This is a genomic window from Duganella sp. SG902, from assembly GCF_013376005.1.
Lineage (GTDB): Bacteria > Pseudomonadota > Gammaproteobacteria > Burkholderiales > Burkholderiaceae_D > Rugamonas.
In genome coordinates this window covers 113,647-171,317 of sequence record NZ_JABMJK010000011.1, presented here as the reverse complement: position 1 = coordinate 171,317, position 57,671 = coordinate 113,647, and the positions used below count along the sequence as shown (strand labels likewise).

Annotated in this window: 42 protein-coding genes and 2 pseudogenes (2 of these 44 only partly in view); 13 read left to right on the top strand and 31 right to left on the bottom strand. The window is 66.3% G+C overall.

What is annotated here, in order from left to right:
• The 3 genes from FHW83_RS22015 to FHW83_RS22005 all read right to left on the bottom strand — a co-directional run.
• Window positions 1-11, bottom strand: partial view of a helix-turn-helix domain-containing protein gene (locus FHW83_RS22015; RefSeq protein ID WP_176648498.1) — the 5' portion only. The gene continues 1,060 nt to the left of window position 1, outside the view; 11 of the gene's 1,071 nt are visible here — the first part of the coding sequence; its start codon is at window positions 9-11; its stop codon lies beyond the left edge, outside the window.
• Window positions 12-18: 7 nt separating this feature from the next.
• A complete protein-coding gene (locus FHW83_RS22010) occupies window positions 19-2,172 on the bottom strand; it encodes an ATP-binding protein (protein ID WP_229224299.1) in 2,154 nt (717 codons plus the stop codon).
• A 123-nt stretch (window positions 2,173-2,295) separates the two neighbouring features.
• Complete coding sequence (locus FHW83_RS22005; protein ID WP_176648496.1) at window positions 2,296-3,657, bottom strand: MFS transporter; 1,362 nt, start codon at window positions 3,655-3,657, stop codon at window positions 2,296-2,298.
• Between the two features lie 252 nt (window positions 3,658-3,909).
• Here FHW83_RS22005 and FHW83_RS22000 point away from each other — a divergent pair, with 252 nt between their 5' ends.
• Entirely contained in the window at window positions 3,910-6,141 is a 2,232-nt protein-coding gene (locus FHW83_RS22000; RefSeq protein ID WP_176648495.1) for an NADP-dependent isocitrate dehydrogenase, read from the top strand.
• 63 nt (window positions 6,142-6,204) lie between these two features.
• On the opposite strand, the gene FHW83_RS21995 is transcribed toward FHW83_RS22000, so the two are convergent.
• Window positions 6,205-6,825 carry a hydrolase gene (locus FHW83_RS21995; protein WP_176648494.1) on the bottom strand — a complete coding sequence of 207 codons (621 nt, stop codon included), beginning with the start codon at window positions 6,823-6,825 and terminating at the stop codon, window positions 6,205-6,207.
• A gap of 136 nt (window positions 6,826-6,961) precedes the next feature.
• Between FHW83_RS21995 and FHW83_RS21990 the strand changes: the two genes are divergently transcribed.
• Window positions 6,962-7,495 (top strand): hypothetical protein, encoded by a 534-nt coding sequence (locus FHW83_RS21990; protein ID WP_176648493.1) that lies wholly within the window; start codon window positions 6,962-6,964, stop codon window positions 7,493-7,495.
• On the opposite strand, the gene FHW83_RS21985 is transcribed toward FHW83_RS21990, so the two are convergent.
• The 4 genes from FHW83_RS21985 to FHW83_RS21970 form a co-directional block, all read right to left on the bottom strand.
• Window positions 7,479-7,907 (bottom strand): copper chaperone PCu(A)C, encoded by a 429-nt coding sequence (locus FHW83_RS21985; protein WP_176648492.1) that lies wholly within the window; start codon window positions 7,905-7,907, stop codon window positions 7,479-7,481. The two genes, FHW83_RS21990 and FHW83_RS21985, sit on opposite strands and share 17 nt — an antisense overlap.
• Window positions 7,904-8,515 (bottom strand): SCO family protein, encoded by a 612-nt coding sequence (locus FHW83_RS21980; protein ID WP_176648491.1) that lies wholly within the window; start codon window positions 8,513-8,515, stop codon window positions 7,904-7,906. The genes FHW83_RS21985 and FHW83_RS21980 overlap by 4 nt, the downstream gene beginning before the upstream one ends.
• A 64-nt stretch (window positions 8,516-8,579) precedes the next feature.
• The gene (locus FHW83_RS21975) at window positions 8,580-8,939 is read right to left on the bottom strand and encodes a DUF2946 family protein (protein WP_176648490.1); all 360 of its coding nucleotides are present in this window, start codon (window positions 8,937-8,939) and stop codon (window positions 8,580-8,582) included.
• A gap of 65 nt (window positions 8,940-9,004) precedes the next feature.
• Entirely contained in the window at window positions 9,005-11,014 is a 2,010-nt protein-coding gene (locus tag FHW83_RS21970) for a methyl-accepting chemotaxis protein (RefSeq protein ID WP_176648489.1), read from the bottom strand.
• Between the two features lie 414 nt (window positions 11,015-11,428).
• Between FHW83_RS21970 and FHW83_RS21965 the strand changes: the two genes are divergently transcribed.
• From FHW83_RS21965 to FHW83_RS21955, 3 genes are all read left to right on the top strand, one after another.
• On the top strand, window positions 11,429-13,684 hold the full coding sequence (locus FHW83_RS21965) for a carboxy terminal-processing peptidase (protein WP_176648488.1): 2,256 nt from the start codon (window positions 11,429-11,431) through the stop codon (window positions 13,682-13,684).
• Between the two features lie 7 nt (window positions 13,685-13,691).
• Complete coding sequence (locus tag FHW83_RS21960) at window positions 13,692-15,362, top strand: DUF2235 domain-containing protein (RefSeq protein WP_176648487.1); 1,671 nt, start codon at window positions 13,692-13,694, stop codon at window positions 15,360-15,362.
• A 202-nt stretch (window positions 15,363-15,564) separates the two neighbouring features.
• The gene (locus FHW83_RS21955; RefSeq protein WP_176648486.1) at window positions 15,565-17,715 is read left to right on the top strand and encodes a gluconolaconase; all 2,151 of its coding nucleotides are present in this window, start codon (window positions 15,565-15,567) and stop codon (window positions 17,713-17,715) included.
• 15 nt (window positions 17,716-17,730) lie between these two features.
• On the opposite strand, the gene FHW83_RS21950 is transcribed toward FHW83_RS21955, so the two are convergent.
• On the bottom strand, window positions 17,731-17,988 hold the full coding sequence (locus FHW83_RS21950) for an NHLP-related RiPP peptide (RefSeq protein WP_176648485.1): 258 nt from the start codon (window positions 17,986-17,988) through the stop codon (window positions 17,731-17,733).
• A 149-nt stretch (window positions 17,989-18,137) separates the two neighbouring features.
• Between FHW83_RS21950 and FHW83_RS21945 the strand changes: the two genes are divergently transcribed.
• Window positions 18,138-19,298: a putative peptide maturation dehydrogenase gene (locus FHW83_RS21945; RefSeq protein WP_176648484.1), complete on the top strand. Its 1,161-nt coding sequence runs from the start codon at window positions 18,138-18,140 to the stop codon at window positions 19,296-19,298.
• Here FHW83_RS21945 and FHW83_RS21940 read toward each other — a convergent pair.
• On the bottom strand, window positions 19,274-24,202 hold the full coding sequence (locus FHW83_RS21940) for a response regulator (protein WP_218106393.1): 4,929 nt from the start codon (window positions 24,200-24,202) through the stop codon (window positions 19,274-19,276). The genes FHW83_RS21945 and FHW83_RS21940 overlap by 25 nt on opposite strands.
• 206 nt (window positions 24,203-24,408) lie before the next feature.
• On the opposite strand from FHW83_RS21940, the gene FHW83_RS21935 reads away from it, so the two are divergent.
• Window positions 24,409-26,238 (top strand): family 16 glycosylhydrolase, encoded by a 1,830-nt coding sequence (locus FHW83_RS21935; RefSeq protein WP_176648482.1) that lies wholly within the window; start codon window positions 24,409-24,411, stop codon window positions 26,236-26,238.
• 96 nt (window positions 26,239-26,334) lie between these two features.
• Here the strand turns inward: FHW83_RS21935 and FHW83_RS21930 are convergent, their stop codons facing one another.
• Both FHW83_RS21930 and FHW83_RS21925 read right to left on the bottom strand, forming a co-directional pair.
• Window positions 26,335-27,534, bottom strand: coding sequence for a DUF4861 family protein (locus FHW83_RS21930; protein WP_176648481.1), 1,200 nt, complete (start codon window positions 27,532-27,534; stop codon window positions 26,335-26,337).
• A gap of 10 nt (window positions 27,535-27,544) precedes the next feature.
• Complete coding sequence (locus tag FHW83_RS21925; protein ID WP_176648480.1) at window positions 27,545-28,945, bottom strand: glycoside hydrolase family 88 protein; 1,401 nt, start codon at window positions 28,943-28,945, stop codon at window positions 27,545-27,547.
• A gap of 213 nt (window positions 28,946-29,158) precedes the next feature.
• Here FHW83_RS21925 and FHW83_RS21920 point away from each other — a divergent pair, with 213 nt between their 5' ends.
• The 5 genes from FHW83_RS21920 to FHW83_RS21900 all read left to right on the top strand — a co-directional run bounded on the left by FHW83_RS21920 (window position 29,159) and on the right by FHW83_RS21900 (window position 33,937).
• Complete coding sequence (locus tag FHW83_RS21920; RefSeq protein ID WP_176648479.1) at window positions 29,159-30,349, top strand: acyl-CoA dehydrogenase family protein; 1,191 nt, start codon at window positions 29,159-29,161, stop codon at window positions 30,347-30,349.
• Between the two features lie 10 nt (window positions 30,350-30,359).
• Window positions 30,360-31,496, top strand: a complete 1,137-nt coding sequence (locus tag FHW83_RS21915; RefSeq protein WP_176648478.1) for an acyl-CoA dehydrogenase family protein — start codon at window positions 30,360-30,362, stop codon at window positions 31,494-31,496.
• Between the two features lie 192 nt (window positions 31,497-31,688).
• Complete coding sequence (locus FHW83_RS21910) at window positions 31,689-31,952, top strand: hypothetical protein (RefSeq protein ID WP_176648477.1); 264 nt, start codon at window positions 31,689-31,691, stop codon at window positions 31,950-31,952.
• 1,076 nt (window positions 31,953-33,028) lie between these two features.
• Complete coding sequence (locus FHW83_RS21905; RefSeq protein WP_176648476.1) at window positions 33,029-33,388, top strand: hypothetical protein; 360 nt, start codon at window positions 33,029-33,031, stop codon at window positions 33,386-33,388.
• A gap of 72 nt (window positions 33,389-33,460) precedes the next feature.
• Window positions 33,461-33,937, top strand: coding sequence for a low molecular weight protein tyrosine phosphatase family protein (locus FHW83_RS21900; RefSeq protein ID WP_218106392.1), 477 nt, complete (start codon window positions 33,461-33,463; stop codon window positions 33,935-33,937).
• Window positions 33,938-33,981: 44 nt separating this feature from the next.
• Here FHW83_RS21900 and FHW83_RS21895 read toward each other — a convergent pair whose 3' ends face one another.
• The 19 genes and pseudogenes from FHW83_RS21895 to FHW83_RS21810 form a co-directional block, all read right to left on the bottom strand.
• The gene (locus FHW83_RS21895) at window positions 33,982-34,638 is read right to left on the bottom strand and encodes a DUF6683 family protein (RefSeq protein WP_176648475.1); all 657 of its coding nucleotides are present in this window, start codon (window positions 34,636-34,638) and stop codon (window positions 33,982-33,984) included.
• Window positions 34,639-34,734: 96 nt separating this feature from the next.
• Window positions 34,735-34,836 (bottom strand): annotated as a pseudogene (locus FHW83_RS31380) (PEP-CTERM sorting domain-containing protein); the annotation flags it as partial.
• A gap of 363 nt (window positions 34,837-35,199) precedes the next feature.
• A pseudogene (locus FHW83_RS31375) lies at window positions 35,200-35,787 on the bottom strand (trypsin-like serine protease); the annotation flags it as partial.
• 235 nt (window positions 35,788-36,022) lie between these two features.
• Window positions 36,023-36,949, bottom strand: coding sequence for a diguanylate cyclase domain-containing protein (locus FHW83_RS21885; RefSeq protein ID WP_176648473.1), 927 nt, complete (start codon window positions 36,947-36,949; stop codon window positions 36,023-36,025).
• Window positions 36,946-41,466: a PAS domain-containing protein gene (locus FHW83_RS21880; RefSeq protein ID WP_176648472.1), complete on the bottom strand. Its 4,521-nt coding sequence runs from the start codon at window positions 41,464-41,466 to the stop codon at window positions 36,946-36,948. The genes FHW83_RS21885 and FHW83_RS21880 overlap by 4 nt, the downstream gene beginning before the upstream one ends.
• A gap of 103 nt (window positions 41,467-41,569) precedes the next feature.
• Window positions 41,570-42,637 carry a phosphotransferase gene (locus FHW83_RS21875; protein WP_176648471.1) on the bottom strand — a complete coding sequence of 356 codons (1,068 nt, stop codon included), beginning with the start codon at window positions 42,635-42,637 and terminating at the stop codon, window positions 41,570-41,572.
• A gap of 66 nt (window positions 42,638-42,703) precedes the next feature.
• On the bottom strand, window positions 42,704-43,273 hold the full coding sequence (locus FHW83_RS21870) for a prepilin-type N-terminal cleavage/methylation domain-containing protein (RefSeq protein ID WP_176648470.1): 570 nt from the start codon (window positions 43,271-43,273) through the stop codon (window positions 42,704-42,706).
• 42 nt (window positions 43,274-43,315) lie between these two features.
• The gene (locus FHW83_RS21865; RefSeq protein ID WP_229224298.1) at window positions 43,316-44,047 is read right to left on the bottom strand and encodes a hypothetical protein; all 732 of its coding nucleotides are present in this window, start codon (window positions 44,045-44,047) and stop codon (window positions 43,316-43,318) included.
• An 8-nt stretch (window positions 44,048-44,055) separates the two neighbouring features.
• On the bottom strand, window positions 44,056-44,823 hold the full coding sequence (locus FHW83_RS21860; RefSeq protein WP_176648469.1) for an ABC transporter permease: 768 nt from the start codon (window positions 44,821-44,823) through the stop codon (window positions 44,056-44,058).
• On the bottom strand, window positions 44,820-45,533 hold the full coding sequence (locus FHW83_RS21855) for a type II secretion system protein (protein ID WP_176648468.1): 714 nt from the start codon (window positions 45,531-45,533) through the stop codon (window positions 44,820-44,822). The genes FHW83_RS21860 and FHW83_RS21855 overlap by 4 nt, the downstream gene beginning before the upstream one ends.
• Entirely contained in the window at window positions 45,523-46,329 is an 807-nt protein-coding gene (locus FHW83_RS21850) for a hypothetical protein (protein ID WP_176648467.1), read from the bottom strand. The genes FHW83_RS21855 and FHW83_RS21850 overlap by 11 nt, the downstream gene beginning before the upstream one ends.
• Window positions 46,326-47,015 carry a hypothetical protein gene (locus FHW83_RS21845; protein WP_176648466.1) on the bottom strand — a complete coding sequence of 230 codons (690 nt, stop codon included), beginning with the start codon at window positions 47,013-47,015 and terminating at the stop codon, window positions 46,326-46,328. The genes FHW83_RS21850 and FHW83_RS21845 overlap by 4 nt, the downstream gene beginning before the upstream one ends.
• Window positions 47,012-48,583 carry a hypothetical protein gene (locus FHW83_RS21840; protein WP_176648465.1) on the bottom strand — a complete coding sequence of 524 codons (1,572 nt, stop codon included), beginning with the start codon at window positions 48,581-48,583 and terminating at the stop codon, window positions 47,012-47,014. The genes FHW83_RS21845 and FHW83_RS21840 overlap by 4 nt, the downstream gene beginning before the upstream one ends.
• Before the next feature lie 7 nt (window positions 48,584-48,590).
• On the bottom strand, window positions 48,591-49,793 hold the full coding sequence (locus FHW83_RS21835) for a type II secretion system F family protein (RefSeq protein ID WP_176648464.1): 1,203 nt from the start codon (window positions 49,791-49,793) through the stop codon (window positions 48,591-48,593).
• Window positions 49,793-51,496 carry a GspE/PulE family protein gene (locus FHW83_RS21830; RefSeq protein WP_176648463.1) on the bottom strand — a complete coding sequence of 568 codons (1,704 nt, stop codon included), beginning with the start codon at window positions 51,494-51,496 and terminating at the stop codon, window positions 49,793-49,795. The genes FHW83_RS21835 and FHW83_RS21830 overlap by 1 nt, the downstream gene beginning before the upstream one ends.
• A 4-nt stretch (window positions 51,497-51,500) precedes the next feature.
• Entirely contained in the window at window positions 51,501-53,186 is a 1,686-nt protein-coding gene (locus tag FHW83_RS21825; RefSeq protein ID WP_229224297.1) for a lipopolysaccharide assembly protein LapB, read from the bottom strand.
• Window positions 53,183-55,003 carry a pilus (MSHA type) biogenesis protein MshL gene (mshL, locus tag FHW83_RS21820; protein WP_373997247.1) on the bottom strand — a complete coding sequence of 607 codons (1,821 nt, stop codon included), beginning with the start codon at window positions 55,001-55,003 and terminating at the stop codon, window positions 53,183-53,185. Before mshL ends, FHW83_RS21825 begins: the two co-directional genes overlap by 4 nt.
• A 97-nt stretch (window positions 55,004-55,100) precedes the next feature.
• Window positions 55,101-56,000, bottom strand: coding sequence for an ExeA family protein (locus FHW83_RS21815; protein WP_176648461.1), 900 nt, complete (start codon window positions 55,998-56,000; stop codon window positions 55,101-55,103).
• Between the two features lie 8 nt (window positions 56,001-56,008).
• Window positions 56,009-56,725 (bottom strand): ABC transporter ATP-binding protein, encoded by a 717-nt coding sequence (locus FHW83_RS21810; protein WP_176648460.1) that lies wholly within the window; start codon window positions 56,723-56,725, stop codon window positions 56,009-56,011.
• A gap of 114 nt (window positions 56,726-56,839) precedes the next feature.
• On the opposite strand from FHW83_RS21810, the gene FHW83_RS21805 reads away from it, so the two are divergent.
• Window positions 56,840-57,671, top strand: partial view of a GspE/PulE family protein gene (locus FHW83_RS21805; RefSeq protein ID WP_176648459.1) — the beginning only. The gene runs 875 nt beyond the window's last position; 832 of the gene's 1,707 nt are visible here — the first part of the coding sequence; its start codon is at window positions 56,840-56,842; its stop codon lies off the right edge, out of view.

The following is a 57,671-nucleotide window of genomic DNA, read 5'->3' as shown; positions in this document are numbered from 1 at the left end:
GGCGTGCCCATGCCCGCCTCACGCCGGCAGCGGCGCCGTGGCGCGCTGGAGGTCGGCCACCGACGCCGGCTTGGTCAGGTGCAGGTCGAAATGGGCGGCGTAGGCGCGCGCCACATCTTCCTTCTGGCCATAGCCGGTCAGCGCCACCAGGCGCAGCGCCGCGTCGCCGGTTTCCTCGCGGATGGCGGTGGCCAGCGCGTAGCCGTCCATGTCCGGCAGGCCGATGTCGAGGATGGCCACTTGCGGCCGCTTGCGGCGGATCTGGTCGAGCGCCTCGGCCGCCGTGTGGGCGATGCGCACCTCGTGCCCCAGCAGCTCCAGCAGCGCCGCGCCGGCCAGCGCGGCGTCGACGTTGTCGTCGACCAGCAGCAACTGCATGCCGGCCGGATGGTCGGGCGCCGTCGCCGCGGCTTCCTCCAGCGGCGCCGCGCACAACGGCAGCACCACCTCAAACTGGCTGCCCGCGCCGGCGCCGCCGCTGCGCGCATACACCTGGCCGCCGTGCAGCTCGACGATCTTGCGCACGATGGCCAGGCCCAGCCCCAGGCCGCCGCTGCGCCGCGCCAGCGATTGCGGCGCCTGCTGGAATGGCTCGAACACGCGCGCGATCAACTCCTCGCTCATGCCGATGCCGTTGTCGCTGACCGTTAGCCGCGCCTGGGTGGCGCCGGCTTCCAGCGTGACCACGGTGGCGCTGCTGCCGAAGCGCTCGGCGTTGGACAGCAGGTTGTTCAGCACCTGCGCCAGACGGCTGTCGTCGCCTTGCACCCACACCGCGTCCGGCGCGTGCAGGGTGATCGGCTGGCCGGGCAGGGAGGCCACCGCGTGGCGCACCACGTCGGCCAGGTTGACCGCGCGCGCGTCCAGTTGCAGCTTGCCCGAGGTGATGCGCGAAACGTCCAGCAAGTCATCGACCAGCCGGCGCAGGTGATTGACCTGGCGCCGCATCACGCGGCGCTCCTTGCGGCTGGACGGCTCGTCGCGCAGGTCCAGCAAATCCAGCGAGGTGACGATGGGGCTGAGAGGATTGCGCAACTCGTGGCCCAGCACGGCCAGGAATTCATCCTTGGCGCGGCCCGCCTCGCGTGCCTCGGCCAGCGCGGTCTGGTGGCTGGCCAGGGCGCGGTTGAGCGAATCGAGCAACTGCGCGCGCTCGATTTCCTGCGCCGTGCGCTGGCGTTCGGCCTGTTCCAGCGCCTGGCCGATCTGTTCGATTTCGGTGATGGCGGACGGCGCCAGCGACAGCGGCGCGCCGGAGCCGAGCGCGGACGCGTTCTGCTGCAGGGATTTAATCGTGGCCACCAGCCGGTTGGACAGCAGCGAGGCCGCCACGACGCAGGCCAGCAGCGACACCACTATCCCCGCGCCGAACATGCCCATGCGCTCGAAGGCGGCGGCGCGCAGGCTGTCCACCGGCTGGCCGACGATCACGGCCCAGCCATAGCGCGAGCGCGTGGTGTAGCCGGTGGCCAGCCGCATGCCCTCGGTGGTGATGGCGGTGCCGTAGCCCTCCGGCCCGGCGCGGCGCATCAGCTCCGTCAGCGACTGGCTGGGTTCGCCGCCGACCTTGCGCTCCTGGTTCTGCGAGCGCGCCACCAGCCGGCGCGCGCCGTCGCGCACGGCGATCACGGCGTTGCCCGGCACTTGCTGGCGCGAAATCAGGCGCACCATGCGGTCGGGCAGGATGACGGCGCTCAGGGTGTAGCGGCGGTCGCCGGCGCCGCTGACCAGCACCCGCACCGGGAACGCCGCGCGGCCGCGCGGACCGCGGACGATGCCGCCGGCGACCGGCTGGCCGGTGGCCAGCAACTGGCGCAAGCTGCCCTGGTCGATCACCGCCGGCGCAGGCTCGCCGTACTCGTCCATGGTGCGCAGCAGGATCTTGCCGCTGTCGTCGGTGAGGATCACGCCCAGCCAGTCCGGCTGGGTGGCGACCATGCGGCGGGCGACGGCGTGGAAGGCCCGCAGGTCGTTGTTTTGCAGGGAGGGGGAATTGCTCAGGCTGCTGAGGACGGTGACCGCGCTGTCCAGTTCGGCGTCGACCGCGCTCGACAGGGCGCGCGCCAGGTCCAGCATCCAGCGCTCCTGCTCGCGCTCCTTGTATTCGCCGGCGGCGTGGATGTTCCACGCCCCCAGCAGGGCCAGCGGCAGCAGTCCGATTGCGGTCAGCATGATCAGTACGTACCGCAGGGAAAACGTCAGGCGAGGCCAGGGAGGCATGAATAATTCAACAATGTAAATTGGATTTCGACAATTTACATGAAGATGGCCTCCTTGTGCTGCCCGTTTGATAACTTACGCGGCGGTGGGCGCCGGCTCGACGTCGCGCATCACCGGGGTCTTGAACTCGAAGCGCTTGATCTCGCCCACCATCAGCAGGTAGCACAGGATGGTGACCAGGGCGTTGGCGCCGACGAACACCAGCGCGCCCGAGAACGAGCCGGTCTTCTCCAGGATGTAGCCGATCACGATCGGGGTGGTGATGCCGGCCGTGTTGCCGAAGGTGTTGAACAGCGCGCCGCTCATGCCGCCGGCTTCCTTCGGCGAGGTGTCCGCCACCACCGCCCAGCCCAGCGCGCCGATGCCCTTGCCGAAGAAGGCCAGCGACATCACGCTGATGACCAGCCAGTCGGCCTCGACGTAGTTGCAGATGATCATCGAGGTCGACAGCAGCATGCCGCACACGATCGGCGTCTTGCGCGCCACCGACTGCGATTTGCCGGCCTTGATCAGGCGGTCCGAGATCACGCCGCCCAGCACGCCGCCGAGGAAGCCCGCCACCGCCGGCAGCGCGGCCACGAAGCCGGCCTTGAGGATGGTCATGTGGCGCTCCTGCACCAGGTACACCGGGAACCAGGTCAGGAAGAAGTAGGTCAGGGTGTTGATGCAGTACTGGCCGATGTACACGCCCAGCAGCATGCGGTTGCCCAGCAGCTGCTTGATGCAGGCCCAGGTGTCGAGCTTGGTGGTGGCGGCGGCCTTGTCCTTGCTCTCCAGGTCCACCAGCGCGCCGCCGGCCTCGATGTAGGCGATCTCGGCCGCGTTGGCCTTGGGGTGGTCTTTCGGGCCGTACACGGTCTTCAGCCAGACGAAGGCCATGATGATGCCCAGCCCACCCATGACGAAGAACACGCTTTCCCAGCCGAACGAGTGCACCAGCCAGCCCATGATGGGCGCGAACAGCACGGTGGCGAAGTACTGCGCCGAGTTGAAGATGGCCGCCGCTGTGCCGCGCTCATTGGTCGGGAACCAGGCCGAGGCGATGCGCGAGTTGCCGGGGAAGGAGGGCGCCTCGGCCGCGCCGATCAGCAGGCGCAGGGTGAACAGCGCCGCCACCGCGGCCGCGCCGGTGAAGAAGCCGACGCCGCCCATCAGCATGGTGAACAGCGACCACAGGAAGATGCTGAAGAAGTAGGTGATCTTGGAACCGAAGCGGTCGAGCAGCCAGCCGCCCGGCAATTGCGCCAGCACGTAGGACCAGGCGAACGCGGAGAACACAAAGCCCATCTGGACTGGAGACAGGCCCAGCAGCTTTTTCAGCTCGGGGCCGGCGATCGCGATGGTGGCGCGGTCGGCATAGTTAATGGTGGTTACGGCAAACAGAATCGCCAGGATCATCCAGCGAACGCGGGTGGCTTGGGGTTGAGGCGTGGTCATGCGGGTCTCCATACTTTTGGTCCAACGATCATAGCCTAGATATCAGACATCATACAACTGCATATCTACTTTTGTTTCACTGGTAAACGTTTAACTTGTTGATTTTAATACACACGCACCAAGAGGGTGCGCCGATGGTTGTATGACGACAATAAACCTCATATCCAAACTGGCATCATTTGCACAAATAGGGGGGCAAAGGTTTAAAATAACGGGCGAATTACTCCACAGATCGTTTACGAGGGAATGAACATGGCATCACAAAAACCGAAGATCATCTACACGCTGACGGACGAAGCGCCGCTGCTGGCAACGTACTCCCTGCTGCCCATCATCAAGAAGTTCACTGCACCGGCCGGCGTCGAGGTGGTTTCCAGCGACATTTCGGTCGCTGCGCGCGTGTTGGCCGAGTTCCCCGAATTCCTGACGGACGAGCAAAAAGTACCGAACAACCTGGCCGAACTGGGCGCCCTGACCCTGAAGCCGGAAGCCAACATCATCAAGCTGCCGAACATCTCGGCCTCGGTGGCCCAGCTGCAGGCGGCCATCCGCGAACTGCAAGGCAAGGGCTACAAGCTGCCGGATTACCCGGAAGATCCGAAGACCGACGAAGACAAGGCCCTGAAGGCCCGCTACAGCAAGTGCATCGGCTCGGCCGTGAACCCGGTGCTGCGCGAAGGTAACTCGGACCGCCGCGCGCCGAAGGCGGTCAAGGAATACGCGCGCAAGCACCCGCACTCGATGGGCGAATGGAGCCAGGCCTCGCGCACCCACGTGTCGCACATGCACGCGGGCGACTTCTACCACGGCGAAAAGTCCATGACCCTGGACAAGGCCCGCAACGTCAAGATGGAACTGATCACCGATTCGGGCAAGACCATCGTGCTGAAACCGAAGGTCGCGCTGCAAGCCGGCGAGATCATCGACTCCATGTTCATGAGCAAGAAAGCCCTGCTCGAGTTCTACGAGAAGGAAATCGACGACGCCTACAAGACCGGCGTGATGTTCTCGCTGCACGTGAAGGCGACCATGATGAAGGTGTCGCACCCGATCGTGTTCGGCCACTGCGTGCGCATCTTCTACAAGGAAGCGTTTGAAAAACACGCCAAGACCTTCGAGGAACTGGGCGTGAACGTCAACAACGGCATGGTCAACCTGTACGAGAAGATCGAGAAGCTGCCAGCGTCGCAGAAGGAAGAGATCCTGAAGGACCTGCACGCCTGCCTGGAGCACCGTCCGAAGCTGGCCATGGTCGATTCGGCCAAGGGCATCACCAACTTCCACTCGCCGAACGACGTGATCGTCGACGCCTCGATGCCGGCCATGATCCGCATCGGCGGCAAGATGTGGGGCGCCGATGGCCGCACCGCCGACGTCAAGGCCGTGATGCCGGAGTCGACCTTCGCCCGCATCTACCAGGAGATGATCAACTTCTGCAAATGGCACGGCAACTTCGACCCGACCACCATGGGCACCGTGCCGAACGTGGGCCTGATGGCGCAGCAAGCCGAGGAATACGGCTCGCACGACAAGACCTTCGAAGTGCCGGAAGGCGGCACCGCCAACATCACCGACCTGGACACCGGCGAAGTGCTGCTGACCCAGACCGTGGAGCAGGGCGACATCTGGCGCATGTGCCAGGTGAAGGACGCGCCGATCCGCGACTGGGTGAAGCTGGCCGTGACCCGCGCCCGCAACTCGGGCATGCCCGCCGTGTTCTGGCTGGACCCATACCGTCCGCACGAAGCCGAAGTGATCAAGAAGGTGCAGGTGTACCTGAAGGAGCACGACACCAAGGGCCTGGACATCCAGATCATGTCGCAAGTGCGCGCCATGCGTTACACCCTGGAGCGCGTCTCGCGCGGCCTGGACACCATCTCGGTGACCGGCAACATCCTGCGCGACTACCTGACCGACCTGTTCCCGATCCTGGAGCTGGGCACCTCGGCCAAGATGCTGTCCATCGTGCCGCTGATGGCGGGCGGCGGCATGTACGAAACCGGCGCCGGCGGTTCCGCGCCGAAGCACGTGAAGCAGCTGGTGGAAGAAAACCACCTGCGTTGGGACTCGCTGGGCGAATTCCTGGCGCTGGCCGTGTCGCTGGAAGAGCTGGGCATCAAGGAAGGCAACGCCAAGGCGCAAATCCTGGCCAAGACGCTGGACGAAGCCACCGGCAAGCTGCTGGACAACAGCAAGTCGCCATCGTCGCGCACCGGCGAGCTGGACAACCGTGGCAGCCACTTCTACCTGTCGCTGTACTGGGCCCAGGCCCTGGCCGCGCAGACCGAGGACAAGGAACTGGCGGCGCACTTCGCACCGCTGGCCAAGCAGCTGGCCGACAACGAAGCCAAGATCGTTGAAGAGCTGAACAGCGTGCAAGGCAAGGCCCAGGATATCGGCGGCTACTACTATCCGGATCCGGTCAAGACCGAAGCCGTGATGCGTCCAAGCGCCACCTTCAACGCCGCGATCGAATCGGTGTAATACAACGGTGTAATACAAAAAAGGCAGCTTCGGCTGCCTTTTTTTTCGCCGCGCCGTCGGCTTTTACTGTGGCGTCAGCATCTGGCGCGCGTAGCGCAGGCCGACGCCGTAGCCGCCGCCATTCTTTTCGATCACGGCGCGCGCGGCGTCGTAGGTGTCGTGGCGGGTCCAGTCGCGCTGCAATTCCAGCAGCACCTGCAGCCAGCTGGTCGGCTGGGCGCCCTTGGCGCTCATGCGTTGCAGTGCCAGCTCGTGGCCGGTTGGCGTCAGGCCGCCGCAAGCGTCTCCCACCACGTAGCACTCATAGCCGGCTTCCAGCGCGCTCAGCACGGCGAAGCTGATGCAGGCCTCGGTCAGCATGCCGGAGAACAGCAGTTTCTTGCGGCCGGTGGCCTCGATGGCGGCGCGCACAGTGTCGTCTTCCCACGCGTTCATATTGCGGCGTTCCAGCACCGGGTGCGCGGGCGCCAGCGCGTGCAGGTCCGGCAGCAGCGGGCCACTGTAGACCTTGCTGGCCGAGGTGCTGATCACCATCGGCAGCGCGAAGGCCAGGGCGGTTTCCATCAGCGCCACCGAGTTGTTCAGCAGGGTCTGGCGTTCCATCGATTGCACGCCGAACTGCAGGCCGGCCTGCTGGTCCAGCAGCACCAGCGCGCAGTTTTGGGGAGTCAGTAAATCTTGCATGGTTATTCTCGCAGTCAGGGGATGAGCGCGGATTGTAGGCGCGGCGCGGCGGCCGCAAATCCCTTGAACTGGCAGCCGCCACTTCCCCCTTAGGAGACAGATTTGACGGCGCATCGCGTCCGTGCGAGGATGCCGCATGAGCAGCCTGTTCGAATGTGGCGTGCTGGCGCCCTCGTGGTTGTGCGAGCACCGCGACATCCTCTTCTATCTGGCGCCGTCCTTGTTGCTGGCGCTGCTGATCCGCGCCTTGTCGGCGCGGCATCCCTTCTTTTTCCTGTTCACCGTCGCCGGCACCATTTGCCATGAGCTGGCGCATTTCGTGGCCGGCCTGCTGACCGGCGCGCGTCCGGCGGCGTTCACGGTGATACCGCGGCGCGTGGGGCAGGGCTGGGAGCTAGGATCGGTGCGGCTGACGCGGGTGCGCTGGTACAACGCGGCGCCGTCGGCGCTGGCGCCGTTCGTGGTGGTGGTGCTGCCGTTCGTGGTGGCCTGGTGGCGCACCCGCGCCGGCCTGAACTTCCAGTGGGTGGACGTGGCGCTGGCGTTTGCCGTGGCGCCGCAATTCCTGGCGTGCTGGCCCTCGACCACAGACTGGAAAATCTCGCTGCGGTCGTGGCCTTACTTGCTGATCGCCGCCCTGGCGTGGTGGGCGGTCAGTGTGCTGCGTTGAGCGGTTTCACCGGCGCGTCCACCACCACCTTGCTGCGCACCTTCTGCGCATCCTCGATCTCCAGCGTGAGCGCGACCTTGTCGCCATCCTTCAGCGGCTGCTTCAGGTCCAGCAGCATCAGGTGGTAGCCGCCCGGCGCCAGCTTGACCGGCTTGCCGGCCGGCAGGTCCAGCGCCGGAATCTGACGCATGCGCATCATGTCGTTTTCCATCTTCATCTCATGGACCTCCACCACGCCGGCGGCCGGCGAGCTGACGCCCACCAGCTTGACGTTTTGCGCCGAGGTCAGCGTCATGAAGGCGCCGGTGGCCTTTTGCGCGGCCACGGTGGCGCGCACCCAGGGTTCGCCGACGGTGACCTGGGCCAGGGCGGGCAGGGCTGCCATCAGCAGCAGGGAGAGCAGTTTTTTCATTGGAAGAGTCCTTTCAGGAAGCCGGTTTCTTTTTTAGGGTTCATCAGCAGGCGCAGGTCGGCGGCGCATTGCTGGGCGGTTTGCTCGTGCTTGATCGCCAGGCGGATCTTGCCGCTGGCGTCGAAGGCGTAGCTGAGGGCGGTGTGGTCCATGGTGTAGGAGCTGCCGCTGGGCACCTTGCGGTAGAAGATCTTGAAGTCCTTGGCCACCTTGGCGGTTTGCTCCGGGCTGCCGCGCACGGCCACGAAGCCGGGATCGAAGGCGCGCATGTATTCGGCCAGCAGCGGGCCGGTGTCGCGCTCGGGATCGATGGTCACGAACACCACTTGCAGCTTGTCGGCGTCGGCGCCCAGCAGGCGCTTGATTTCCACCGCCCGCGCCAGCGTGGTCGGGCACACGTCCGGGCATTGGGTGAAGCCGAAGAACAGCAGCACCACCTTGCCCTTGAAGTCGCGCAGCGAGGCCGGTTTGCCGTCCGCGTAGGACAGCTGGTAATCCGGGCCGATGCTGGCGCCGGTGATGTCGATGGCGTTAAAACCGGCGGCGTGCGCCGTGCCTGCCAACCAGGGCAGGGCCGCCAACGACGATAGGAAGATACGACGTTGCATAACGAATCCTGTCAAACGAATGTTGCGGAGGCCGCCAGTGGGGCGGCGCTATGGCGAGGTGGTATCAGGCGGCGGGCGGTGCGCGCGGCTGGGCTTCGGGCCAGAGCGGTGTTGGCGCCGGCGCGGCGGGCAGCGGTTGCGGATAGTGGTCGTGGCCTTCCAGCGTGGCCTGCAAGCCGGCCGGCGCCGGCGGCGGCGCCTCGTGGCTGGCGTGGGTGGCGCAGAAGACGCAGTGTTTGAGGACATGCCCGGCGGGCGCCTTGCGTTCGCCGGCCGGCTTGGCTGCGCTGCAGATCTCGCCGGCGAGCGGATCGGCGCCCCATGCGCTCACCGCCTGCCCCAGCGACGGCACGCACAGGTTCAACAAGATCACGATCACGGTGATCAGGCTGGTCAGGCGCCGGTGGGGGTAGAGGGTAGGCATGCCGGCATTATAAAGAAAAAAGGCCGCCACCGTTGCGACGGGGCGGCCGGGCCGGCGCGGCGCGGTTACTTCAGCGCCAGATGGCGCGGCGCGGCGCGCAGCTGAGGCTGGCCGCCGTTGCTGCCCAGGTTGAAGATGCGCACCACGTCTTCCAGCTCGTGCGCCTGGTCCTGCAGCGCCTGCGCGGCGGCGGCGGCCTGCTCGACCAGCGCGGCGTTCTGCTGCGTCACCTGGTCCATCTGGGTGATGGCCTCGTGCACCTGGCCGATGCCGGCGCGCTGTTCCTCGCTGGCGTGGCTGATCTCGGCCATGATGTCGGTCACGCGGCGCACGCTGTCCACCACTTCCCGCATGGTGATGCCGGCCTGTTCCACCTGCTTGCTGCCCACTTCCACCTTGCTGACCGAGTCGTCGATCAGTTCCTTGATTTCCTTGGCGGCGGTGGCCGAACGCTGCGCCAGGTTGCGCACCTCGGACGCCACCACGGCGAAGCCGCGGCCTTGTTCGCCGGCGCGCGCGGCTTCCACGGCCGCGTTCAGCGCCAGGATGTTGGTCTGGAAGGCGATGCCGTCGATGACCGAGATGATGTCGGCGATCTTGCGCGAGGAGGCGGTGATCGAGCCCATGGTGTCGACCACCTGCGCGACCACTTCGCCACCCTTGGCGGCGATGCCGGACGCGGCCAGCGCCATCTGGTTGGCTTGCGAGGCGTTCTCGGCGTTCTGGGTGACGGCGGTGCTCAGTTGCTCCATCGAGGCGGCGGTTTCCTCCAGGCTGGACGCCTGTTCCTCGGTGCGACCCGACAGGTCCAGGTTGCCCTGGGCGATTTCGCTGGAGGCGGTGGTGATCTGCTCGGCGCCGCGGCGCACCTGGCCGACCACGCCGGACAGGTTGTCGCTGATGTTGTTCAGCGAGCGCAGCACCAGGCCGATCTCGTCCTTGTTGTCGATCGCCAGGTGCACGTCGAGGTCGCCCTTGGCGATGCGGTCGGCGGCCTCGGTGGCGCGCGCCAGCGGACGCGACACGACCGAGCGCACCAGCAGGAACAGCACGCCGGCGAACAGCGCCAGCGCGATCAGGCCGAGCAGGGCGTAGCGGTTGCGCAGCTGGGCCGCCTCGTGGGTGATCTCCTCGGTGTAGGTGCCGCCCACGATCAGCCAGTTCCACGGCTTGAAGGTGTGGAACTCGACCATCTTCTCGCGCGGCGAGGCGTCGGCGCTGTCGGCCCAGTCGTAGGTCATGCTGCCCGACTTGGCTTCCAGCATTTCCTTGACGAACAGGCGGCCGTCGCTGCTCTTGCTGTCCAACAGGCTGTTGCCCTCCTGGGCGGGATGGACCAGCGCGTTGCCCTGGACCTTGCCGGCCGCCGCGTTGATCACGTAGACGTAGCCGGTGTCGCCAATCTTGATGGCCTTGATTTTGTCCTTCAGCATGGCCATGTTCTTGGAGATGTCGAGGCCGATGAACAGCACGCCGATGACCTTGCCGCTATCGTCCTTGATGGGGTCGTACTGGGTGATGAACTGCTTGCCGAACAGGGTGGCCAGGCCGATGTAGTTGTTACCGGCGCGCAGCAGCGGGTAGCTGGGGTGGGCGTGGTCCAGCTGGGTGCCGACCGCGCGCTCGCCGTTTTCCTTCTTCAGCGAGGTGGTCACGCGCACGAACTCCTCGCCGCTGGCGGCGAAGATGGTGACGATCACGCCGGTGTCGTTGGTGAACTTGTCCGGGATGCTGAAATCCATGTTCAGCGTCTTGCCGGCGAACTTGAGCGAGGGCGTCGGCTTGCCGGCGATCTCGACCGTGGTGGCCGGGTCCAGCGTGAACTGGCCGCCGCTGAACTGCGAGGCGAACAGGCGGGCGAAGCTGGACGCCTCGTTCATCATGGCGGTGTTGAACACTTCCACCGTGTTGCTGATGCCGCCCAGGGTGTTGGCGACGTTGGCCTTGGCGCGGTCCTTCAACATCGCCGAGGTGCTCAGGTTGATCAGGGTGAGCAGGATAGCCAGGATAGCGGTGATCAGGCCGAAAGTAAAAACGGTAATTTTGGTACCGACACCCCAGTTACGGGGATTCATTATTGTTTTCATATTGATGTTTTTAGAAAATGTGCTGCGGTTGAGGTCGCTCGGTGTCGAGCATGCTCCGGAGTCGATGGAGCACTGCAAAGGCAAGTGGGCACTGCCGCTGTGGATGGCGCAGGCCGTCAAACTGAAGTCAAGACCAGAATGATAGCAGATTTTTGCTGCAAAGCAATTAAACTGAGGAACGGTTCAAAAGATTTCTATTTATAAAACAATGACTTGTAACGAAAGTTTCATTCTTGAAAGTAATTCTACGTAGTAAAACCGAGTTCAGCGATGTTTCGTTTCAGCTACCCTTAAGCTTAGCCAGAGAAACTCCGAAACACCAGCCCCGTACAGGCACTGCTATCCTGTAGAATGAAGCGGCACGCATCCATGCAACAAACCTACTAATTTCGGAGTAAGCCGATGAAGAAGCAAATGCTGTTGGTGGCCATTCTTGCGGCCCTGTCAGTGCAGGCCGGCGCCGCCGTGCCGGAGAAAACGGCCGACACCGCCCTCAAGCCCCAGCCGGGCCAAACCCAGGCCGCCCTGTGGGCCTCGCGCGTGCTGAGCAAGCTGCATTACAAGCCGGCGCCGCTGGACGACGCCATGTCGGAGAAAATCTTCGACCGGTACTTCAAGTCGCTGGACGCGGAGAAGATGTTCTTCACCCAGGCCGACATTGACCAATACGCCATCGTGCGCACCCGCCTGGACGACGCCATCAACGGCGAGAACCTGAGCGTGCCGTTCGCCATCTTCAACCTGTACCAGCAGCGCTTCAACGAGCGCATCGCCTATGCGCGCGAGCTGGTCAAGCAGGGCAAGTTCGAGTTCACCTCCGACGAAACCTATCAGTACGACCGCGAGAAGGCCGAGTGGGCCAAGAGCGACGCCGAGGTCAAGGACCTGTGGCGCAAGCGCGTCAAGAACGAGTGGCTGCGCCTGAAGCTGGCCGGCAAGGACGACAAGGCGATCCGCGAGACCTTGGACAAGCGCTACGAGGGCTACCTGAGCCCGTCGCGCAAGCTGACCAACGAGGACGTGTTCCAGATCTTCATGAACGCGTACGCGATGTCGATCGAGCCGCACACCAACTACCTCGGCCCGCGCGCGGCCGAGAACTTCGACATCGCCATGCGCCTGTCGCTGGAGGGCATCGGCTGCGTGCTGCAATCGCGCGACGACTACACCGTGGTGCGCGAGGTGGTGACCGGCAGCCCGGCCGGCCTGTCGGGCAAGATCAAGGTCGGCGACAAGATCGTCGGCGTCGCCAAGGATGAGAAAACGCCGATGACCGAGGTGCTGGGCTGGCGCCTGGACGACGTGGTGGCGCTGATCCGCGGTCCCAAGGATTCCACCGTCAAGCTCGAGATCATCCCGGCCGACGCCGGCCCGGACGGCAAGCACCAGTTCGTGACGCTGGTGCGCCAGAAGATCAGCATGGAAGAGCAGTCGGCCAAGAAAACCATCTACGAGGTCAAGGATGGCAGCGCCAAGCGCCGCGTCGGCGTGATTTCGCTGCCGACCTTCTACATGGACTTCGAGGCGCGCCGCAAGGGCGACAAGGACTTCAAGTCGGCCACGCGCGACGTCGCCCGCCTGCTCGCCGAGCTGAAGAAGGACAAGGTCGACAACGTGCTGATCGACCTGCGCAACAACGGCGGCGGCTCGCTGACCGAGGCGGTGGAACTGACCGGCCTGTTCATCGACAAGGGTCCGGTGGTCATGCAGCGCAGCGGCGACAACAAGGTCGAAGTGGAAAGCGACACCAACCCGGGCATGGCCTGGGACGGCCCGATGGGCGTGTTGATCAACCGTGGCTCGGCCTCGGCGTCGGAGATCTTCGCCGCCGCGATACAGGACTACGGCCGCGGCCTCATCATCGGCGAGCCGAGCTTCGGCAAGGGCACGGTGCAAACCCTGTTCGGGCTGGACCGCTTCGCCCAGAGCGACAAGGTGCATTATGGCGAGCTGAAGTTCACCATCGCGCAATTCTTCCGCATCAACGGCGGCACCACCCAGCTGCGCGGCGTGACGCCGGACATCAAGCTGCCGACCATGGGCGATTCCGACACCTTTGGCGAATCGAGCTACGAGAACGCCTTGCCGTGGACCCAGATCAAGCCGGCCATCTACATCCCGACCGGCGACATGAAGGAAATCGTGCCGCTGCTGGACAAGAAACACGAGGCGCGCGTGGCCAAGGACAAGGACTTCCAGTACCTGGCCGAGGACATCGCGCTGGTGAAGAAGCAGCGCAAGGAAAACTCGGTGTCGCTGAACGAGGCGGTGCGCCGCAAGGAGCGCGACCAGCAGGAAGCGCGCGCCAAGCTGCGCGAGGCGCGCCTGCTGTCGAACACCCCGGGCGCGGACGATCCTATCCTGGTGCCCGATCCGCGCGACGCGCTGAACAAGGCGATCTCGGCCAAGCCGGCCAGCGGCAAGCCGGCGCCGTCGCCCAAAGTGGCGGGGGTGAAGGGCGCGCTGCGCAGCGACGACGGCCTGCAAGGCGCCGAGCGCTCGCTGGCCGCCGAGCTGGAGGCGGAAAAAGCCGCCAAGGCCGCCAAGGACGTGCTGCTGAACGAGGCGGTCCACATCCTGGCGGACGAGGTGGGCGTGCTGAAGACCGACACCCGCATGGCCTCGCGCGTGCTGCCGTACGCGGCCGACGTGAAGTAAGCGGTACATGCCAGCGCTGGCGCCGCCGTCTAAAAACATTGTTCTGTTCATCGACGGCACCTGGAACAAGGCGTCGAAGAAGAATGTGACCAATGTGCGCAAGCTGTTTGAGCGGGTGTATGCCCGCTCGGGCCGCGAGCAGGTCGTTCATTACATCCTGGGCGTTGGCGAAAGCCGCGAGGCCTATGATGAGCTGCCGCTGTGGGCCCGGCGGGCCGGCATTCCGCGTGAATCCGACGCGATTTTCGCCAAGGTGATGCGCAAATGCCTGGGCGGGGCGATCGGCTATGGCATGCCGGCCAAGGTCATGGAAGCGTATGCCTTCCTGGTGGCGCACTACCAACCCGGCGACCGCATCTTCCTGTTCGGTTTCAGCCGCGGCGCTTACGCAGTGCGCTCGCTGACCTGTTTCCTGGAGGAGGTCGGGCTGCTGCTGAAGGACTATCTGCACGAGGTCGCGCATGCCTACCGTTTGTACAGTTCCGGCGATCTCGATGGCATCGCCCGGTTGGCTCATCATCTGCGGGCGCTGACCGGTTTTACGCGTGCCAACGACGGCGTTTACCGGCTGCCGGTGCACATGATGGGCGTGTGGGACACCGTCGGGGCGATGAGGTTCACCGACAATCATGTGCATTTCCGTGCCGACAACGAGGTGATCGATGTGCCCGAGAATATCTCGCACGTTCGCCACGCGCTGGCGCTGCATGAGTTGCGCGAGCAATTCGAACCCTTGTTCTGGCGGATGCGACAGGGCGGCGGGCAGTCGCTGGAGCAGGTGTGGTTCGCCGGCGCGCACGCCGATGTCGGCGGCGGTTACCCGTCGGCGTCACTGGCCAATATCGCGCTGGAGTGGATGGCCTGGGAGGCCAAGCGGCTGGGCCTGCACGTCGATGCGGCGCCGGCGCCGGCCGATAGCGCCATCGGCCGCCACGAGGTCAGTAACTCGTTCGCGCCCTGGTACGGGTTCCGCGCGCCGCGCATACGCCCCTTCCTGAGCGAGGCCCAGCAGGGATTTTTCGAGAAAGACCTGGACAGCTTTGCCGTGCACCACACCGCCGCCACGCGCCTTAAGAAGCGCGGCGACGCTAGCTATGCCTTCTTGTGGCCAGAAGTCGATCAATGCCTCGCCGCGGTGGATGAAGCCACCATCAACCTCGTGTGGGCACTCGGCTTGACGCGAGGGCGCCTGCTGGCCGGCCGGCAGCAAGCCAATATCGTGCCCGATCCCCGGTTCATCGAGGAGGTCAGGCAAGCGATACCGGAAAAGTTCCACAGTGTTGCCGATGCCGGCGAGCGTACGCGGGACGCCACGTCCATCATCAAAACGGCACTGCGGCAAGACGCGATCGATGTTGACGGTTTTGCGATGTCGGTCCTGCTGCACGCCTTGCTCGTGGGCGATATGAATTTCAGTTTCATCATTGAGCAGTTGGAGCAGTTACAGGACGAGCTGGCAGACATCCTTCAGTCGTCTGACCCGCGGCGTGCCCTCGACACATTGGAGCGCCGGATACAGGCCATTTCAGCGGGACTAACCATCACCGCAGGCTTGGTGCCCGATGCACAGATGAGCGAGGCGCTCTTGAACTTAGCCCTGTACGTCTCCATGTGTTATTCCATGAAGAAGAAAACCGCGGGAGTCTTCGAACGTGTCCACAAGAAGAAAAAGATTTGAACACCAGAAATTGATTTTGTGAATGTCTGCCATTGCAAAGATAAATTGGATTTATATGCTGTGACGCAGCATACTTCAGTTGTCTCCTCTATCTCCTCCACGGAAATAGACTTCAGCCCGCTCCCTGAGCGGGCTTTTTTTTCGCCTGAACCTGGCCAAGATCGGTTAAGCTTTCTGTAAGTCAACGTTTAGGTTCGGATAAGTGTCTCCTACTCAATTCAAACTCGCATTGCTGGCGCTGGCCCTCGGCGGCGCGGCGGTGGGCGGCGGCGTCGCCTACGTGCTGGTGCACCAGTCGTCCCAACATCAAGAAGCCGGCCCGGTGGCGCGGCCCAGGGCGGCCGGCACGCCCACCGGCTGGTTCGCGCGCGTGACCACGGTCGCCGGCGATGGCTTGCCCGGTTCCAGCAATGGCAACGGCCGGCGCACGCGCTTTGCCGATCCGTTTGGCGTGGCGCTGGACAAGGATGGCAATCTGTACGTGGCCGACGGCGGCGACAATAACGCCATCCGCAAGATCGACCTGACCGGCACCAGCGGCACGCTGGCGGGCGGCGCCGAGGGCTACGCGGAAGGCAAGGGCGGGGCGGCGGCGTTCAACACGCCGTCCGGCCTGGCGATCGACGCCGCCGGCACTCTCTACGTGGCCGACACCGGCAACAACGCCATCCGCAAGATCACGCCCGACGGCGTGGTCTCGACGCTGGCCGGCGATGGCCTGGCCGGCGACAAGGACGGCAAGGGCGCCGGCGCCCAGTTCAACGGCCCGGTTGGCGTCGCGGTCGATGCCGCCGGCGTGGTCTACGTGGCCGACACCTATAACGACCGCATCCGCCGCATCGCGCCCGACGGCACGGTCACCACCATCGCCGGCGGCAAGCGCGCCGGCAAGGCCGATGGCCCGGCCGCGCAGGCGCTGTTCGATACGCCGACCGGCCTGGCCGTCAGCGCCACCGGCGAGCTGTACATCGCGGACACGGCCAATCACGCCATCCGCAAGCTCGGCAAGGACGGCGCGGTCAGCACCATCGCCGAGGCCAGGGAAGACGACCGCGATTCGCTGCTGCGCTCTCCGGTTGGCATCGCCCTGAGCGGCGACGGCTTCCTGTACATCGCCAGCAGCGGCCACGGCCGCGTGGCGCAGATCACGCCGGCCGGGCAGGTGGTGGCGCTGCAGGATGTCGACCATCCGGCCCAGCCGGGCTATGGCGCGGACGGCAGCGTGCGCCTGTATTCGCCGCGCGGCATCGCGCTGGCCAGCGACGGCGCGCTGTTCGTGACCGATGGCGCCACCTTCCGCCTGCATCACATCGCCATCGCCAGCGGCAAGGAGGACCCGCTGCCGGACGGCCCGCTGCCCGGCCTGCCGGCGCACAGCGCCACCATGCCGTGGCCGGTCAAGCCGCAGAACAAGCCGCACGAGGTGGTCGGCCTGATGGGCGAGGTGCGCGGCAATTTCGACGGCGAGAGCCGCGATCATTTCCACTCCGGCCTGGACGTGCAGGGCGCGATCGGCACGCCGGTGCAGGCCGTCACCGCCGGCAAGGTCACCGACCCGCGCGCCAGCTGGGGCTATGGCGAATTGTCGGAGGGACTGGCGTTCGGCGGCATGCAGTACGTGCACATGCGCGTCGGCCGCGACGGCAAGGACAAACCCATCGATGCGCGCTTCCTGGTGTCCAAAAACGAGAAGGGCGTGGCCGCGTCGGTGCGCGTCAAGCGCGGCACGCGCTTCGAGGCCGGCGAGACGCTGGGCACCATCAACCGTATGGCCCATGTGCATCTGGACTACAAGCCGAACGGCGGGCCGCTCAATCCGCTGCTGCTGCCGTTCATCGATCTGGAGGACACCATCGCGCCGGAGATCAACAGCATCAGCGTGGTGGGGGCGGACGGCAAGCCGCTGACCGAAAAGCGCGATGGCCGCCTGTACATCCCGCGCAGCCTGAAGGAAGTGCAGATCGTGGTGGACGCCAGCGATCAGATCAACGGCAATCAGAAGCGCCGCCGCCTCGGTGTGTACAAACTGGGTTACCAGCTATTGAACCAGGACGGCGACACCATCCCGGGCATGACGGAACCGGTCATCACGCAGCAGTACGACCGCCTGCCGCGCAACCGCGAGGCGGTCAAGCTGGCTTATGCCGCCAGCAGCGGGATCACGGTGCATGGCGCCAGCGAGACGCGCTTCGCCTACGCCATCAACAACCGGCTGATCAACGGCAAGCTGACGCCGGGCGCGTGGAAGGTGGGGGAACTGGGGCCGGGCAATTACATCCTGCGCATCACGGCGGAGGACTATGCCGGCAACGCCGCCAATCGCAACCGCGAACTGGCGGTCACGATCGACTAGCGGGGGAGGGAGAACTTAGGTTGGAATCACGCCGCCCGACAGCAGGAATGGCCACATCGACGCCGTGCTTTCCAGGCTGCTGACCAGTTGTTCCTTGTCGGCGGCGATCGCCGCATGCGAAGGCAGGCTGCGCTCCGCCGGCACGTCGTCCGGATGCAGGGTCACGCCGACGCCGGCCAGTGCGGCCACCGGGTCGGCCAGCAGGTGCTCGCGGAAGTCATGGTCGTGCGCGAGCTTGTCGAGGATGGCGCTGAGTTCACTGGTATTTTTCATATATGTAGTCCCTCGGTTGGAATGATGAATGGCATGTCTCCATGCGCGAGTCATGCTACGACAAACATATGGGTTTGCCAAGCTGGATCGTTGCCGCCCGCGCGGGCATCGGCTAGACTCAACACTTCCTTGAGCTCAAATGGGACGCCATGAAGATCCGCCGCTGCGCCGTGTTGTACATCGAATCACGCGAACAACTATCCATCGACTGGCGGGCCGTGCTGGCTGGCGCCAGCGGCCTGGCGGCCGACAGCCATTGGGTGGCGCTGGCGCCACATCTGGACCAGGAACTGACGATCACCGCGACCGAACTGGCGGCGCTGGGCGCCATCAGCCAGACCGTGTGGCGCGAGCGCGCGCACTGCGAGCAGGACCACGGCGAGGCGTGCGTCGCGCGCCTGCTGGAACTGGGCCTGCTGATCGGCGATACGCCACAATACGCGGCCGCGCGCGAGCGTGATGAGACCTTGCGCGCCACTCACTGGCGCCCGTTGTCGGCGCTGGCCCATACCTTTGGCCGCTGGCGCGAAGTCACCAGCGAGAACGGTATGGAGGCGCCCAGCTTTGAGGCCTTGCTGGCGCAATTCGGCGAACCGCCGCCGCCGACGCTGGACCTGGCGGCGCACGGTGCGCTCAAGCTGCCCGCCGCGCCCAGCGGTCTGCTGGATGAACCGCTGCTGCACCGTTACACCGGACGCAATTTCGATCTGCAGGCCAGCGTGCCGCTGGCGGTGGCGGCGCGCCTGCTGCAGCGTACTTTCGGTGCGCAGGAAGTGCGCACCGTCGGCCCGCATAGTTCGGTGCTGAAGAAAACCAGCCCTTCCGGCGGCGGCCTGCATCCGGTGGAGGCCTTCGTGCTGGTGCAGCGGGTGGAGGGGATCGCGCCCGGCCTGTACCACTACCATCCGATCGCGCATGAGCTGCGGCCGTTGCGCACCTTCGACGCCGCCCATGCCGCGGCCCTGGCCAAACAGGTGCTGGCCGACCAGCACTGGCTGGCCGACGCGCCGTTGCAGGTGCTGATGGTGGGGCGCATGGAGCGCAGCTTCTGGAAGTATCGCAATCACCAGAAGGCCTACCGCGCGCTGGCGCTGGACGCCGGCCACCTGTCGCAAACCTTTTACCTGCTGGCGGCGGAGGCGGGCATGCCGGCGTTTGTCACGGCCGCCATCAACGACGTCGATATCGAGCGGATGCTGGACCTCGACCATCTGCGCCACGCGGTGGTGGCGGTGTGCGGCTGCGGCCCGGCGGCCGCCGGCCCGCGCACCATGGTTGAACTGCGTTACGGCGAGACCGACGCCATCTGATCGCGCGCGCCGCCGTCCGGCGCCTGCGCGCTCTCCATCACCCGCTCCAGCGCGGCGGCAAAAGCCGCCAGCGCTTGGTCGTGCCGCTCGCGTTGTGGCGAGAGCAGCAGTTGTTCCAGCTCGCCGGCGCTGCGATGCAGCTCCGGCATGGACAGGTTGCCGGCCGCGCCGCGCACCTTGTGCACCAGCAGCGCCGCCTGCTCGAAGGCGTCATGCGCCAGCGCGGCCTGCAAGCGTTCCGGGGTGGCCTCGAAGTCCTGCACAAAACGCGCCAGCAGCACCGACAGCAGCTTGCGGTTGCCGCCCAGCCGCGCCAGGGCGGCCTCGCTGTCGATGCCTGCCATGCTGGTCGCGGCGGGCGCGGCCATGACGGCTGGCGCCGGCACGGCGGCCGGTGCGCCCTCGGGCACGCGCTGGATCTGCGCGGCAAGCACCGCGTATAGCCGCTCCGGATCGATCGGCTTGGTGACGTAATCGTTCATGCCCATGCCCAGGCTGCTCTCGCGGAAACCGGCCACCGCGTGGGCGGTCATGGCGATCAGCGGCAGCTGGGCGTGCTCCGGCCTGGCGCGGATGCGGGCCGTGGCCTCGTACCCATCCATGCCGGGCATCTGTATATCCATCAGCACCGCGTCGTAGCGGCCGTGGTCGACCATGTGCATGGCCTCGATGCCGCTGCCGGCCAGCTCCACCTGCACGCCCGCGCCGAGCAGCACCTCGCGCGCCACTTGCTGGTTGATGACGTTATCGTCGACCACCAGCACGCGCGCGCCGGCGATCCGTTGCGCCATCTCGGACAGCTTGGGGGAGCCCGTCAACGCCGGGTGCGCCGGCTGCGCCAGGCCAAGGCCGACCAGCACCGCTTCGCGCAACTGTGGCGCGTGCACCGGTTTGACCAGCAGCGCGCTGACGCCAGCGGCCGCCGCCGCCAGTTCGGCCGCCTCGCGCGAGAATTCGGTCATCATCAGCACCAGCGGCAGCCCGGCATGGGCGGCGCGGATGCGCTGCGCGGTGGCGCCGCCGTTCAGGTGCGGCAGATCCCAGTCCAGCAGCACCAGGTCGGCATTGGCGCGCGCCAGGTAGTCCAGCGCGGCGGCGCCGCTGCCGACCGTGGCGACCTGGCAGGCATCGCTTTGCAACTGCTGCTCCAGCATGTCGCGCATGGTGGGGTTGGCGGCCGCCACCAGCACCCGCTTGCCGGCGGCGGCGGACGGCGGTGGCGCCGGCGCCGTCTCCGGCTGGCATTGCAGGGTCAGTTCGAAATGGAAGCGGCTGCCATGATCGGGACGGCTGTCGATGGCGATCTGGCCGCCCATGGCCTGCACCAGCTGCTGCGAAATCGCCAGGCCCAGCCCGGTGCCGCCGTACAGGCGGGTGGTGCTGGTGTCCGCTTGCGAGAAGGCGCGGAACAGGCGCTCCTGCTGTTCGGCGCTGATGCCGACGCCGGTATCCTGCACGCTGAAGCGCAGGCGCACCAGCCCTTGCGGCGCGTCGGCGTCCGTCACCCGTTCCACGCACAGGCTGATGTGCCCGCGGGCCGTGAATTTCAGCGCATTGCCCACCAGGTTGACCAGCACCTGGTTCAGCCGCAGCGGATCGCCGACCAGCCGCAACGGCACGTCCGGCTTGGCCCAGGTCAGCAGCTCCAGGCCTTTTTCCGCCGCCCGCCACGAGAACAGGTCGGCAATCTGCGCCAGAGTTTCAGTCAGGTCGAAGGGCACCGATTCCAGCTCCAGCTTGCCCGATTCGATCTTGGCGAAGTCCAGCACGTCGTCGATGATGCTCAGCAAGTTCTGCCCGGCGCGGCCGATCTTGGTGAAGTAATCGTGCGGCTTGGGCGGCAGGTCGAGGTGCGTGCCGAGGCCGGCGAAGCCGAGAATCGCGTTCATCGGCGTGCGGATCTCGTGGCTGATATTGGCCAGGAATTCGCTCTTGGCGCGGGTGGACGCCTCGGCATCGGCGCGCGCGCGCTGGATGGCGCTGATGGCGCTGGCTTTCTGGAAGGCCGACACGAACGGCTCCTTCAGCGCCTTGAACATCTCGAGGTCCTTGCGCGCGAACGGTGAGTTTTGCTTGAACACCAGGTAGCCCTGCACCTGCTGCTCGACGCGGATGCGCACCGCCAGCATGGTGCTCTGCTTGAGGAACATGTCCGGCGCGACCACGGTGGCGGCGTCGACAAATTGCGCCTGCGCCGCCGCCAGCGACATGCCGGCGCGTGCCGAGGGCAGGGCGTCGTGGCCCCAGCTGGCGCGGATCGCCAGCGGGCCATCGGGCGCTTCGCAGATCAGTGCGTAGGCCACGCCAACCTCGCCGATCGCGCTCGACTCGCGCAGGATGGTGTGGAGCAGGGCGTCGAAATCGAGCTCGTCGTTGATCGACTTGACGATGGCGTGCACCCGCTCCAGGTGCAGCGTGCGCGAATACACCTGCTGCTGCAGATTGCGCACGCGCCAGCGGTAGGCGCCCCAGCCGGAGAGCAGCACCGTCAGCACGGCGCCCAGGCGCGCCCACCAGGTCTGATACCAGGCCGGCAGGAAGTGCAGCTCCATGCTCAGTTCATGCGGGCTCCAGGTGCCGTCGCGGTTACTGCCGCGCATGGCCAGGCGATAGCGGCCGGGCGGCACATTGGCATAGGTGGCGGCGCGGTGGCTGGCGTCGGCCTCCACCCAGTCCTTGTCGTAACCGTCCAGGCGGAAGGCGTAACGGTTGCGGTGGCTGGCGGAATAGTCCAGCGCGGCGACCTCCACTTCCACCTTGCGCGTGCCGGGCGGGATGGCCAGCGCCCGCGCGCCCGGCGCCAGCAGGGGCGCGGCCGCCACCAGCTGGTGGTCCAGTCGCACCGAGCTGACCACCAGCGGCGGCTGGTAGCGCCACGGATGCGGCAGTTCGGGCCGCACCACGACGTAGCCGCCCGAGGTGCCAAACACCACATCGTCCTGGGCCGTGCGCCCGGCCGCGCCAACGATGTAGGGCTGGAACACCAGCCCGGCGGCGCGGTCCAGGATGTGGACCTTCAGGGTGGTTTCGTCGACCGTGGCCAGGCCGTCGGTGGACGACAGCCACATGCGGCCGCGACGGTCCGGCTGCAGGGCCGCGACGGTCAGGCTGGGCAGGCCGTCGGCCATGCTCAGACGCAGAAAGCGGCGCGTGCCATCCGGATTCTGCCCGGCGAGAATGCTGATGCCGGCGCCGTTGCTGCCGATCCAGAGCCGGCCCTGATGATCGAAGGCCAGCGAGGTGATCACGCTGTGCGGCAGCGACTGGTTGGGCACCACGTCGGGCAGAATTTGCTCGGCCTTGCCGGTGGCCGGATCGAAGTGGTTCAGGCCATTACGGGTGCCGACCCACAGCGTGCCGTCCGGCGCTGCGCGCATGGCGGTGATGCGGCTGTCGCTCAAACCGCCGCTGGCGGCCGGGCCCTGGCCGTACAGCTGGGCGACGCGGCCGCGGGTGTCGTAGCGCAGCAGGCCGCCGGGCACGCCCAGCCACAAGATCTCGCCCTGCCGCACGATGCTGCCGATGCGCGGATAGGGATCGGTCTGCGGCAGCGGCACCCGCTCGGCGCGGGTGCCCTGGCCGCTGGTGCGGTACAGGCCGAGCGCGGTGGCGATCCACGCCTCCTGCGGTTCGGCCTCGGCCATGCCGAGGATCAGGCGGTTGGGCAGGGCTTGCGCGGGCCGGGCCGGGTCCGGACGCAGCCCGGCGCTGCGGCTGCCGTCCGGGCCGATCAAGTCGATCCCCTGGTCGCCCAGCGCCACCCACAGGCGGTTGCCGCTGTCGGTCATGAAGGCGAAGGCGGAGATTTCCGGCAAGCCGGCGCCGTCCAGGATGGTGGCCACGGTGTCGTTGGCCGGATTGTGGATGTCGACCCCGCGTTCATTGGCCACCCACACCAGGCCGCTGCGGTCGCGCCACACGGCGGCCGTGCGGTCATGGCCCAGGCTGATCGAGGTGGCCGGCCGGTGCACGATGCGGCGGCCGTTGCCGTTGATGTCGAACTCGATCACCCCGCCGCCATAGGTGGCGGCCCACCATTTGTCGCCGCTGGTCTGGGCGATCGACAGGACCATGGCGCTGCCGGCGTCCTTGACCTGCGGCAGCGTCAGTATGCGGGCGGCGTCGCCGGCGCGCGCCACGCCGACGCCGCTCTTGAGCGTGCCGAACAGCACTTCGCCGCTGCCATGGCTGGCCAGCGACAGCACGGCATCGGCCGGTGCGTTGGCGAACGGCAGGTCCTCAAACCGGCCGCTGCAGCTGTCGCGGCGCGACAGCCCGGCGCTGGTGCCGATCCACAGATCGCCGGCCTGGTCCATGACGAGGGCGCGCACCTGGTTGCTGCGCGGGCCGCCGGCGGCGCTGGCTTCGCGCGGGAAATGGTGGATGGCGCCGCCGCGGGCGGTGTCGATGTAATCGAGCCCGGCGGCGGTGCCGACCCAGATGCCGCCGTGCGCGTCGCTGGCCAGGGCGGTGATGGCCGGGCTGCTCAGGCCCTGCGGCCCGGCCGGATAGCGCACGAAGCTTTCGCTGCGCTTGTCGTACATGGCGACGCCGCCGGTGGTGGTGCCCAGCCACAGCCGGCCCTGGCGGTCGACATGCAGGGTCTGGACAAAGTCGCCAGGCAAGCTGTGCGGATCGTCGGCCTTGAAGAAGAAATTGCGCATGCGGTAGCCGTCCCAGCGGCCGAGGCCGGCCTGGGTGGCAAACCACATGAAGCCGTCGCCATCCTGGGCCATGCTCATGGTGATCGGGTTGGGGAAGCCGCGTTCGGACGGCACCAGGTGCTCGAACATGGTGGGCGCGAGCTGTTGCCAGGGCGTGGTCGCGGCAGGGGCGAGCAGCGGGGCCAGCGACAGCGCGACCGCTAAAGCGCGGCCAGCAAGAGGAAAGAAAGAATCGCGCACAAGATACCGTTCAAAAGCTCCCATGCCCGATGGCAATGGGAATTGCGTCTGAAAGCATACGGAATAGTTGGTCTACTGTCTATTTATTACCGCAGCCTTGTGCACGCTTGCGCAAACGCGTTGACAAAAAATATTTATCGGAATATATTTTGAATTCGCGATTGGAATCGTTTCCAATTTGTTCGGAGTGTGGATAAGGAGACATAATGAAAAACCAGAAATTCGTTTTGTCCGCCGTCGCCGCTAGCCTGGCGCTGGCGTATGGCATGTCTGCGACGGCCAGCGTCACCAGTCCTGTCATCGGCGCCCTGCTGTGGTCGGAGGAATTCAACGGCACGGCGCTCAACACCAGCTTGTGGAACACCTACGACGGCAACGGCTGCCAGATCAACCTGTGCGGCTATGGCAACCAGGAGCTGGAGTATTACAGCCCGAACAACCTGTCCATCGTCAACGTGCCGTTTGAATCCGGCACGCGGGCGCTGGCCATCCAGGCGCGCAACCAGACGGTGGGCGGCAATGCCTTCACCTCCGGCAAAATCGATTCCTTCAACAAGGTGCAGGTGCAGTACGGCATGGTGGAAATCCGCATGGCCACGCCGCCGCTGGGCACCGGCCTGTGGCCGGCGGCGTGGATGCTGGGCGTGAGCCCGCAAACCTGGCCGCGCAAGGGCGAGATCGACATCATGGAAATGGGGCACAAGGCCAGCAGCCGGGCGGCGGCCGGCAGCCCGGCGCCGGGCATCGACAACTTCACCGGCGCCAACGTCATCACCTGGCAGCAGGCCGCCTGCGTGCCGGGCAACGAAAGCTGCGCCGCCTCGACCGCGTGGCAGACCAAGAACTGGTACGCGCCGGCGCAATCGCTGGCCAACCGTTTCGTCATCTACCGCTTCTACTGGACCGAATCGCAGATGCGCTTCACGGTGATCGACAACGGCCTTGAGTACGACATGTACAACAGCCCGTTGCCGGTGAACTCGACCGCGCTGCAGGCGCCGTTCTACCTGCTGTTCAACCTGGCGGTGGGTGGCAACTTCACCGACGCCGCCACGCCGGCCCAGGTGACGGCGCCGCTGCCGGGCACCATGTACGTCGACTACGTGCGCGTGTACCAGCTGGACGGCAAGGGCGCGGTCAAGCTGGGCAACCAGACCCCGGCCGAGGTCGGCAAGTTCGGCGTCTTCACGGACAACACCGTGGTCAACAACAAGCTGGAGGCGGGCGTCACCTCGGACGTGTTCGTGTGGAACACGGCGTCCACCTCGGCCGGCAACATCGCGCCGTATGAAGGCGCGAATGCGATGTCGTGGAGCTTCAACCAGCCGGGCTCGTGGTTTGGCGGCAGCGTGCAGTCGCGCCAGGCGCGCGACATGAGCGGCTTCCGCAACGGCAATATGAAGCTGAAGATCAAGATCCCGGCCAACGTCGCGTTCACGGTGGGCATCCAGGACACCTACACCAACCAGAACGCCGTGAAATTCCCGGCCAACGCCACCACCTACGGGCTGGTGCGCAATGGCGACTGGGGCACGGCCACCATCCCGATCGCCGACCTGGCCGGGCCGAAGATCGCCTTGCAATCGATGCTCGACATGTTCCAGATCGCCAGCGACGGCGCGGCCTTGCCGCAATCGGCGTTCCAGATGTCGATTGACGACGTGATCTGGGACAGCGGCGTGACGCCGACCCCAACGCCGACACCCACTCCGACGCCAACGCCCACCCCGACTCCAACGCCCACCCCGACTCCAACGCCCACCCCGACTCCAACGCCCACCCCGGCGCCGACCGCGGTCCAGACCAGCTCGACGATGCTGAAATTCAGCATCAACACATCGAGCTGGGCGGACGTGCACTACACCGTCAACAACGGTGGCCAGCTGAATGTGCGGATGACGCAGGCGGGCGGCGTGAACAGCTACACCGCGAGCGGCCTGAAGGCAGGCGACGTGGTGCGCTACAACTACACCTACTGGGACAGCGCCAACAACTACGCGGTCGACACCACCCAGCAAGCCTACACCATGCAATAAAAGAATCCGGGGTCAGGTCCTCCATTTCTACACGAGCCCAGCAGTAGGCGCGCCTACTGCTGGGCTCGTGTAGAAATGGAGGACCTGACCCCGGAGTTATGGTGCGACGGTAGCCTTCAGCGGGTGGGCGGCGCGCGCGGCGATGAATTTGACTTTTTCTTGCCACTCGGCCGCTGTCTTGACGTGGCCGGCGCGGTCCCACGCCGCGCCGATGTAGTAGCGCAGCGGTTTGCCCGATTCGACCGGCGCCAGGATCAGCTCGTTCAGGGCGTCGTCCGCCGTGCCGGTCGCGCCCGGCAGCACGATGGCGGTGCCGAACGCGCCTTTGGTGTCTTGCGTCACCCATTGCGTCAGGGTCGCGCCCTCGCGGCCAACCGTGATTTTTTCATTCTGGTTCTTGTCGGCCGGCTTTTTGTTCAGGCCGACCGCCACCGTCAGCTGCGACGGGCCGCTGAAGGTGAAGGTGCTGTCCATGGTGTCGAAGTCCTGGCCGGCGTCGACGGTGAAGCGCTTGACCTCGCTGACCTTGGTGCCGGCCGCGTCCCAGCTGTCATAGGTCAGCTCGAACACGCTGCGGATCGGCCCGTTGGCCAGCACTTTCCACGAGGCGTAGTTGCGGCCCACGTACAGCTGCTTGCCGTCCCACACGCCGGTGCCGCCGGCGCCGCGCGACTTGCCGACGTTGTACATGTCCATCCCTTCCCCCTCGTCGTGGTGGTAGTGGTCGTGGCCCTTGTTGTACCAGCGGTCGACGATCGGATAGCTGACGCGCTTGAACCAGATGTCCAGCCCGCTCGTGACCAGCACTTCCTTGCCGACGCCGGCGCTGTCGGGCGCGCCCAGCGCCGGGCCGTAGGTGCGATGCGCGACATGGTCGTTCTCCCACGCGAAGTCGTCCAGGCGCTCCGGCACGTAGCGGGCGAAGGTCTTGGTCGCGAACGGCGCGGTCACGCCCTCGGTCTTCTCCACCGTGAAGGTGGCCTGCTTTTCGCCGGCCGCGAAGCTGTGCTGGAAGTACAGCTCGCCATACGCGACGCCGATCCCCTGCGGGTCCTTGGCCTGCGGCTTGACGTTGCTGACCTGGTAGGGCAGCAGGTTGCCCATGCTGTCCTTGACCGCGATCTTCTGGATCAGCGCGCCCGGCAGCGCGCGGTTGATCTCGCTCCACGGGATGGCGATGGTCTCCGACGGCCGCGCCTGGTCCATGTCGTTGCTGACGGTGATGCGCGCCAGCTCGGCCGCGTGCAGCGAGCCGCCGGCCAGCAGGGCGGCGATCGGTAACAAATAAGTGCGCATGGCGATCCCCTTATTCATGGCTGTAGTTGGTGGCGCCGGCATCCTTCGGCACGTAGTGGTAGGTGCGCAGCTTGACCTGGATGTCGATCTTCGGATTGTTGAGCAGCTTGATCATCTCGGCGCCGGCCAGCAGCGCCGGGCCGTAGCCGTGCAGCGCGTCGACGCTGGTCGGGCGGTTGTAGTAATAGATGTGGTCGCTGGCGAAGGTGGTGCCCACGCAGGTGCCTTCCACCTGGCCGCGCGCGTTGATGCGGGTCTGCAGGCCGATCCAGCCGGCCTGCGCGATCGAGCCGTAGGTCGCCGGGCTGATCCAACCTTCGTTGATGGCGTGCGCGATCACGTAGGTGAACATGGCGCTGGCCGAGGTTTCCAGATACGAATCATGGCGGTCGATCATCTGGTGCCACAGGCCGGTGCCCGATTGCTGCTCGGCGATGCCGCGCAGGGCCAGGCGCAGCTGCGCCAGCACCTTCGGATAGCCCGGATGGTCCTTCGGCAGCACGTCCAGCAGGTCGCTCATGGTCAGCACGGCCCAGCCGTTGGCGCGCGCCCAGTAGAAGCGCGGCGCGTCCGGGTTGTTGGCGTTCCAGCCGTGGGTGTACAGGTTCAGTTGCGGGTTGTACAGGTAGCCGGTCATTTGCAGCACGTTCTTGACGGCGTCGTCATAGTATTCGCGCTTGCCGGTCAGATGGCCGATCTCGCCCAGCGGCATCACGCCCATGTACATGTCGTCCGCCCACAGCGACACCGCCTGCGGCCGCTCGCGCGCCAGCGTGCCATCCTTCAGGCGGAATTGTTTCTTGGCCACCCAGTTGCTGCACACGTCGATGAACTGGCCCATGTCCGGACCGATCTTTGCGAAGCGGGCGCGGATCATGGCCGCGCACATGGAGCCTGCGTCGTCCAGCGAGCGCGGGTCGATGAAGCGGGTGAAGCTGTTGGCGCGCTTGAGGTGGAACTGCTCTTCCTGCGCCTTGAAGTAGGGCAGCTTGTCGTGCATGAACTGGAAGTGGCGCTCGATCATGGCGGTGTATTTCTTGTCGCCGGTGACGGCGGCCGCCTTCATCAGGCCGGCGTGCACCACGCCCATCTCGTACACCTGGATGCCCCATTCAGCGCTGCTCGGCTCGACGATGGCGTCGGCCACCGGCTTGCTGAAGTCGGTGATCTGCACGCCGCTGTCCTTGTGGATCACCTTGGTCGGCGTGGTGGCCTCCATGTAGCCGCGAATGCGGTCCAGCGCGGCGCTGATTTCGGCCACGGTCGGCTTCTTGTACGGCACCGGATAGGTGCCTTCGCCGGCGTCGTAGACGCTTTTGTTGTCCGGGTTGCGGTAGGCGCCGTCCGCGTGGGCCGGCAGGGCGATCAGGGTGGCGGCAATGGCCGCGAGCAGGGCGGTGGGGGAGGTCACGGGTTTTCGTCTCTTTATTGTTAAACGTTTATTTGGTCAGGCCATTCTAGATTGGTCCGGCCACTTTTGCAATCCGGACAGGCCAATTTTGTGGTCGGATAAAAAGCTTTCCTGAAAGTGAACAAAACCGCCGATTCAGTCGCCCTATGAAAAGAGACATGGGAGTACAATCGTTGTGAACGATCGTGCTTTTCAGCACAACAAGGAGACAGCATGGATTTGACCTACACGGCCGCGGACCTGGCGTTTCGCGACATGGTGCGGGGCTTCCTCGACACCAACCTGCCGAGCGACCTGCAGAAGAAAGTCCGCAACCACCTGCGCCTGAGCCGCCAGGATTACGTGCGCTGGCACCAGATCGTCGCGCGCCAGGGCTGGGCCGCGCCGGGCTGGCCGGCCGAGTACGGCGGCCCGGGCTGGAGCGCCACCCAGCGCCACATCTGGGAGGAGGAGTGCGCCCGGGCCGGCACGCCGCCCATCCTGCCGTTCGGCGTCAACATGGTGGCGCCGGTCATCATGGCGTTCGGCAACGAGGCGCAGAAAGCCCACTACCTGCCGCGCATCCTCAATTGCGACGACTGGTGGTGCCAGGGCTACTCCGAGCCGGGTTCGGGCTCCGACCTGGCCTCGCTGAAAACCACCGCCGAACGCGTCGGCGACCACTACATCGTCAACGGTCAGAAAACCTGGACCACGCTGGCCCAGCACGCCGACATGATCTTCAGCCTGGTGCGCACCGACACCACCGTGCGCAAGCAGGAGGGCATTTCCTTCCTGCTGATCGACATGAAATCGCCCGGCATCACGGTGCGGCCGATCATCATGCTGGATGAGGACCACGAGGTAAACGAAGTCTTCTTCGACAACGTCAAGGTGCCGGTACAAAACCTGATCGGTCAGGAGAACAAGGGCTGGACCTACGCCAAATACCTGCTGGGGCACGAGCGCACCGGCATCGCGGCGGTGGGCCGCTCCAAGCGCGAACTGCTGTTCCTGAAGAAGATCGCCTCCGAACACTACAAGCACGGCAAGCCGCTGATGCAGGACCCGGTGTACGCGGCCAAGGTGGCCAACCTGGAGATCGAACTGATGGCGCTGGAAACCACCGTGCTGCGCGTGCTGACGCGCGAATCGCACGCGCCGGGGCCGGAGGCATCGCTGCTGAAAATCCGCGGCTCGGAAATCCAGCAGCAGTTGACCGAGCTGATGGTCGAGGCGCTGGGGCCGGACGCGCTGCCGTTCGACACCGACTACCTGGAAGGCAAGGCCGACCACGCCGTCACCGGCGACGACGCGGCTGCGCCGCTGACCGGCTACTACTTCAACTACCGCAAGACCTCGATCTACGGCGGGTCGAACGAGATACAAAAAAACATCATCACCCAGATGATTCTGGGCCTGTGAGGGAACGGCGATGGATTTCAATTTCAAGGAAGAGCAACAGCAATTTGCCGACGCCCTGCGCCGCTGGGTCGACAAGGACTACAGCTTCGAGACGCGCAAGCGCATCATCCACTCGCAAAGCGGCGTGTCGGACGTGGCCTGGAACACGCTGGTGGAGCTGGGCATGACGGCCTTGCCGGTGCCGGAAGCGCAGGGCGGCTTCAGCGGCTCGGCGGTGGACATGCTGGTGGTGATGCAGGAGCTGGGGCGCGGGCTGGTGGTCGAGCCGTACTTCGCCACCGTGTGGGGCGCCAAGTTCCTGCAACTGGCGGGCAACCAGCGTCACCGGCTCGAAGATGTGGCCAAGGGCGAGCTCAAGCTGGCCTGCGCGCTGGGCGAAAAACATTCGCGTCACGACCTGGCCGACATCAAGACCATCGCCAGCATCAACGGCGAAGGCTATCGTATCGACGGCACCAAGACCGTGGTGATTCACGGCGGTCAGGCGGACGCGCTGATCGTCTCGGCGCGCAGCGCCGGCACCCAGCGCGACACCAACGGCATCAGCCTGTTCGTGGTGCCGACCGACACGCAAGGTGTGGTGATCCGCGACTACCGCACCATCGACGGCCAGCGCGCGGCCACCGTGCAGTTCAACCACGTGGCGGTGCCGGCGTCGGCGTTGCTGGGCAAGATGGGCGGCGGCTGGGACATGCTGGAGGAGGCGGCCGACTACGGCATCAGCCTGCTGTGCGCGGAGGCGGTGGGCGCGATGGACGCGATCTTCAACGCCACGCTGGAATACCTGAAGACGCGCAAGCAGTTCGGCATCGCGATCGGCAGCTTCCAGGCGCTGCAGCACCGGATGGCCGACATGTACATCCACCTGGAGCAGGCGCGCTCGATGGCGCTGCTGGTGGCCGCGCGCATGGCGTGCGACGCCGAGGAGCGCCGGCGCGTGGCGTCGGCGGCCAAGGTGCGGATCGGGCAGGCGGCCAAGTTCATCGGCCAGCAGGCGGTGCAGCTGCACGGCGGCATGGGCGTGACCGACGAACTGCCGGCCGCGCACCACTTCAAGCGCCTGAGCATGATCGAACTCACGCTGGGCGATGTCGACCACCACCTCGAACGCTTCACCGCCCAGCGCGGTTTCCAGCAGCATTCGTGATCAGTTATGGACCGTCTCCGCAGAAACGCGGAGAGCGCATTCACACTTGCGCCGAACAGCCAGCGCTCAACGACCTTGTGACAATCAGTGATTTTTGCAGACTGGCAAGATGTTATTCTTGGCACATATCGCTACGAAGGCAGTCCCGGCAGCGAACGAAGATGTAAGCCACCCTTCGAGAGGAATGAAAACATGCGGAATGCTGATTTTGAGCGCGTAGGGCGATATATCTATGCATTCCATCGAGCCGCTGCTCCTCTCGACCAGTTGTCCGGTGACGATCTGGCGACTACCTTGCCATCGGAGTTAGCTGCACGTGCAGCACGATTGGTGCGGCAGTTCGAACTTCGCTTAAAAACCTTCGACGCTGCCACTGATGAGGAACTTCAGGCGTCTCTGGAAGAAGCTGCTGCTGTAAGAGCCTTGATTGATGAGTGGCGATCTACTGCCAAGTAAGGACAGGACAGCAACCGGCTGCGGACCATAGTGTCTCGACGTAATGCACTAAATTAATTGAATGGGACTGATGTATGCCTAAAGGGAGGCGCCTGAGGAATATTGCCATCGGTTTGTGCGGCTCATTCAATAGCCGGAACAACGATCTGGATGGTTACTGGGCAATCGGCAAACTACGTTCGCTGGCCGAGCAGTATGGTCGGACCATGGTAATACTTGATTTGCTGACGTTATCCATTCTTCCTTCATCATCTGAATTTGCACCTGTATTGGCGCGCTATCGCCGTCTTCTTGAAAAGCTGACGAACCTCTCGCGAATCGGACTAGAGGAAATCACCATGGCACGTATCGCGCTTGACTTCGCACCTCCACCCTGGCCTAGGATTAGCTACTACAAGCGAGAATGGGGTGATCAGTTCACTCTAACCGTGACAATTAGCGCGGAAGGAAGGGCCGTCGGTATAGCGCAGCACGGCGGCTATTGTCGGTCGCATGACCCCGTCCGCGAGTCCCGGTCAATTCGCCCCGCATGGTGCTAGTGCGAATCAGCTTTGGAGCAACTTCCGCCCCGTCGTTACAAATCGTGAACTTTGCAAGTGGGCAAGATGCTATTCTGGTCATTCAGGCCGAATCCGGCCAACAGCAGACGGTTGAAATCCACTATAGTCACCTCTCTTTTTCAAGGTAGATATGTTTCGGAAAACAATACTCATTGCGCTTTTTGTCTGCAATTATGCGCACGCGGCAGAGAAGAAATGTTCTGTGCCAGGGGTAGCAGTTCATTGGCAAGCCGATTACTGTTTGTACAAAGTGGGAACTGATGATTTCTTCCATGAGGATGTTCAACTATGCATGGAAAAGGAAGAGAAGAAACCTAAGAAATCGTCTTGTGCTGCGAAGATTGAGTACAAGGATAAGATTTGCAGGAAGATGGCTGATTTTGATCCATATAATGGTTCGGTTGAAAAATGCGTTCGTGATCCAGAGTTTTACGGGCCTACCGTACGAAATGGTGGGGTCTGACATCGGCCAAAAGCAGATCCCGCTATCGGATTGCGGAAAAGGGAAATAGTTAAATGAAGTTGATTGCAGCGATCAGCGCGTTTTTGTTCACCGCACTCGCGACGATATTCGGTGTCAATATTGGAGCCGTTCAGGCAGAACTTTGGCCCACTTTCCTGCCGATTTTGCTTTTCGTGTCGGGTACTTCGTTTGTGTTGGGAATCACCTTTGGCAGTGCTGCGATGTGGGTCACAACATTCTCCGGTGGCTTGGCTTTGTTCATTTTGTGGCTCCCGTTGCAGCAATATGCGACTAAAGAACCCTTGCTTCGCTCAGCGATAGCACTTCTATGCATAATTCTCGCTCAGGCACCATTATTTGTCGTCGGCGGCGTTGTGCGGACTCGCGTCGCTGCGCGGGTGTGCGGTGCGTAGGTTCGATTGATTAACGGATGCGGCTACCGGCCAATAGCAGTTATCGAAATTTTATGTCGCTGAAAATATGATATGAAAAATGAAGGAAAACGCGAAAAGAACTGGAAGGATTTGTATATCAGGTCGACAAAACTTGCACGCGCAAAGCAGCTTGGTATCGAGTACCCTAGAATTTCTGACGCTGAGTTACGAAAGAATTCTATTTCCGAGGCCAGTGAGCAAATCAACGTCCTTTTCGTCTGCAGCAAAAATCAATGGCGAAGCCCGACGGCAGAAACTGTTTGGCGTAGTCATCCAAAATTGAATGTGCGATCAGGAGGAACAAGTCCTAATGCCCGACATCATGTTTCAGAAGATGACATTCGGTGGGCTGATGTAATCTTGGTCATGGAAGAGAAGCATAAGTCGCGGTTAAAAGCAGAGTACACGCGAGTGTTGGATTTTAAGTCGATTCACGTGCTAGATATTCCTGATGATTATAGGTACATGGATGCCGAACTGGTCGAACAGCTAAAGCAGACAGTGCCATCAATCCTGATGATAGAGTGATGTCGCATATTCGGGCTGCGGACTGTCGCGCTGGGAGTTCGCCATTATTTCGCGATGCCGGTGATGTCGATGCTGAGTTTTTCTGGGTCGGTGCGCATCACCAGTTTCAGGTTTTCGGCGGCGGCGTTGTGCAGGTTCTGCAGCACGGCCGGCGGTTGCGGGTTCTGTTTTAGCGACTTCTGCGTCAGCGCCATGAAGGCGCCGATCATGGCGCTTTGCTCGAACACGTCGCGGACTTTTTCCGGGGCGTTGTTCTTGAGCATGTCGCGCAGCTTGTCCTGGGCGCGGAACTGGCGGGTGACGGCATCGTAGGCTTCGTCCGAGACCTCGGTGTTTTTCAGCACCATGTAGTTGCCGACCACAAAGGTGGCTAGGCCGCCCGCCAGGTCGCGCGGATACCAGCCCATTTTCTTTTCCACTTTCAGATAGATATCCATGCTGAGGATGAAGGCCTTTTCCATCTCGGCGCGCTTGTCCGGCGGGAAGTTCATCGACAGCGCGCGGGCATTGGCCTGGACGTTGGGCGGCGCGGTCACCAGCGGCGGTTTCTTGTACTTGGGCTCCGGCGCGCCGGGCAGGTGCAGATTGGGCTGCGGCCAGACGGTCACGTTGTCGTAACTCATGCCGTAGCCGCAGCACTGGCTCAAGGCGGGACCTGCGGCACCACCCATCAGGGCGACGAACAGTAGGGGGTACTTCATGGCGCTCCTCCGGCTGGCTGTGGAAAACCGCTCAGCATAAAGAACAACCCGCGCACGATACAGTGTTTTCTGACCGGCGCGGGCCCCGACCGGCGTTTAGCCGGCGGCGTTCTGCTTGCGGCGGCGCGCCACGCCCGCCAGCGCCAGGCCGGACAGCAGCATGGCGTAGGTCTGCGGTTCCGGCACCGCCGTCACCGAGTTGATCCAGCCGATGTGCGAGAAGGTCGCGGTCGAGCCGGACAGGTCGCCGTAACTCGAGGAGTTGGTGCCGCTGACGTCGCAGCCGCTCAGGCCGAACCAGGGGCAGGCATCCTTGCCTTGCCAGCCCCAGCTATGGACCGCCGACAGGATCCATTCCTTGCCGTTCCAGATGAAGTCGCCGCCGCCCGAGTCGCCGCCGGCGATCAGCGCCTCTTTCGACCCCAGGCCGGCGCCGCTGGTCCAGCCGCCGCCCACCACGTCCGACATGCGGCCCAGCGTGTTGTGCTCGCCGGTGCCGTCGTCGAAGTCGCTCATGTAGGTGACGCCCGGCGCGTAATAGCCGGCGTCGTAACCCCAGCCGATGGCCTCGTCGGTGACGCGGTTGTAGGTCTGGCTGTCGACGTCGAAGGTGTTGTAGCCGTAGTGGCCCCAGCGGCCGTCGTTCCAGTTGGTGGCGGTGCCGGTGCTGCCGTCGGTGGTGGTGCCGTAGCCGGCCATCAGGTAATCCTTGCCGACGTCGTTGGTGGTGCTCAGCTTGTAGCCCTGGATGTTGGTGACCGCCTGGTCCAGCTTGAGGATGGCGATGTCGGCGCCGGTGTCGAGGTTGCCGTTCCAGTTGGGATTCACGAACGCGTTGCCGACGCTGACGGTGCGGGTGACGGCGGCGGTGCCGTCGGCCCAGCCGAATTGGACTTTCATGGCGCTGAAGTCGTCGGCGCAGTGCGCGGCGGTCAGAACGTACTGGCCGCCCGCCAACAGCGAGCCGGAGCATGCCCAGTTGCCGCCGGCGTTGGTGAAGCTGAGACGTGCCACGCCGTCAAGCGCGCCGGCCACGCCGTTGAACACCTGACCCGGGGTGAAGCGCCAGTTGCTTGGCGCGCTGGTGTTGCCGGTCAGTGGCGTCAGGGCGTCGGCGTTGCCTGCCTGGGCCGCCGACGCGGCCAGCATGCCGACCGCCATCGCGATCAAAGTGTATGCTTTCGACTGAACTTTCATGAACTCTACCCTTGATTATATTGGTTATTGTTAATTAACTTTGTCATTCCGTGCGTGATCACGGAATTGCCAATATAGCATTGTCGTTGTAAAAATATTCTGTATTTTTGTGAAATATATTTCTACAACAAATGCTTGCCAAAGCGGGTAGTTTTACGCTAGGGACAAACGGCGGGCGGGGGCGGAGTCAGTCGTCGAGGCTGATGCAGTAACGGTTGCGGCCGGTCTGCTTGGCGCGGTAGAGGTTGGCGTCGGCGGTGCGGATCAGCGTCTCGACGTCGATGCCGTCGGTGGGCGGCAGGATGCTGGCCAGTCCCATGCTCAGGGTGACCACCGGCGCGGTGGGGGAGGCGGCGTGGGGCAGCGCCAGGGCGGCCACCTCGTCCAGCATGCGCTTGGCCACCACCTCGGCGCCGTCCGCGCCCTCCTGCGGCAGCAGCAGGATGAATTCCTCGCCGCCGTAGCGCGCCAGCAGGTCCTGCGGGCGGGTGGCGCAGCGCCGCATGGCGGCGCTGACCAGCTGCAGGCAGGCGTCGCCGGCCTGGTGGCCGTAGTGGTCGTTGTACAGCTTGAAGTGGTCGATGTCGATCATGATCAGCGACAGCGGCAGGCCGGCGCGCGCGCAGCGGCGCCACTCGGCGTCGATGGTGTCGTTGAAGTTGCGGCGGTTGGCCAGGCCGGTCAGGCCGTCGGTCTTGCTCAGTTCGCGCATGGCGTCGGCCTGGCGCTTGATGGTCAGCTGGCTGCGCACGCGCGCGCGCACCACCGCCACGTTGAACGGCTTGCTGATGAAGTCGACCGCGCCGCTTTCCAGCGCCCGCGTCTCGTCCTCCGGCTGGCTGAGCGCGGTGACGAAGATCACCGGGATGTCCTGCAGCCGCGGCGAGGCGCGCAGGGACGCCACCACCGCGTAGCCATCCATGCCGGGCATGACGGCGTCCAGCAGGATCAGGTCGGGCTGCTGCTCGTGCGCGATCTGCAGGGCCTGCTCGCCGTCGAGCGCGAACAGCACCTCGTGCTCCTCGCGCAGCGCATGGTGCAGGATCTGGATGTTCTCCATGGCGTCGTCCACCACCAGGATGCGGCCGTTGCGCGCCAGATCGGTCCAGCTCATGCACTTTCCTTTCGCTGCAGCATTTCTTCCACCATCTGGCGCGCGGCCTTGAAGTTGAGGGTTTCCACCGCCTCTCCCAAGGCCTGCGCCTGGCCGGCCGACGCCAGCGACGGCCGCAAGGCCCGGAAGTGTTCCAGTGCTTTCAGATTGTTATTCTGAAGCAATCCTTGCAACTCCGCCAGCTTTTGCTCGAGGTCGGGTGTGCTGGTGTTGCTGTCCGGAATACCCGGGGCCGGCGCGGCGAGCCCGCGCGCGGTGCGCGTGACCAGTTCCAGCGCCTGCTGCAGCTGGCCCAGCGCGTTCGGCAGGGCCAGCGTGTCGGCCGGCGCGTCGTGCAGCACCGCCTCGGCGGCGGCGCTCAGGCGCGCCACGTCGGTGGCGCCGAGGTTGGCGGCCACGCCGCGCAGGCGGTGCAGCACCTGGGCCGCCTGCTGGCGCTGGCCGGCGGCCAGCAGGGCGCGCACCTCGGCCACGGCGCCGCCCTGGGATTGTTCGAAGCGCTTGAGCAGGGCGGTCAGCGCCTCCTGGTTGCCTCCCAGCCGCGCCAGCGCCGCCTCGACGTCGATGCCGGGCAGCGGCGATAACAGGGCGGCGGCCGGCGGCGGCGCCTGGGCCGGCACCGGCGCCACCATCTCGCGCGTGGCGCCACGGATGGTCACCAGCCGGGTCAGCACGGAGATCAGTTCCTCGACGTCGATCGGCTTGGCCACGTGGGCGTTCATGCCGGCCTCGGCCGCGCGGCGGCGGTCGTCCTCCAGCACGTTGGCGGTCATGGCGATCACCGGCAGCGTCAGCAGGCCCTGGCGGCGGATCTCGCGGGTGGCGTCGTAGCCGTTCATGACCGGCATCTGCACGTCCATCAGCACCACGTCATACTGCGCCGGCGCGGCCGCCAGCGCCGCCACCGCCAGCTGGCCGTTGGCCGCCACGTCGACCGTGGCGCCGGCGTGCAGCAGCATGTATTGCGCCACCTCCTGGTTGATCTCGTTGTCCTCCACCAGCAGGATGCGCATGCCGTTCAGGCGCCCGTGCAGCGGCGAGTGCTCCGGCTGCGGGTGAACCGTGGCCTGGTCGCCGGCCAGCAGCGCGCTGACCCGCTCCAGCAGCCGCGCCGGGCTGACCGGCTTGGCCAGCACGCCGGCCAGCCCCAGCTCGGCCGATTGCTGCACCAGCGTGGCGGCCTGGTGTTCCGAGGTCATCATCAACACCGGCGGCAGGGCCAGGTCCGGTGGTGCCTGGCGCAGCATGGCGGCGCCGTCCAGCTCCGGCATGTCGCGGTCCAGCAGCAGCAGGTCGTAAGGGCGGTCGGCGCGCGCGCATTCCCGCAGCAGGATCAGGGCCTGGGCCGCGCCTGCCGCGCACGCCGTGTGCCAGCCGAAGCTGCGGCCGGCCGCCTGCAGCGCCTGCCGCACGCTGGCGTTGTCGTCGACGATCAGCACCGACAGCGACTTGCTGGCCGGCGGCGGCGCCGGCGCCGCCAGCGGCGCCGTGCATTCGAGCGGGCAGGCGAACAGGAATTCGGCGCCGCGCCCCGGCTCGCTGGTGACGCTGATGGCGCCGCCCATCATGTCGGCCAGCTGGCGGCAGATCGCCAGCCCCAGGCCGGCGCCGCCGAACTTGCGGCTGGTGCTGCTGTCGGCCTGCGAGAAGGCGTCGAAGATGCTGCCCTGCTGCTCGGGCGCGATGCCGATGCCGGTGTCGCGCACGCGGAATTCCACCAGCAGCGCGCGGTCGCCGGGCCGGGCCGCGCCGGGCGCCGGGCGTACCGTCAGCACCACCTCGCCCTGGGCGGTGAACTTGATGGCGTTGGCCACCAGGTTGAGCAGCACCTGCTGCAGCCGCATCGGGTCGCCCGCCAGCTCGGTCGGCATGCCGGGGTCGATGTCGTACACCAGCTCCACGCCCTTGTCGCTGGCGTTGCCGCTGAGCATGACGCTGATGCTGTCGAGGATGTGCTGCAGGTTGAAGGTGGCGTGCTCCAGCACCAGCTGGCCGGCCTCCACGCGCGAGAAGTCGAGCACGTCGTTCACCAGGCTGAGCAGGGACTGCGTGGCGAACTGGATCTTGTGCAGGTAGCCGCGCTCGCGCGGCGCCAGCGGCGCCTCCTCCAGCAGGCGCGCCAGGCCGATGATGGCGTTCATCGGCGTGCGGATCTCGTGGCTCATGTTGGCCAGGAACTCGCTCTTGGCGCGGCTGGCGGCCTCGGCGCGGTCGCGCGCCACGATCAATTCCTCGTTGACGTCCTGCAAGTGCAATTCCGTTTCCTTCAATTCGGTGATATCGGAGACTAGCACAAAGAAACCCTTGACCGCGCCGTGCTCGTCGAGGTCGGGGATGTAGTTGACCCAGGTGTGGCTGACCTCGCCCGACGGCCATTCCAGGCGGCCGCCGAAGCCCTGCGGCTCGCCGGCCAGCGCCGCCCGCACATAGGCCTCGCCCTCGGCGTATTGCTCGGCGCCGACCACGTCCCGCATGGCGGCGCCGATGATGTCGTTCTGGCTGACGCCATGCCAGTCGAGGAAATAGCGGTTGGCGAAGCGGCAGCGCAGTTCGGCGTCCCAGTAGGCCACCATGCCGGGCAGGTTGTCGGTCACCGTGCGCACGAAATGCACGCTGGCGGCCAGGCGCTCGGCGGTGGCGTGCAGCACCTCCTTGGCCTGTTTGCGATCGGTGATGTCGAGCGAGATGCCCAGCACGTGGCTCGGATTGCCGTGCTCGTCGCGCAGCGCCACCTTGCGCGTGGTCAGGTAGCGGGTGCCGCTGGCGGTGACCAGCGGCTCCTCCGGGATCTCGGTCACCTCGCCGGGGGCGGTGGCCAGCACCCGCAGGTCGGCGGCCTTGAACTCGTCGGCCAGCTCGGCCGGCATCAGCTCGTAGTCGGTCTTGCCGACGATGTGCTCGCTCGTGGTGCCCAGCATCTGGGCGCCGTAGCGGTTGAAGATCTCGAAGCGCAGGTCGCCGGCGCGCTTGAGGAAGATCATGGCCGGGATGTTTTCCAGCACCGAGCTCAGCAGCTGGCGCGAGCGCCGCAGCTCCGCCTCCACGCGCTTGTGCGCGGTCACGTCCAGCAGCAGGGCGGTGATGCCGACGATCTTGCCGTCCGGGCCGAACTGCGGGTAGTAGCTGGCCACCCAGTGGTGCGGCTGGTCGGGCGAGGAGGCCGGGTTGCCGGTGCGCTCCAGCCCGGTCAAAGGCTTGCCGCTCTCCAGCACGATGCGGTAATCCTCCAGCACCTGGGCGCGCACCGCGTGGTCGGGGATCATGTCGCCGATGTGGCGGCCCAGGTGGGCGATCGCCTTTTGCCCGTTGAGCGCGGCCAGGTAATCGTTGATGCGCAGCACGCGCAGCTCGGCGTCCACGTAGCTCAGGCCGACCGGCGCGGTGGCGTACAGCGTCTCCAGCTGGCTGCGGTTCTTTTCCAGCTGGCCGGTGCGCTCGGCCACCAGCCGCTCCAGCTCCTGGCTGTGGCTGAGCAGGTCGCCCTCCACCGCCTGCAGCGAGCGCGCCACCATGTCGGCCTCGGCGAAGGTGACGTCCGGCATGGCGAACGGCTTGCCGCTGGCCAGCGCCTGCGCCGGGCCCACCAGGTCGCGCACCGAGCGCGCGATGCGCCCGCCCATGGCCCAGGCCAGCGAGAAGCCGGCGGCCAGCACCGCCAGCATGGTCAGGGCGATCAGCGCCACCGCCTCCAGCAGCTCGGCGGCGGCGCGCGACTGCGGGCTGGCGATGGCCACCGTGGCGCCGCTGACCGGCGCCCGGCTCAGGCCCAGGTAGACCGGCGTGCCGGCCGCGTCCTCGGTGGCGAACAGCACCTCCTGGCCCCGGCGCAGCGGTTCGCGCAGCGCCGGGTCGGCCGCGTGGCCCAGCAGCAGGCGCGGGCCGCCTGCCTGCGCCACCGCGTTGCCGTCGGCGTCGAACAAGGTCATGGCCTGGTCGGCGCTGATGTGCTCGTCCTTGAGGATGCGCGTCAGGCGGTCCGGCTTGAGCAGGGCGGTCAGCGTGTAGCGGATCCGGCTTTCGAGGAACACCGGCACGTCGATCGCCAGCAGCGCGCTGCCGGCCACCACCACCACCGAAATTTGCGGCCGCCCGTGGCCGAACACCGCCGCCAGCCGGCGCGCGTTGTTGACCGTGTTGAGGGTGTCGGGCAGCGGCGCGCCGACGTTCATCACGGCCTTGCCGGTGGCGTCGCTGAGGATGAACTGGGAGGCCGGGAATTGCGGGCTGAGCAGCGCGCCGGCCTGCAGCCGCAGCTCGGCCAGGTCGCCGCCGCGCAGGCTGGGCGAGGACGCCAGCGCCACCACCGCGCCCTCGCTTTGCACCAGGTCGCGGTCGATGGCGGCGGCCACCGCGCGGGCGGCCTGCTGGGTGTCCTGCTTCAGCGTCTCGCGCGCGCTGCTGTAGAACTGGGCCACCAGCGCGCCGAAACCGATCACCGTCGGCAGCGCGCACGCCAGCACCAGCAGCGCGATCTGCGAGCGGATGGATGGCAGTTGTTTGCGTTTGGTCTCTGTCACGCCCCGGGCCTCACTAGAGTGCTGGCAGCACGATAGTAGCCGAGGCGCGGGATTTCATAAAGCGCTTTTGTCCAGGGCGGAGCGCGTCCGCCACAGTGTCCCGCTAGATGGCCTTGCCGCGGGCGTAGGACCAGCCCAGTTCGGCCATCGGCCGCGCCATCCGTCCGGATTCCAGCGCCTGGGCGCTGGCGGCGGTGCCGTCGACGTGGCGCTTCATGATGCCTTGCATGATGCTCGCCAGCCGGAACATATTGAAGGCGAGGTAGAAGTTGAAGTCGGCCAGCGCGATGGTCTTGCCGGTGCGCTCGGCGTAGCGGGCGATGTATTCCTGCTGCGACGGGATGCCCAGCGCCGCCAGGTCCAGCCCGGCGATGCCGCGGAACTTGCCCGGCTCGATGTGCCAGCTCATGCAGTGGTAGGAAAAGTCGGCGAACGGGTGGCCCAGCGTCGACAGTTCCCAGTCCAGCACGGCCAGGATGCGCGGCTCGGTCGGATGGAACAGCAGGTTATCAAGCCGGAAGTCGCCGTGCACGATGCTGGTGTCCTCGCCGGGCGGGATGTTGGCCGGCAGCCAGGCGATCAACTGGTCCATGGCGGCGATGGTCTCGGTTTGCGAGGCCAGGTATTGCTTGCTCCAGCGCTCGATCTGGCGCGCGAAGTAGTTGCCCGGCTTGCCGTAGTCGGCCAGGCCGATCGCGTGATAATCGATGGTGTGCAGTTGCGCGATCACGCGGTTCATCTCGTCGTAGATGGCGGCGCGTTCGGCCGGCGTCATGCCGGGCAGGGCCTGGTCCCACAGCACCCGGCCCTCGACGAATTCCATCACGTAGAAGGCGCGCCCGATCACCGCCTCGTCGGTGCACAGCGCGTACTGGCGCGCGGCCGGGAAGCCGTGGCGCTGCAGCGCGTCCATCACGCGGTATTCGCGCTCGATGGCGTGGGCCGAGGGCAGCAGCTTGGCGGCCGGCGCCGGCTTGGTGCGCAGCACGTAGTGCCGGCCGGCGATGCTGAGCTTGAACGTGGGGTTGGACTGGCCGCCCTTGAACTGTTCGACCGTCAGTTCGCCGTCCGGATAGCCGGCCACGTGCCGGCGCAGCCAGCCGTCGAGGGCGGCGATGTCGAACTGGTGGCGCGCGGACACCGCCTTGGTGCCGATGAATTCTTCAAACATGCTGTCTCCCTCTTATTGTGGTGACAGCCATTCTAAACGAATAAAAGTACGGCCGTGCTTTTAAATTCAGAAGAACACGGCGGTGCGCTGGATGACGCTGCCGTTGTTGGTGTAGGGGCTGGTGGCGCGCACCGAGCCGGTGTTGTATTTGCCGTCGTCGAGCTTGCTGTCGACCTGTTCGGCGAACGAGTCGGGCAGGTTGTCGAGGCGCACGCCGTTGCCGCCGCGCCCGGCCACCACGTCGTTGTAGATGTAGACCGCGCCGCCCTGGGCGCTGGTCATGAAGTCGGTGGTGCCGTTGAAGGAGCCGGTGATGAAGCCCGACAGCGCCAGGTGTTGCGGCGCCAGCAGGTACTCGGCGATCTGGCCGTCGCCGTTGCCGTTGCCGGTGGCGCCCGGCGCGTGGGTGGTGCCTTGCACGTCGTCGCCGGGCAGGGCACGGAATTTGTCCTGGTAGGCGTTGACGGCGGCCGTCAGCGAGGTCGATTGCTGGATGATGTTCTTGACGCGCGCGCTGTCGATCAGGCCCTGGCCCTTCAGCACGCCGCCCAGCAGCAGGCCGATGATGACCAGTACGATGGCGATTTCCACCAGGGTGAATCCGCGTTGGCGCGCGGTGTGAGGGTAGGGGCGCATGGACGATCCTTTCGTTATTGTCTGTGTAGTATAGCAAGCGGCCTAGGGCTTGTGGTCGGCATTCAGCTGGTCCAGCCGGTCGGACAGGAAGCGCAATTCGTGCGGGTCGGTGATCTGGCCGCTGCGCAGCAGGCCGCCGATCAGCGCGCGCGCGCTGTCGCGCTCGTTCATGTCCTCGGCGATGAAGATTTCGAGCTCGCGCGCCCATGGCGGCACTTGCGGCCCGGTCGCCTGCAGGCGGATCGCCCGCGCGTAGCTGCGCGCCAGCGGCAGGTCGTGCAGCCGATGCTTGGCCACCAGCGCGGCGTGCGCCAGCCAGGGCCAGCGGCGGTCGGGATCTTCGCCAAAACGCGCGTAGACGAAGTCCAGCATCAGGCGCGCGCGCGCCGGGTCGGTGACGGCGCCATACACCTCGCTGGCGGCCAGCAGCGGATACTGGCCGCGCGGGTCGAGCTCGAGCACGCGCCGCAGCCAGCCGGCCACCTTGTGGTAATCGAGGTCGCGCCAGGCGATGCTGATGCCGGCCTGCTCGTCGAAGCCCTGCACGTACAGCATGGTGGCCTTGGACAGCGCCACCGGGTCGCCCAGCGCGGCCAATCGCAGGCTGGCCAGCGAAGGCGGCGGCGGCAGGTCTTGCGCGCGCGCGCGGGGCGGCGGACGGCTGGCCTGCCAGCCGATCTGCACCGCCAGCGCGAGCAGCACGGCCAGCAGCGTGCCGCGCGGCGCGCGGCGCAGCCGCGGCCGGGTGGTGGATGGCGGGAAGGCGGGCGGCATGGCGCGGATCAGATGTGCTTGCGATGCAGGTCGAACAGCGCGGCGGCCGCCAGCAGCGTCACGTAGATCGCGGTCTGGGTGGCGATCGTGGCCAGTTCGGCCGCGCCGCCGCTGTGGTAGACCAGCCAGTCGCTGCGGGTGAACTGGTCGAGGTGCGGCAGCAGCAGCGCCAGCGCGTCGATGCCGGCGTTGAGCGCCTGCTGGCTGGCGCTTTGCACGCTGGCGGCGCCGTGGCCCAGCAGCTGCAAGGCGGCGATCACGCGCGCCAGCAGGTAGAACGCGAACGCCGCCGCCAGCGCCGGCAGCACCTGGCTCAGGGTCAGCATGCACAGCACGCTGAAGGCGGCCACGATCCAGCATTCGCACAACAGCGAGAACGCCCACAGCGCCGCTTGCGCCGGCGGCGCGAAGAACAGGCCGAGCGCGCCGAACAGCAGGGCCGGCAGCAGCGCCAGCGCGCCGAAGCCGGCCAGCTTGCCGAACAGGTAGACCGCGCGCGGCAGCGGCAGGGCCATCAGCAATTCCAGGCCCTTGTCGCTGGCCTCGCGCGCCATGCTGGTGACCACGAAGGTGGCCACCAGGAACACCGCCGCCAGCCGCAGCACCGCGCCCAGCAGGGCCGCCTGCAGCTGGCGGCTCTCGGTCAGCGCCAGTTCGTTGAGGAAGCCGCTGACCGCGACCGCGCCGGCCGCCATCAGCAACAACAGCCACAGCAGCCGGTTGCGCAGCGCCTCCAGCAGCGTGTAGCGGGCGATGGTGAACGCGGGCGCCATCATGGCAAGCGCTGCGCCGCCACCATGCGGTTGTACAGGATGTTGGGCGAGATCCAGCTCACCATGTCGTCGAAGGCGCCGCCGGGCGCGCGCGGGTCGTCGCTGGGGTCGCGCGCGATCAGGGCGGTGCCGGAGCTTTGCAGATTGGTTTTCTCGTCCAGATTGCCGCTGCCGCCGTCCGGGATGATGATGTTCTGGTCGCTGGTGGCGCCATAGCCGTTGCGGCCGAAGGAAATGATGGCGGCCGGGATGTCGTTGATGCCGGTGGCGGCGGTCAGTTGGCCATTGCGGTCGCGCGTGGCGATGGTGATGTCGCGCGGGGTCTTGAGCGTGAACAGGAAGGCGGAATGGGCGAACGCCGGCGTGACGGTGTAGCCCATCAGCCGGTTCCAGCCATCGAGCCGGCTCACGCCCAGCGTGGCCCACGGCAGGTAGCCGTAGCGCTTGTTGCAGGCGTTGCCGGTGCGGTCTTCCAGCCCGTTGGTGAACGAGATGGCGGGGCAGGGCAGGTAGCCGTTGCGCAGCGCGAAGCCGAACAGCGCCTCGCGCGCCTCGCCCATCACGCGTTGGGTGTCGCTCACGCGGCGCTGTTCCAGTTGCGACGATAGCGGCGCGATCAGGCCGCCGATCATCAGGCCGACGATCAGCAGCACGATGGCGATTTCCACCAGCGTGAAGCCGGACTGGCGGCCACGGGCGGACTTAGGGTTCATTGACATCCTTGACGCGTCTTTCGTTGAGGTCGTAGCGCTGGCCGGGCTTGAGGATGACCTTGGTCCCGGACGGCAGCGCCAGGGTCAGCGCGGCGGGGCCGGCGCCGGGCGGCGTCAGCGCGCCTTGCAGGTAGGGCTGGGGCGTGCCGTTGAGCCACACGGTGATCTGGTTGTCGCTGCTGCGCAGCACGCCGGTCATGGTCAGCGTGGAGGCGGCGGACGGCATGGCGCCGGCGGCGCCCGCCATCGGGTCCTGCATCGGCGGGCCGCCGGGGGCGCCGGGCGGGGCGCCGGCCACCATCCCGGGGCCGCCGGCGTAGCCAGGTGGCGCACCAGCCACCCCGCCGGCGCCACCGGTGTAACCTGGCGGAGCTCCCGCCACTCCGCCGGCGCCACCGGTATAACCTGGTGGCGCACCAGCCACCCCGCCGGCGCCACCGGTGTAACCTGGCGGAGCTCCCGCCACTCCGCCGGCGCCACCGGTATAACCTGGCGGCGCACCAGCCACCCCGCCGGCACCACCGGTGTAACCTGACGGAGCGCCAGCGACTCCACCGGCACCGCCGGTGTAGCCGGTTGGTTCGCCCGCCACCATCTGCGGGGCGCCGGGAGCGCCGGGCGGCGCGCCGACGACCGTCTGCGCGCCTTGGCCGGTGGGCGGCGGCGTGACCTGGCCGCCACGGGCATTCTCCATCGCCGCCCGTTCCTCCGGCGAGGAAAACAGCCGGCCCAGCGTGACCTGGGCCTGGGCCCAGCCGGCGGCGGCCAGCAGCGCGATCAGGGCTGCGCGCTTCATAGCTTGCCTTTCCGCGGCATGGCCTCTGCCAGCGCCGGCGCTTTCGGCGCCGTGTTGAGGGTGATCCAGTTCAGGGTGCAATCGGCGCCCAGCGTGGGCGCGCCCGGCGTGCCGGCCACCACGCCCAGCCGCTTGATCGAGCAATCCTGCACCACCGCGTAGCTATTTTCGCGCAGCTCCTGGAAGAAGTTGAACAGGTCCAGCTCGTGCAGCAGCTCCATGTGCAGGTGCATGCGGCTGCCGCGCAGCTGGAATTCGCCGAGGTCGAGCGGCGTTTCCAGTTGCACCACCTGCTGCGGCTCGATCTCGTAGCTGAGCGGCGGCAGCTTGAGCTGCGCCTGCGCGCGGCGCATTGTGTCCAGCCATTCCAGGCGCCGCTCGTCACCCACCAGCCCGCGCTGGCGCAGCTGCACGTAGCGCTGCTGGAAATTGCGGATGTCGCGTTTTTCCTGGTCGACCTGGGCGTACAGCGAATAGGCGGCGTCGCGGTTGCGTTGCGCGCGCTCGGCGTGCTCGATGGCTTCCTGCTTGTTCAAGTCGCTCAGCAGCACAAACGTGGCCGAGATGGTCAGCGCCGCCACCAAGGTCAGCACCGCCGTGCGGATCAGCGCGAATTCGTTGATCCAGTACGGCATGGCGATGGTGGGCGCCGTCTTCTTCGGGCCGGTGACAGGATGGGTACTCATGGTTTCCACACCAGGTTCAGGGTGAATTTGGCGCGGCCGGTCTCGCCAGCCTGCGGGCCCGCCTTGCCGGCCAGCTTGACCGAGGAACGGGTATCGACCGGCGGCTTCTCGATCTCCACCGTCAGGTGCGGGTGGCGCGCCAGCGCCTGCGCGAACTGGTTCATGCTGTCGACGGCGGCGCGGTAATCATCGGGCGGCGTCAGGATCTCCGCTTCCACCAGCAGCACCTGCGGCGCGCGGGCCGGAATGCCGGCCACCAGCGAGGAGATCGGCGCGGCCTGATTGTCTTCCTGGCCCGGCGCCGGCGCGTTGGCGGCCGGCACGCCAACCTTCCAGTCCATCTGCACCAGCCGCACCTGCGGCGCCGCCTCCAGCGCGCGGCTGACCAGGGTGGCCATGCCCAGCGGCGTGGCCGACTGCGTGGCCAGCATGCGCTCGACATTCACCGCCGCCCGCATATTGGCGGTGGTGGTCACGCGTGGCGGCATTTCGGCCATCAGCGCGCGGTAGCGCTGGTCGAACTGCGCCGCCTCGCGCTTGAGCTGGGTGCTGTCGCTCTCGGCCTGGGCCAGCTGCCACAGGTTGTAGCCGGTGACGCCGGCGCCGACGATGGCCAGTGCCGCGCTGACGCCGTACAGGTTGACGCGCAGGCGCCACAGCTTGAAGTAGCGCTGCCACGCGCCCAGCGTGTAGTGGCTGTCCGGCTTGCTTCTGGCGAGGAAGGCCAGCATCAGCGGCTCGGCCATGTGCGCCGCCAGCTGCGCGGCCTCGTCGTCCGCCGTCTTGAGACCGACGCGCGCGGCCACCGATTCCAGCGTCAGGAAGCGGAACTCGGTTTCGGCGCCGTCCTCGCATTGCTGGTCGAGCGCCTCGGTGTCGGCGGCCGGGGCGATCACCACGGTCTGCAGCACGTTGCCGCGGCCGATCAGGCGCTGGCTGGTGAGGAATTGCTGGGTCTTGGCGGTCTCGCCGCCGATGTTGATGGGATTGCCGTCGCGGTCGATGGCCGGCGTCAGGCGCGAGAACTTCAGCATGCCGCGCTGGAAGTAGCTCTGGCGCCAGCCGGCCGATTGCTGCGTCACCAGCAGCAGGTGCTCGTCGCGCAGCTTCAGGCGCTGCGCCAGCGCCTCGCTCAGCAGGGTGGTCGAATACAGGCCGGCCAGCGGCACGTGCAGCTGCTCGAGCGCCTCCACCCATGGTTGCACCGAGGAGGGATTGGTCAGCGCCGACAGCAGCACGACGTCGTCGCGCCGGCCGGCCGGTTCGCGGCCCTGCACCTCGTGGTGGCGGAACGGCGTCTCGCGGTATTGCTGCGCCAGCCGGCGTTGTTGCAGCTTGCGCGCGGCCAGTCCGCTCACGTGCGGCATGGTGAGGCGCTGGAAGTCCTCCTCGATCAGGTCGGCCAGGATGTAGACCGGCGAGGCGCGGTGGCTGTCGACGTAGTCCATGAAGTCGTCGATGCCGGCGCGGGTGTTGGCGAAGGCCACGCCGCCGCTCAGGCGGCCGCCGTGCCACTGGTAGGCGCGCAGCTGGTCGCTGGTCAGATAGAATAAATGTTTGCTGAACACGGTGGCCTCAGGTCCTGATCTTGCTGATGGTGTCGTAGATCGGCCCCATCACCGACAACATGATCCAGCCCACCATCACGCCCAGCACCACGGTGATGGCCGGTTCGATCATGGACTGGACTTTCTCGATCATCTCCTTCACTTCGCGGTTGTAGAAGTAGCTGACGTTGCGCAGCGCGCCGTCGAGCGCGCCGGTCGACTCGCCGACCTTGAGCATGCGGATCACCAGCGGCGGGAAGATGCCGGTGTTGGCGAAGGCGGCGGTGATGCCCTGGCCCTCGGAGATCTGCTGCGCCGCGCGGCGCAGGCCGGCCGCCACCACGCGGTTGCCGACGATGCCCTCGGACAGCTGGATGCATTCGAGGATGGTGATGCCGGACGCGTACATCATGGCGAAGAAGGTGGCGAAGCGCGCCAGGATGATCTTGTGCAGCACCGGCCCGACCAGCGGGATGCGCAGCTTGAGGGCGTCGGCCTGGTAGCGCGCCTGCTCGCTGCGGGCCAGCCACGCGCGCAGGCCGAAGTAGCCGACCACCGGCACGGCCAGCATCACGTACCAGTAGTCGATGAAGATGTTGGAGACGAAGATCAGCGCCTTGGTGTGCAGCGGCAGGGTGTTGCCCATGTTCTTGACGAAGGAGGTCAGTTGCGGCACCAGGTAGATCATCAGGAAGAACATCACGCCGGTGACGAACAGGCCGACGGCGGCCGGGTACATGACGATCTTCCGGGTCTGCGAGGCCAGCTCGTCCTGCCACTTGAGGGTCTCGGACAGGTTCTTGAACACCTCGGTCAGCTTGCCGCTCTGCTCGCCGGCCATGATCAGGCTGGTGAAGGTGACGTCGAACACCTCGGGATAGGCCGCCATCGAGGCCGACAGCTGCTTGCCGCCCTCGATGTTCTCGATCAGGCCGGTGATCATCTCGCGGAAGCGCGGGTGGTCGATGCTTTCGCGCAGGTCGTTCAGGCCGTCGAGGATGGGCACGCCGGCGCCGGTCATCTGCTCCATGTGGAAGCAGAAGTTGATCAGGTCCTTGCGCGTGATCACGCGCTTGATGGCGATCACCTTGGCGCGCGAGACGCGGCAATCGATCAGGTCCAGCCCCATGCGGTGCAGCCGCATCTCCAGGTCGGGCTCGTTGCTGGCGTCCATATTGCCCGGCTGGATAGCGCCGGCGGCGTCCATCGCGCGGTAGAAATATTGCGGCATCAGCTCAGCCTTTCGGTGAGATCCACCACGCGCCCGACTTCCTCCAGCGTGGTCACGCCCTCCAGCACGCGCCGCAGGCCGTCGTCGATCAGGCTGTGGAAGCCGGTCAAGGCGGCGGCCTTCTTGAGCTCGCGCGAGGAGGCGCGGCGCGCCACCATCTCGTCGAGCTCGGGCGTCATCTTGAGCAGCTCGATGATGGCGATGCGGCCCTTGTAGCCTTGGTGCGCGCACTGGTCGCAGCCGACCGCGCGGTACAGCGTTTGCGGGCCGGCGCTGTCGTCCAGCCCGAGCAGGCGGCGCTCGATGTCGTCGGCCACGTGGGCCTCGCGGCAGCTCGGGCACAGCTTGCGCACCAGGCGCTGGGCGATGATGCCGATGATGTTGCCGGCCATGATGTCGGGCAGCACGCCGATGTCGAGCAGGCGCGGGATCGAGCCGATCGCCGAGTTGGTGTGCAGCGTGGAATACACCTGGTGGCCGGTCATGGCGGCCGCGAACGCCATCTCGGCGGTTTCCTTGTCGCGGATCTCGCCCACCAGGATCACGTCCGGGTCCTGCCGCATCATCGAGCGGATGCCCTCGGCGAAGCCCATCTTGGCCGACTCGTTGACCGAGGTCTGGCGGATCATGTTCATCGGGTACTCGACCGGGTCCTCCAGCGTCATGATGTTGACGCTCTCGGTGTTGATGTGGTTGAGGATCGAGTACAGCGTGGTGGTCTTGCCCGAGCCGGTGGGGCCGGTCACCAGGATCACGCCGTCGGGACGGGCGATCATCAGCTTGAGCAGGCTGAGCTCGGCCTCGGCCAGGCCCAGGCCGTCCAGCGGCACGATGCCCTTCTGGCGGTCCAGCACGCGCAGCACGAAGTTCTCGCCGTGGGTGGTCGGCTGGGCCGAGGCGCGGAAGTCGATCTGGCGGCCGGAGAACTTGATCGAGATGCGGCCGTCCTGCGGCGCGCGGGTCTCGGCGATGTTCATGTTGGACATCACCTTCAGCCGCACCGCCATCGCCGGCCAGTAGGATTTGTGCAGGCTGCGGATCTGGCGCAGGATGCCGTCGATGCGGTAGCGGATGCGCAGGAACGATTGCTCGGGCTCGAAGTGCAGGTCGGAGGCGCCGTTCTGCACCGCGTCGGCCAGGATGGCGTCGATCAGGCGCACCATCGGCTGGCTGTATTCGTCGGAGGTGGTGCCGAGGCTGGCGTAGTTGACCTCGCCGGTCTCGATCTCGTGCAGGATGCCGTCGATCGACAGCTCGAAGCCGTAGTACTGGTCGATGGCGCGCTGGATGTCGGACTCGTTCACCAGCAGTGGCGTGATGGTGATGCCCTTGACCAGCATGGCGCTGATCTGGTCCAGCGCGACGATGTTGCTGGTGTCCGACATGGCCAGGATCAGGTTGTCCGTGGCGCGCTCGTAGACGATGGGGAACACGCGGTAACGCTTGGCCACGTCCTTGGGGATCAGCTTGAGCGCGATGGCGTCCACCACCAGGCTGTTCAGGTCCGCGCTCTGGGTGTTGAGGTTTTCCGACAGCGCCTCGCGCACCGTGGCCTCGGTCACGAAGCCGAGCGTGATCAGCAGCTTGCCCAGCGGCTCGTTGGTGCTTTTTTGTTCGATCAGCGCGATGCGCAGCTGGTCTTCGCTGATGATGCCTTTCTGGATCAGCAGTTTGCCGAGCGGGAGTTTGGGTTGTTCTGCCATGAGTTCAGTGCGTGGCGGGGCCGGTGCTCAGTTCGTGCATGCGCTTGCGCAGCGTGTTGCGGTCGAAGCCGACGGCCTTGTCCTGGGCCAGCGCCAGCGCGCGCTGGTAATAGGTCAGCGCCAGTTTGGGCTGGTTCAGGCGGTCGAGGCCGATGGCCAGGTTGTAGGCGTAGTCCGGATTGTCCGGCGCCGCGCCGGCCGCGCGGAAGTAGGCTTGCTGCGCGTCCGGCCAGCGGCCCTGCTGGGCGTACAGGTTGCCGAGCGCGAACAGCACCGGCGCCGCCTCCGGGTTGGTGTTGAGGATGGCCTTGAGGCGCGCTTCGCTGAGGCCGATGTCGCCCTGGCGCAGGCCGATCAGGCCGGCGGTGGCGGCGCCGTCGTTGGGCGACAGCTCCAGCAGGCGCAGGTAGAAGGACGCGGCCTTGTCCTTCTGGCCCTGGCGCGCGGCCACGGCGGCGGCGCCCAGCAGCGCGTCGCGGTTGTTGGGGTCTTGCGCCAGCGCCTCGCCATACTGCTGCTGGGCGGTGTTCAGGTCGCCGCTGTTGAAGGCGCTGTAGGCGCCGTCCAGCGCCGGCGACACCGGCGCGGCCTGCATGCTGCGGGCCACGCGGATCTCGCCGCTGTCGGGCGCGGACAAGGGCGGCATTTGTTCGGCGCGCGGCGCCGCCGCGACGGCGGCGGCGGCCTGCATGGCCTGGCGGGTGGCGGCCAGTTCCTCCTCGGTTTTGGCGATGCGCTGCTCCAGCGCCTGCTGGGCGGCGCGGCTCAGGCCCGGGCTGGGGGCCAGCATGGGGTCGTCGGCATCGGCGCCTGGCGCGCCGGCCGTGGCCGCCGCGCCGGCGGGCGCGAGGCTGGCCACCACCACTTGCGCCGGGGTGGCGCCGGTGGCGCCCGGCGGCGGCATCGGCACCGGCGGCAGGTCGGCGCCGGCGCCCGGCGCGGTCAGGGCGCGCCAGTAATACAGGCCGAAGCCGCCCACCACCAGCACCAGCGCGGCGATCAGGCCGATCAGGCGCAGACGTTCCGGATCGATGCCGGTGGGCTCGGCGGTGGCGGCGGCGCGCGCGCGCGCACGGGCAGCGGCGCGCGGCTTGTCGCCGCCGCCGGCCACTGTGGCGGATTTGCCGCCGGCGCCGGCCTGCGGCGCGGCGGCGGCCGGTCTGGCGGCGCCACGCGGCGCGGCCTGGGCGCTCGCGGCTTGGGTGGATTGTGCCGCCGCTGGTGCCGGTTGCGCCGATTGTGCCGCTTGGGCCGCTTGGACCGGTGGCGCGGCCGGCGCGGCGGCCGCGCGGTCCGAAGCGGCGCGGGCGGCGGCGTCATCGACGGTCGGGGAAGGCGCGGGGGCGCCGCCGGCGACGGCTGGCTGCGGCGCGGCGGGGGCGGCCGGATCGGGCGCCAGGTCCAGCGTCAGGCCGGGCGGCTGGTGGTCGCTGGCGGCCGGTTCCGGGCTGGGCGAGGGGCGGGGCGCCGGCGCGGCGGCCACGGTGGGCGCCATCGGCTCCAGGCTCAGGCTGTCCAGGCTGAACCCGCGCGCGGGCGCGGCCGGCGCGGGGGCGGGCGGCGGCGCGGCGTCCGGCGTCAGCGCCAGCACCTCGTCAAAGGCTTCCGACGGTTTATCGAGCTCCTCGTCGGGGGCCGCGTTTTGTTTTGCGCGCTCGGCTTTCTTGAGCGCCTGCATCAAGAGACTCATGATCCATTGGCCTTGGAGACGGGATACGGTTCGGTATCGGGCTTCTGGCCCGGCAGGATGTAGCGGTAATCCTTGTAGTCGCCGTTGATGCTGGCGTCCTTGACCACCACCGGCCGCATGAAGATCACCAGCTCGGTCTTGGTGGTGTTCTCATTGCGGTACGAGAACAGGTCGCCCAGCAGCGGAATGCGGCCCAGCACCGGCACGCTGTCCTTGGCGTTGTCGACCGAATCCTGCATCAGCCCGCCCATGACGGCGATCTGGCCGCTGTTGACCCGCATGATCGACTCCAGCTCGCGCGCCTGGATCACCGGCACCTCGCTGGTGACGTTGGCGGCCGCCAGCGCCGGGTTGGGATCCTTGACCCGGCCGACCACGCGGGTGATGGTGGGACGCACGTTGAGGGTGACCTCGTCGTTGTCGGAGATCTGCGGCGTCACGCTCATGACGAAGCCGACCGGCACGGTCTCCAGGTGCGACTCATAGGTGGCCGGGGTGGTCGGCAAGCCGTTGGAGTTGAGGATGGCCGGCGTCACCTTGATCGAGAAGAACACATTGTTGTCGACCACCTTGAGCAGCGCGGTTTGATTGTTCAACACGCTGATTTTCGGGCTCGACAGCACTTTCACCTTGCCGAACGATTCCAGCAACTGGATGGTGGTGGCGATGTTGCCCAAGCGGCTGGTCGGGTTGACGTAGTTGAGCACGAACATGCCCGGCGTGGTGCCGACCGTCACGCCGCTGGGCAGGGCGGTGGTGCCGACCTGGCCCTGGTTGAGCTTGAGGCCGCCGCCGGCGATGCTGTTCCAGTTGATGCCCTGCTGATAGGAATCGCTGAGCTTGACCTCGATGATGGTGGCCTCGATCAGCACCTGGCGCTTGGCCGCGCCCAGCACCACGTCGAGGAACTGCTGGATCTTCTCGTGCTGGCGCGCGGTGGCGCGCACCGCGATCAGGCCGCCCTCGGGGTTGACGATCACCGAGTTGCCGCGGTTGGCGTTGCGCGACTGCGCGCCCAGGTCCAGCGCCGGCACGGCGGCCGGCTGGCCGAGGCCGTTGGGCGCGGCGGCGCCTTGCTGGCCCTGCTGCAGGGCGGCCAGCGGATCGCTCGGGCTGTCGGCCAGGTTGGAGGCGCGCAGCATGTCGCGGATATTCTTCTCCAGGTTGAACCAGAAATTATTGTCCGAACGGTTGTTGACCACCGTGGTCGAATTGTTGGTGCCGTTGGCCACCGGGCCGTTGTTGTTGCCCTGCGATCCCTGCTGCTGCTGGCCGTTGTTGTTGGCCATGCCGGCGGTGGCGTTGGCGCTGTTGGATTGCTGGCTGGCCTGCACCGGGTTGGAGCTGGTGTCGGCGCCGCCGCCGGTGGTGGAAATCTGGGTGGCGATGTTCACGCTGCTGGCGGTGCTGCGCGCGATGTTGACGTAATCGACCTTGTAATTGCGCCATTCCGGGCTGTCGGGCAGCACGGTCAGGGTGTCGCCGTTGATCTCGTAGCGCATGTCGATCTGGCGCTGGATGCGGCTCAGCAGCTGCGGCAAGGTCTGGTCGAGCGCGTTGAGCGTGACCAGGCCGTCGATGCCGGGGTGGATGTCCACGTTCAGACCGGCGTCGCGCGCCAGCGCGAACAGCAGCGACTGCACCGGCGCCTTGTGCACGGTGACGCTGTAGGTGGCGACCTTGGCGGCCGGCTTGGGCGGCGGCAGCGCCACGCTTTGCTGGACCGGCTCGGGGATGGCGCCGGCCGGCGGCGGCGGCTCGCTGATGTGGGCCGGCGAGGGCGTGACAGGATGGCTGGCGCAAGCACTCAGCAACACGCTGCAAACCACGGGGACGAAGGGAGATGGCAATATTTTCATCGGTTCAGGTCGCAGGTTTTTTTGTTGTGCTTTTGCAATTATAGATGGCATGATCTTACAAATTCCGTGCCGCCGCAAGGAGCAGGCCGCAAATCAAGGCCAGCACGCCCCCTATAACAACAGTCCGCGCCGGCGGCAGCTTGCGGCGCCGGCCGAACGGCGATTCGAGGATGGCCTGGCGCGCGTGGCTGGCCTCGACGGTGTCGGCGTCGTCCGCGAACGCGGCCAGCAGCGCCTTGTCGGCCAGGATGTTGATGCGGCGGACGATGCCTTCCGAGGCCTCGGCGATCAGCCTGGCCGCGGCCGGGCTGAACAGGGCGGGGCCGTCGTGGCCGGCCGCGCGCAGGCGGCACGCCAGAAAGTCGCCGGTCAGGTCGGCCTGCAGGGCCGGGACGTGGAAGCTGTGGGTGATGCGCTCCTTCAGCTGGCGCATGCTGGACAGCGCGAGGTGCTGGTCCAGCTCGGGCTGGCCGAACAGCACGATCTGCAGCAGCTTGCTGCGCGCGGTTTCCAGGTTGGTCAGCAGGCGGATCGCCTCCAGCGTGTCGAGCGGCATGGCCTGCGCCTCCTCGACCAGCAGCACCACCTGGCGGCCGGCGCTGTGCCTTGCGATCAGCTCGGCGTGCAGGCCGCGCTGGACCTCGTCGGCGCGCAGCCCGCTGGTCGGCAGGCCGAGCTCGGCGGCGATGGCGTGCTGCACCTCCAGCGGGTTGAGGTTGGGGTTGACCAGATAGATGACGTCGATGTGCTGCGGCAGCCGGCTTTCCAGCATGCGGCACAACATGGTCTTGCCTGTGCCGACCTCGCCGGTGACTTTGATGATGCCCTCGCCGTTGCCGACCGCGTACAGCATGGCTTCCAGGATGTCGCCGCGCGCGTTGCCGGCGTAGAAGAACGCCGGGTTGGGCGTGATGTGGAACGGTGATTCGCGCAGGCCAAAATGGGATTGGTACATATGGATACTCACGCTATGCAAGTGAGAAAAGCTTGTTCCAGCGTCTGCGCGCCGAACCGGGCCCGGCATTCGGCCGGGGTGCCGCTGAAGCGGATGCCGCCGTCGTGCAGGATGGCCATGCGGTCGCACAATTCGTCGACGTCGGCCAGCGCGTGCGAGGTCAGGAACACTGTACTACCGTTTTGGCGCAGGGCGCGCAACTGGTCCTTCAGCAGGGCGCGGGCCTTCGGGTCCAGCCCGCTCATCGGCTCGTCCAGCACGTACAGCGGCTTGCGCGCGAGCAGGCAGGCCGCCAGGCCGAGCTTTTGGGTCATGCCTTTGGAATAGCTGCGCACCGTGCGCTTGAGCGCGTCCTGATCGAGGTCCAGCGCCGCCAGCATGGCGTGCACGGCGGACGGATCGTACGCCAGGCCCTGCAAGCTTAGCAGGTAGCGGATGAAGTCGGCGCCGGTTAAATAATAGGGCGGGGTGAAGCGCTCGGGCAGGAAGCCCAGCGGCTGGCGCGCGGCCGGCAGGTGGTGCGGCTGGCCGAAGATCTCGATGTCGCCGCCGTCCAGTGCGCAAAAATCCAGCAGGCATTTAATCAGGCTGGTCTTGCCGGCGCCGTTGACGCCGACCAGGCCGAAGCATTCGCCGGCGCGCAGTTCGAGGTCCACGCCGCGCAGCACGCTGGCCGCGCCATAGCGTTTGGAGACTTGCCGGAACCGCAGTGCTGGGAGATTCATGGGCGACACTGTAGCGCATCCGTCCAAAGAAAGCGACACCTGTGCTCGCGTTGGGCCCGCTTTCTGGCATAGAATGGCCGCAAGTTTTAGTGAGAATCTTCAAGGAGCCGTTTTATGTCGAGGCCAGAGAAAGTCCGGCTGGGGGAAATCCTGGTGCAGCAAAAGCTGCTCTCGGAGGAGCAACTGGGGCTCGCGCTGGCCGACCAGAAGCGCAGCGGACGCAAGCTCGGGCGCGTGTTCGTCGAGAACGGCTATGTGACCGAGGAACAGATCGCCGGCGCGCTGGCGCGCCAGCTCAACATCCCCTACCTGAACCTGAAGTTCTTCAACATCAATCCGGAAATCGTGCGGCTGCTGCCGGAAACCCAGGCGCGCCGCTTCCGCGCGCTGGTGCTGGAGGACCGCCACGGCGCGCTGCTGGTCGGCATGTCCGACCCGACCGACCTGTTCGCGTATGACGAGATCGCCCGCATCGTCAAGCAGAGCATCGAGCTGGCGGTGGTCAACGAGACCGAGGTGCTGGCCGCGATCGACCGCATCTACCGCCGCACCGAGGACATCTCCGACCTGGCGCGCGAGCTGGAGCAGGACCTGGGCGACGTCTCGGTCGACTTCGGCGCGCTGGCGGCGGCCAATCCGAATCTGGAAGAGGCGCCGGTGGTCAAGCTGCTGCAATCGGTGTTCGACGACGCCGCGCAGGTGCGCGCGTCCGACATCCACATCGAGCCGCAGGAGGGCCGGTTGCAGATCCGCTTCCGCATCGACGGCGTGCTGCATCTGCAGACCGAGGCTGATATCAAGATTGCACCATCGCTGGCGCTGCGCCTGAAGCTGATGTCCGACCTCGACATCTCGGAAAAGCGCCTGCCGCAGGATGGCCGCTTCGCCGTGCGGGTGAAGAACCAGCGCATCGACGTGCGTATCTCGACCATGCCGACCCAGTACG

Excerpts from the sequence above, each read along its gene's own strand:
- FHW83_RS22005 (WP_176648496.1), bottom strand. The coding sequence starts at position 3,657 with ATGACCACGCCTCAACCCCAAGCCACCCGCGTTCGCTGGATGATCCTG.
- FHW83_RS21975 (WP_176648490.1), bottom strand. The coding sequence starts at position 8,939 with ATGCCTACCCTCTACCCCCACCGGCGCCTGACCAGCCTGATCACCGTG.
- FHW83_RS21895 (WP_176648475.1), bottom strand. The coding sequence starts at position 34,638 with ATGAAGTACCCCCTACTGTTCGTCGCCCTGATGGGTGGTGCCGCAGGT.
- FHW83_RS22010 (WP_229224299.1), bottom strand. The coding sequence starts at position 2,172 with ATGCTGACCGCAATCGGACTGCTGCCGCTGGCCCTGCTGGGGGCGTGG.
- FHW83_RS21965 (WP_176648488.1), top strand. The coding sequence starts at position 11,429 with ATGAAGAAGCAAATGCTGTTGGTGGCCATTCTTGCGGCCCTGTCAGTG.
- FHW83_RS21920 (WP_176648479.1), top strand. The coding sequence starts at position 29,159 with ATGGATTTGACCTACACGGCCGCGGACCTGGCGTTTCGCGACATGGTG.
- FHW83_RS21935 (WP_176648482.1), top strand. The coding sequence starts at position 24,409 with ATGAAAAACCAGAAATTCGTTTTGTCCGCCGTCGCCGCTAGCCTGGCG.
- FHW83_RS21855 (WP_176648468.1), bottom strand. The coding sequence starts at position 45,533 with ATGAACCCTAAGTCCGCCCGTGGCCGCCAGTCCGGCTTCACGCTGGTG.
- FHW83_RS21915 (WP_176648478.1), top strand. The coding sequence starts at position 30,360 with ATGGATTTCAATTTCAAGGAAGAGCAACAGCAATTTGCCGACGCCCTG.
- FHW83_RS21885 (WP_176648473.1), bottom strand. The coding sequence starts at position 36,949 with ATGAGCTGGACCGATCTGGCGCGCAACGGCCGCATCCTGGTGGTGGAC.
- FHW83_RS21970 (WP_176648489.1), bottom strand. The coding sequence starts at position 11,014 with ATGAATCCCCGTAACTGGGGTGTCGGTACCAAAATTACCGTTTTTACT.
- FHW83_RS22000 (WP_176648495.1), top strand. The coding sequence starts at position 3,910 with ATGGCATCACAAAAACCGAAGATCATCTACACGCTGACGGACGAAGCG.
- FHW83_RS21990 (WP_176648493.1), top strand. The coding sequence starts at position 6,962 with ATGAGCAGCCTGTTCGAATGTGGCGTGCTGGCGCCCTCGTGGTTGTGC.
- FHW83_RS21985 (WP_176648492.1), bottom strand. The coding sequence starts at position 7,907 with ATGAAAAAACTGCTCTCCCTGCTGCTGATGGCAGCCCTGCCCGCCCTG.
- FHW83_RS21930 (WP_176648481.1), bottom strand. The coding sequence starts at position 27,534 with ATGCGCACTTATTTGTTACCGATCGCCGCCCTGCTGGCCGGCGGCTCG.
- FHW83_RS21905 (WP_176648476.1), top strand. The coding sequence starts at position 33,029 with ATGAAGTTGATTGCAGCGATCAGCGCGTTTTTGTTCACCGCACTCGCG.
- FHW83_RS21810 (WP_176648460.1), bottom strand. The coding sequence starts at position 56,725 with ATGAATCTCCCAGCACTGCGGTTCCGGCAAGTCTCCAAACGCTATGGC.
- FHW83_RS21910 (WP_176648477.1), top strand. The coding sequence starts at position 31,689 with ATGCGGAATGCTGATTTTGAGCGCGTAGGGCGATATATCTATGCATTC.
- FHW83_RS21980 (WP_176648491.1), bottom strand. The coding sequence starts at position 8,515 with ATGCAACGTCGTATCTTCCTATCGTCGTTGGCGGCCCTGCCCTGGTTG.
- FHW83_RS21865 (WP_229224298.1), bottom strand. The coding sequence starts at position 44,047 with ATGCCGCCCGCCTTCCCGCCATCCACCACCCGGCCGCGGCTGCGCCGC.
- FHW83_RS21875 (WP_176648471.1), bottom strand. The coding sequence starts at position 42,637 with ATGTTTGAAGAATTCATCGGCACCAAGGCGGTGTCCGCGCGCCACCAG.
- FHW83_RS21995 (WP_176648494.1), bottom strand. The coding sequence starts at position 6,825 with ATGCAAGATTTACTGACTCCCCAAAACTGCGCGCTGGTGCTGCTGGAC.
- FHW83_RS21850 (WP_176648467.1), bottom strand. The coding sequence starts at position 46,329 with ATGAAGCGCGCAGCCCTGATCGCGCTGCTGGCCGCCGCCGGCTGGGCC.
- FHW83_RS21835 (WP_176648464.1), bottom strand. The coding sequence starts at position 49,793 with ATGCCGCAATATTTCTACCGCGCGATGGACGCCGCCGGCGCTATCCAG.
- FHW83_RS21825 (WP_229224297.1), bottom strand. The coding sequence starts at position 53,186 with ATGAGTCTCTTGATGCAGGCGCTCAAGAAAGCCGAGCGCGCAAAACAA.
- FHW83_RS21945 (WP_176648484.1), top strand. The coding sequence starts at position 18,138 with ATGAAGATCCGCCGCTGCGCCGTGTTGTACATCGAATCACGCGAACAA.
- FHW83_RS21960 (WP_176648487.1), top strand. The coding sequence starts at position 13,692 with ATGCCAGCGCTGGCGCCGCCGTCTAAAAACATTGTTCTGTTCATCGAC.
- FHW83_RS21870 (WP_176648470.1), bottom strand. The coding sequence starts at position 43,273 with ATGCGCCCCTACCCTCACACCGCGCGCCAACGCGGATTCACCCTGGTG.
- FHW83_RS21845 (WP_176648466.1), bottom strand. The coding sequence starts at position 47,015 with ATGAGTACCCATCCTGTCACCGGCCCGAAGAAGACGGCGCCCACCATC.
- FHW83_RS21900 (WP_218106392.1), top strand. The coding sequence starts at position 33,461 with ATGAAAAATGAAGGAAAACGCGAAAAGAACTGGAAGGATTTGTATATC.
- FHW83_RS21950 (WP_176648485.1), bottom strand. The coding sequence starts at position 17,988 with ATGAAAAATACCAGTGAACTCAGCGCCATCCTCGACAAGCTCGCGCAC.
- FHW83_RS21815 (WP_176648461.1), bottom strand. The coding sequence starts at position 56,000 with ATGTACCAATCCCATTTTGGCCTGCGCGAATCACCGTTCCACATCACG.
- FHW83_RS21860 (WP_176648469.1), bottom strand. The coding sequence starts at position 44,823 with ATGATGGCGCCCGCGTTCACCATCGCCCGCTACACGCTGCTGGAGGCG.
- FHW83_RS21830 (WP_176648463.1), bottom strand. The coding sequence starts at position 51,496 with ATGGCAGAACAACCCAAACTCCCGCTCGGCAAACTGCTGATCCAGAAA.